Source organism: Mycolicibacterium austroafricanum (assembly GCF_902705885.1).
Lineage (GTDB): Bacteria > Actinomycetota > Actinomycetes > Mycobacteriales > Mycobacteriaceae > Mycobacterium > Mycobacterium vanbaalenii_A.
Map to the genome: position 1 here is coordinate 57,672 of NZ_CACSIP010000076.1, position 57,671 is coordinate 115,342.

Consider the following 57,671-nt stretch of genomic DNA (forward strand, 5'->3'; position numbering starts at 1 on the left):
GAAAGCGTATCCGAGTCCGGGGATCTTGTGATTGTTGTGGAGTGCATACCAGCCGGCCTCGGCTCCGGCGGTCCGTGTCAGTTCGACTATCCTGCTGATGTTCTCGACCGGTGGGCTCTGGAGAAGTGATCGTTGAATTGGAAAGCGGACGTTGGTAGTTCCGTACCCCCACGCCATCGAGGCGTAGAACAGGTCTAGTGGGTCCGCGTCGGCGTACTCATGGACGAAGGAGCGGCGGATGCCTCCGTTCGTATCGACCTCGGAAGTCAACGCATCGAGTAGTGACGGTCGGGAACTCAGAAAGCTCCTCCATGTGGGCGTCGCTTTCCAGGCATTGAGTTGTTCGCCGGCATCGCCGTACAACCGTGCCGAGAGGAATTCGGGAATATCGACCCGATTCGGGTTCGTCATTTCACGCGACTCAAGTGAGGCGTGTAGCTGTAACCGAACTGCTCCAGCCGTCGTCTCGCCACTTCGACCTCAACCTCGCTGAAAAGCCCTGAAAAGTCAGGCTCGACAACGATCGCTTCGACGGTCAAGTCCATCCGACCTCGCTCCCAGAGCTCGGCAAAGCCATCTGACACAGCTGGCGCAGCGATCAGTTTTCGTGCTGTCTCGACTGGCCCATGCTGGGCGAGCATACTCCTGAAATAGGTTGCGTTATAGCCAGCTTCTGCGAAGGCGCGACGGTATGTGTCGCGCATTCTCTGCGCGAAAAGCTGTTCGACTTCGTTGTCGGTATCGCCGGTGTCGGCCACGTCGATCTCCGCCGCCGGTTCACCCGCGGCCGCCGCGCCCTTGTTCTCGACAAAGCCCAGGAGGGCATCGACGGACGTGAACACTTTGTAGCCCAGCTCTTCGAGGCGAGGAAGGTCGGCATCATCGGCGTCGAGTTCCAGAACCACAGGTGAACCCACGCCGAGCTGAAGTCCATCTGGCCAGAATGCTTCCGCCACAGCCAGTTCGGCTCCACTGGTGGGATCAGCTATCTCTGCGTCGAGTAAAGGCGAAGCAAAGCCCCGGCCCTCCAGTTCCTCGACGAGGACGCGAATTTGTTCGGCGCGGGGCTCGTCAACCGCCTCATCAGAGACCTGTAGGCGCTCTAACGCCACGCCGTCGTGTGGTGCGTCTGAGTTCCTTAGACTTTCGAGAAAGTTCTGCGCGGATGAGGCCAGCAGCTCACGACGTGCGGCGAGGAAGTCCAGGTATCGGTCTGCCCGCCACAGGTCAGGGTCAGTTGGTATCCATTGTGATTCGAGAACGCCGGGATGCTGGCTCTGTACCTTGGGCAGGTATTCGGCCGGGTCACGCATGCCGATCTTGATGTTGGTGTCCTGCGTGAGGAAGCAGAAGTTCGCAATAGCGTTGATCTCGTTGCGGTCGAAGCCGTGCTTTCGCAGGAGCGCCTTCGGGAAGATGTGATGCACCTGCAGCGAAGTGAGTTTGCCGAGCAATTCGGCACGCAACTCCAGTCCGCTGCCGAAATCTCGGGCACCATCGACACGCGTGAGCAGGTAGAGCAGCGGATAGAAGCGCGATCCGCGTGTCGCACCCGCGAAATCGTCCGGCCCGATGGTGAGTCGGCCGCCGCGGACGCGCTCCAGGGTCGAGATGAGCGCGTCAACTCCACCACGTTCCAGCGCGTCGTAGTCCTGCTGCAAAACCGTTTCTGTCGATCCACTGAAGCGCCCCCACAACGCGGAATGCACGTACCAGAAGAGAACCTTGTCTCGGTGGGCGCTGTCGGTGAATCCGCCTCCGTTGCGTTGCAACAGGAGTGTGATGACAGGAGTGGCATATCGGCCCATGAGTACTCGGTCGTGGTCAAGGCCGAGGCGGCCTGAGCTCGCGTCCAGGAACGTGCCGATGTGGTTGACCGACTCCTTGAGCGCGGCTTGGAACTCGTCCGCGGACACACCACTCAGTGACGAGAACAGCGCACGTCTTGTCGCGACCGCAGTCGCGTTGCGCAGCAACCAATCCAGCGAAAACCGGAATCCGGCCTTCCGCCAACGTTCGAGGTTGTCCCTCAACTCCTGTCGAGCTTCGGGCCATTCCGCACACAGTTTGGCCAGCGCTAGGTCTCCTTTGGAGAGCTTGGTGCCACCGGAGTTGACCTTGTTGAAGATGTCTACGACCTCGTCGACGGTCTTGCTGGCACCGGTGATCTTCTCCTGGTTGAAGTTGCGGTTCTCGATCTCCTTGATGCGATTCAGGCGTTCCAGATAGGTGTTCAGTACGTCCCGTTCGACGTTGGGGAAGGCCGTCAAATACTCGAACGGACCCTTGTCGAATAGCTCTGTGACGTTCACCCACGTCGGCTCCCCGGACATCTTGGTCGGGGCGTAGAACTCGAATGACTCCGACTCCACGTTGAAATACAGGCCGGTGAATGCGCTCGTGTCCCCCTCGAAGAAGGGCGGCGGAGTCCCGCGAATGACGCCGTACATGGATGTGACCCTTTGTTGACCGTCGAGCAGGAGCTGCCGAGTGCCGCTTCCCGCAGCGGCACCGCGGACGTGGATATCCTCCGAAGCGGTCTCCCACATGAGCAGGCCGCCGACGGGGTACCCACGGTACAGCGACCGCATCAGTCCGCGGACCTGGTCGCGGTTCCAGACATAGCCGCGCTGGAATTCGGGAAGAAGCACTGCGCCGGAATCGATCTCATCCAGCAGTGTCGACAGGCGGGTCAATGGTTTCTCCTGATCAATCTTGGACGACGGAAGCGACGAAGGGGCTCGGCTCGCCGTGCCAGGTGACAAGCAGTTCCTCGCGCGCGCGGGTGCACGCAACGAAGAGCAGACAGCGTTCCCGTTCCAGGTCTTGCTGATGTGTCTGCTTGTCATCCTCGGCAGGAGTGACTGCATTGGCGGCTGGAACATGTTTAGCACTGACTCCCGCGACGCACACGCAACGGAATTCCAACCCCTTCACGCGGTGCATGGTGCCGACGCGGACGGCATCGTCATCGTCGGAGGCCTTCGCCAGGTCGACGGAATCGACGCCGACCTTACGCAGAGCGCTCTCGATCTTCGACGTCAGCCACTTGGCCCGTACCGCGATCCCGATCTCCGATGGCGCGATGCCGTTATCGATCCACTCTTTGACCGACGCAGCGATGAACTTCGTCTCCGCTTCGGCACTCTCGAAACCGTTCAGCGCGGGGGGCTTGCCATGCACCGAGGATTTGCAGCCGGCGATGGAATCCAACCCGCCTTCCATATCGTCGATCGGTTCGCCGCGCAGCAGACCCAGGCTCCAGCCGAGAATCTCGGCGGTGGTGCGGTAGTTGATGTTCAGCCGGGATGACCGCCCGGCGATCTTGATACCCACTTCGCGCAAGCTGACCCGGTTGTCGTAGATGCGCTGGTGTGTGTCCCCGGCGATGAAGATGTCGTCGGGCGCTTCGGCGACGGCGGCGCGTAGCAGCCGCCATTGGTCGGGACTGAGGTCCTGGGCTTCATCGATGATGATGTGGCGGAACGGCTTGTCGGAGGATTCCTCCAGCAGGCGGGTTGCCTCGCGCCGGATGGTCTCGTGCGTCCAGACGCCCTGCCGGGTCAGCGTCTGCTCGAACTCCCAGATCGCCTGCCACACTTGCGCGCGTTGCGCGGCTCCGAGGCCGCGGCCCCGGCCGGTTCGTTTGGCGGCCAGGTACTCATCGGCCGTGCTGATACGACGGGCCAGCACCACCTGCCGCCATTCCTCGGACAGGAACACCGGGGTAAAGCTGAGGCCGAGTTCGCCGATCAGCCCAGTCCACAGCGCCTTCTCGTCTTCGGAGCCGAGCATGTACGGCGCTCCGTGAGTCTTGCGGAAGATTCGGTGGGCGATCCGGTCGACATGCGAGACCTCGATCCTGCTTTCCACCTGCTCGTCGTCGATCAGCATGTCGAGCCCGGATTGCAGCGTCTCCGACAGCGTGGAGGTGAAGGTGGTGACGAGCATCTTGCCGTCCCCGCGGGTGGCGAGCATGCGCGCCCGGTGCAGGGCGACGACGGTCTTGCCGGTGCCGGGCCCGCCCGTGACTCGGGCCGGTCCCTTGTAGGAGGCGTCGACGACGGCGCGTTGGGTGGGGTGCAGGTACACCCGCCAGGTGGCGAACGGGTAGGCGAATACGTCCATCAGTTCGTCGGGCCCGCTGACGAGGACGACGCGGTCACGGCTGCGCAGGATGGCGGCGTCGATGTCCTCGGTGTCGACGGGTTCGTTGAGGATCTGCGCACCGAGGTCGGCCCACACCTCCTCGGGGGTGAAGCCGGCGGCGAGGCCGAACAGCACATCCCATTGCGTCTCCGGGAGGAAGGACTTCGCCGCATCGAGTTGGGCAGCGTCGGTGACGGTGCGGGCGAACGCGAGCACCTTCGCGTCAATGCCGAGCTTGGTCAGTTCGCCGTCCTTGACGTGGGCGAAGATCGGCACGCCACCGGCCTTGGCGGCTTCTTCTCGCTCGGGAATCTGGCGGTCGAGTTCGGTTTCGTCGCGGATCTCGATGCCGCCGGTGGCCGAGTTCACCGAGACGTTGCTGCGCTGCGCCCAGGCGTAGGCGTCGTCGTGATGCAGGACCTTCAGCAGCGTGTAGACGTCGCCGCTGACGGGGGCGAGCACGATGCCGCGCCAGGCCTGGTCGATGCGGATGGATCGGAATCGTGGGTTGCGCGCGTTGTTGATCTTCTCCAGATGCAGCCCGGTGTGGGTGGCGGTATCGAATTCGTCGAAAACCTCGGCAACCCTTTTGGCGACCGGCTTCTCCATCTTAGCCAGGTCGGTGATGAATCCCTTGTCGATGGCAAGTGTGGGCAATTGATCTTTCCTTGCTTGACTATTCGGGGTGACGGGGGCCGTGGCCAGCGGGTGGATCGGCGAGCGGCTTCCAGCCCTTGCCGCCATTGGCGATTGCTTCGGCCATGCGGTCGTAGGCCTCCAAGACGAGCCGTTTCGTGCGGTACTCGCCGAAGTCGTGTTCCTCCGATCGGCGGGAGGCGTCGAACGAGTCAAGAACATGCTCTGCTTCTGGACGGCTCAGTCCGAATACCAATAGGAAGCCCGCATCAAGATCGGCTCGCAGAAACGCCCTGCGATCGGACTTCCACCGGAAAGGGGAACCCTTGTCTCCCAATTCCTGAGCGTAGGAAGCGATTCGCCTCGACGTATACGACAACTCCAGCACATATGCCCGAACCCAGTCGCCAAGCACGGTGCAGCTTTGCCAAGGGGTTGCATCGTCGAATGACGACGGATGCGGGCAAGCAAGCTGTTTCACGATGAAGTAGCTCATGTTGGTCCCGCTCACTTTCTGCCGCGCGATGTAGTCGAATGCCAGGCTTGACCACGTGGCGTGAAGGAGTGGGCCGTGTTTGGGGTTTTGAGGGAAAGCGAGGAAGAAGCTATCGCCTATGGCGGTGGCCGGAAGAACTGAGGATATGAACGTTCGAGAGTCGCTCGTTCGCGCAACACGTCGCCATCCGAGTAGCCAGTCGCGATCCCACCGATCTACTAGGGCGGCTGTGACCACGGCACGATCAACCCAGTGGCGAGCGAGCGGTTCTAGGTCATTTGGGTTGTCGTGGTCAGCGTCTGGAACCCGCGGAAGCTTCCCCTGATTGAGCTGAGCCTGTGTCGCATTTCGATATGTTCCATATCGATGATCGAAGTACCCAAGCATCTTGCCTTCGTAGAGGGGTACGTACTCAATGCCGCCGAGACGGTATGACCACCCGTCAAAGGTGGCATCATCGAGGTCCCCGGCTTGTAGAAAAAGTCCAGAACTGTTCGCCATGTCAAAGGGCCTCGCGAATGACAAGCCCCACACATTTCCGCGGGTGTCGTTGTCTTGGATAAGGATAGGGTTCCGGTGGTATACGCCAAGTGTGATGTTGGCGTCGACACGGTTTGCGAACATGGGCAACGTGCCGGTGTTGGGGTTGAGCTTAAGGGCTTCATTTGGTGTGAGCTCGTAACGGCGTGAAGGTACATCGGAGATGAATCGTGTCTGGAAGGCGAACCGGGTTCGCGAGACTTCGCGGCTAGCTCCCACGATTGCCGTGATCGCAAAGTGAATTGATGAGTGTACTTCTTTAAAGATCCTGCCTTCATTCACAAAGTCGTAGAAGGCGTGAAGTCTCTGCTTAGTCAAGGCGTCAGCAAAGAACGGCGCGGTCGTCTTGTCGGTGGCCAACCCGGTCGGGGTGATGATGCCGGCCGCCCCCTCGGGGCCGGTGATGGTGCGCATGGTTTCGGCGAACACGCTGTAGGTGTTGACATCGCCTTGTCCGGTGAAGGGGTAGCGGCCGCTTTTCAACAGCAGGTGCGCGGTACCGTCGGACTGCCGCAGCGCCGCGAGGTAGGCCGCGTACAGGTCGGGGTCGGTATCGCCGAGCTTGTCGATCATCTTCTTGCGGATCGCCGCGGTGCCAGCGCCTTCGATGTCGGGGCGACCGGCGTTGCCGAAAAACTCTTTGTCTTGGATTTTCACCCGCTCCCACGGCGGGTTGCCGACAACACAGGAAAACCCGCCCGTCCATCCGGTGTCGGAACTATCGGCGGACCCATCGTCGGGGACCGTGAAGATGCCGGGGAACTCTAAGTGCCAGTGAAAGAACCGGTACTGACGGGCCAGATGATTGACCTGGGTGATGATGGTATCGGGCACCGATTCCGGTGTTTCGGACAGTGCCCGCACGGTGGCGTGGGTGATGCCCTGGCCCGTGCCCACCGCCCCGGTCTTCGGTTGAACGAACGCCGCACACCAGGCGTCGGCGACGAGTTTGGCGGCCACCAGGTCGGGGTCGGCTTCTAGACGACGCCAGGCGTCGGCCCGGGCCCGCAGCGCGGCCACCGAGGCGACAGTCCCGGTGTCGGCGTCGTGGGCGGCCTTGGTGAATTGGCTGGTTTCGACGTTGAGGGTTTCGGGTCCGAAACTCAGCGTCAACTGATCCTGGTCGGCTTGGCGTTCGGACTTGTTGCGGGCCTTGAGCTTCTTCGTCCAGTCCTTGTCGTCGTCGCCGAGCACAACAAATGCGGTGTCGGGGATGTTGTGCCGCAGCAGCTCCGGCGTCGTTCCGAGGAGCGCGTTGCCGACGCGGAAGTGTGCGTCGAGGAACGGGAACGGTCGGTCGGCGTCGAAGGCCTCCAGCCACAGCGCCACCTTGGTGATCTCGATGGCCAGATCGTTGAGGTCCACCCCGTAGACGCAGCGCTCGATCACATCGGCGGTGGCCGCCCGCAGCGCAGACGGGGTGGGTTCGGTGTCTCCGGTGCGCACGGTGGCCAGGGCGCCGGCGATCCGCCGTGCGGCGGCAACCACGAAATGCCCGCTACCGCAGGCAGGATCGACCACCGTCAGGTTCAGCAGGGCCTGCTCGGGATTTGATTTTCGGACGGCGTCGTCGATCAACGGGTCCAGCGCCTCGTCGAGCACCAGCGAGATCAGATCCGAGGGGGTGTAGTAGGAGCCGGATTTCTTGCGGTCGTTGCCGGTCGCGACGTCGAGGGTGAACGCCCGCTCGTCGGCGTGGTAGCGCGGCGTGTAGGCGAGTAGGCCCTCGTACATGCCGCCGAGTTCCTCGCTGTCGAGGTTGCGGTAGTCGACGGGTCGGGGCAGCCCGGTGACTGGGTCGTCGATTTGCGCCAGCGCCCGCACCGCGGCCAGCAGCGCCCGGTTGGGTAGCTTAGCGCCGTCGAGAATGCTCAGTGCGTCCCGCGTGTACAGGCTGGCCCCGAGACCGCTCAACCCGAGGGCGGGTAGCCCGTCGCCGGCGATCGCGTCGGTGACGATCTGATGGGCCTCCCACAGGTCGGTGTGCCAGCCACCGATCGGTTCGGCTGCCAACCGGCGCAGCCGCGCGGTGGAGAAGTAGTCCGCATACAGCGTGCGGGCACTCTCGGGGACATCGGAACGGTGCAGCAGGTCGCGGTCCTCTACGACGAACAGCACGATCAGCCGGTAGGCGATGCGCAGTAGTGCGCGCTGTAGATCGCGGTCGGCGTCGCTGGCCGCTGCCAGTGTTTCCCGCAGCGCAGCGTTGGCCGGATGGGCGACGAACCCGGTGCCCAACTCCTGCAACGCGGCTGCGATGCCATGCTGCAGGTTCAGCAGGGCGCGGGCGCCGTCATCGATCGCGGTGGTGCGCCAGCGTTCTAGCCAGCAGTTGTCGAGTTTGGGTTCGGCCTGCTCGACCTCGATGTCCGGGCCGTCCGCATCGGCATCCGCACTGTCGGCAGCCGCTTTGGCGGCCTTGTCGTCCAGGCGGGGTGCGAAGCGGCTGGCGTGGACGGTCAGGAACAGGATGCGGAAGTCGGCGTAGAGCTGATCGGTGAAGATCGCGTCCAGGTCGAATTCGACGAACGACTGCCGGGTGAGGCTCGACGCGTCGCGCAGCAGCCGCAGCAGCTTGCCGTTGGACACGATCGCCCACAGCGCATGGTCTTCCCGGTTGAGGTAGTCCTGCACCATGGCCTGCGGAGCACGGGCGGTCACGCCGACGGTCTTGGTGTCCAAGTCGATTCCGGCGCCGACGAGGTGCAGCGGCACCCAGGCAGAAGGGTTCGCGGCGTCGGGCCAGGCGACGCGGTGCGAGATGGGGAAGTGCGGCGCCTCGGTTTCGCCGAGGCCGGGCGGCACAGCCAGCCCACCGCTGACGACATCGGGGCGGCCCCAACCCAGTTCGTAGAGCATCGGCAGCAGCCACTTGTCACGCGTGAGCTTGGTGGCGGCATCACCATCGGGGAGCCGCTCCAGCCCGGCGCGCCAGGCGCGGTGCGCGGCAAGCATGGCCTCCCACGCCCGGGCGATCGCACCGTTGACCGCCATCCCCGGTGACAGCTGATAGGCCTCGGCGCTCTGGCCGGGCATCCGCAGCTCGTTGGCCCGCGGAATGGCCTCGGCGGGCAGCGCGGTGCCGACCGTGCGGACGGCCTTGAAGAGGTTCAGCGCGCTCATCGGGCACCTGCCTCGGGCAGAAACACGTAGATGCCGAGGACGTCGGCGGGCGGCAGGAACTTGACCGTGGGTGCGCGGCCGCCGGCTTTGGAGGCGCTGCGCACCGCCTGATGCTCGGACACCAGATCCTTCGCGGCATGGCGACCGGTCTCGGTGAGGTGCTTGGCGAGAGCGGGTAGGCGGCCCAGCGCGCGGCCCAATTGCATGCGGGCTAGCGCGTCGTCGACGTTGCCCGACGGCGTCAGCGCCAGCAGTGCGTCCACCTCGGGCTGCTGCAACCAGGTCAGGTCGTCCCCGGCCGCGGTGAAGGCCAGGAACTTCGCTTCTTCGGCGACCTGGGTGACGGTGGTGGCCGAGCCGGGGATGCTGATCTCCAGTCGGTGCCGCACCATCAGCAACGTCGTCACCTTGCCGACACTGGTGCGCATCACCCCGGCGCGGCGCGCGGGCCGGGTCGCCGGGTCGAGCCGGGGATCGAGCGCGGCGTCGAGGACGTAGCGCGACAGTGCGTCGACCGTGGCGTCGGTGCGGGTGAGCACGCAGTGCCCTGCCGGGACGGGCAGCGAGCGGTGGAAGTGCAGCCGTCCGCCCTTGGTCGGCGGGAGTTGGTCGCGGACCGCGGCCGGCAGGGTGTCGATGACCGCAGTGAAACCGTCGCCGGTATCGGTGACCGGCGCTCCCATCAGCGACAGCGCGGTGCGGGTGAAGGTTTCGACATCAGCGGGGCCGCCGAGCGCGCGGCGCACCTCGGTCAGGGCCTGTTCGACGGTGTCGGGTTTGAGCCCGGCCTGCCGGAACCGGGAGCGTGACGCCTTCTCCCGTTCGGCGGCGTTGGTCCACTCGACTTCGACCTGGTCGGCCAGGGACTTCGAGGTGGCCTCGGCGAAGTCGAGGGTCAGCTGTTCGGCTTCCTTGCCGCGCAACAGCAGCGACTCCCAGATGGCTTTCATCACGGTGGTGGAGTCGACTGGGATCGGCACGGAGACCCCGATGCTGCGTTTGATGTTCTCGTGGCGGCGGATGAGGACCTGCAGCACGATGCCGTCGATGCCGTTGTCCTCGCCGTAGTAGGTGACGGTGCGCACGGTGGGGGCTTGCTGGCCGAACCGGTCGACCCGGCCCTCGCGCTGTTCGTGGCGGGTGGGGTTCCACGCGAGGTCGTAGTGCACCACGGCGGTGAAGCCGTCCTGCAGGTTGATTCCCTCGGACAGGCAGTCGGTCGCGATCAGTAGGCGGGGTCCGTCGTGGGCGCTGAGGGTGGCGACGCGGACTTCGCGCTCCTCCGGCGGTAGCGTGCCGGTCACGGCGTCGATCCCGAGATCCTTGACCTTCGACAGGGCCGAACCGAGGTGCTCGGCGAGATAGTCGGCGGTGGGAATGTAGCGGCAAAAGACGATCGGGTGATACCCCTGGTCGAGCAGTTCCTTCAGCAGCGGGATGAGGCGTTTGAGCTTGGCGTCCGAGCGCGGTCCCTTGAGTGCGGCGGCCTGGGCGGCCAACTCGCGTAGACGCTTCCGCGCCTTTGTGTCGGGTTCATCGGTGTCCCCGGTATCGGCGCCGACGGTGACGTCCTCGGCTTCCAGCGTGTCGTCCAGGTTGGTGTCCAGCACGCGGGGTTCGGCGTAGGTGTCGACCTCGGTCTCGTCGTCGGCCGCTGACACCGCGGAACGGTTGAGCAGGGTCTGCTCCGCTGCCGCGGGGCTGGAGGCCAGGCACCGCAGCAGCGCGATGGCCGACCACCAGCGCACGCGTTGCCGCACCGCGCTGAGCTTGGGGTCGGCGACCTGTTCGCGGACATAGTCCATCACGTCGTCGAACAGCTGGCGGTATCCGGCGGTGAGCTTGTAGGCGGTCTCGGTGGTTTCGCGCTCCGGGAACGGGGTGTCCTCCCGGAACTCTCCGCGCAGGTACTCGCGGATATCGGCGCGCTGGCGCTGGATCATGTACCGGGCGAGCAGCTTGCGGTCGTCCTCGCGGTCCCGCCCGGTCAGGTCGGCCGGCAAGTCGCCGAGGCGGTCATCGAGCAGGCCGACCAGGGATTGCCACGCGGTGTCGTCGCCACTGTGCGGTGTCGCGGTCAGCAACACCAGGTGACGGGTGTGATCGTCGGCGAGTTTACGCAGCAGCGCGTACCGCAGGTGTGCCTGTGAGGACTTACCGACACCGGCGGGCGCCACGCAGGTGTGTGCTTCATCGACGATCACTAATTCCGGGCAGTGCAAGGCGAATTCGTCGCGACGGCTCTTCTGCTTGATGAAGTCAGTGGAGATCACCAGGTAGGGGTGGTGCTGATACACGTTGGAGCCGAACGGCACACTGCGCATCAACCGGTTGACCGTGGACGGCAACAGCAGCTGGGCGTCGATGCCGAACTTGTGCCGAAGCTCGCTCCGCCATTGCGGGGCCAGCTGCGGCGAGCACAGCACGGCCAGGCGTTGGGTTTCGCCGGTGGCCAGCAGCTCGGCCGCGACGAGGCCGGCCTCGACCGTCTTGCCGATACCCACGCCGTCGGCGATCAGCAATCGGGTGACATCTTGATTGGCCGCCATCATCAGCGGCACCAGTTGGTAGTTGCGCGGGGTCACGGCCAACCGGGCGAAGGATCGGAACGGCCCGCCGCTGGCCCGAAATGACAACCGCAGCGCATCGCGCAGCAGTCGGGCTCGGCCGGCGTCGCCGCGGTCATCGACGGTGGGCGCTTCGAACGTGGCGGCGGCGAAGTCATCGATGTCGGGCAGCAGCACGGTGGTTTCGTGTTCGTGCCCGCCGAGTGGGCGGACCAGCAGTGTGCCGTCCGGTGAGCCGGGCAGCACCAGCCAGTCGCGGCCGCGAGCGTTGACCAGGCTCCCGGCCGGGTAGTCGAGGGTCGTCACGCGTTGGCCTTCGCTTCGCCGAAGATGCCGCCGTGGTCGGCGATGGTCTGCAGCCAACCGTCCTCGGCATCCTTGTAGTCGAAACGCAGCACCAGCCAGCCGGCTTCGTCCTCCAGCTTCATCCGGGCCTCCTCGTCCTTCTCCTGCTGATGGTGTGATTCGTGGTGGGGGCCGTCGACGAAGATGGCGACGTCCATGCCATCGGTGTGATAGGCGAAATCAGGCCGGACGTAGAAGTCCTTGACGATCTGCTGCGCGTCGTCGGGAAGCCGGTAGCCGTGCGTGTCGAGAAGCGTGAGCAGCTTCTTCTCCAGCTCGCTGTCGCAGGCCTTCGTCAGCCGTTCGAGGTGGGCCGCGCGGTCTTCGCCGCCGGCTCCAACGTGCACGCTCGACGAGGCAAGCCGTTTCAATAGGTCGACAACGCAGTGGCGGTCCAGGTGCTGGTGATCCCACTGGTTGCTGTAGGACAGCAGGCAGTCGTAGCAGGCTTGAGCGCAGTCCTCGATCGCATGCGGGGCGCGGAGAAGGTCCTCGCCGGTGTCGGGGTTGAAGTGCAGGATCTCCAACGCCTTTCGCGCCACCTGCCTGAGTTGGCCATCTTCGGTGGCCAGCCGCCGCAACACTCCCGCGCCACCCTCTGCCGCTTCGAAGAACAACAGCCGTGACCAGGCGTCGTCGCCGGTATTGGAGGGCAGCGCCTCGACGGCCAGCTCCGAACCCTCCAACTGGTAGACGGCTTCGATGCCGCGCTTGAGGGCGTACATCGCGGCCATCCGCTGGTCGGTGCCGATCGACGGATCCAGGTGCAGCAGCAGCGCGTTGCGATGGTCCTCGACGTAGGGGATCACCCGCTGGTAGCGCGGCGCCTCACCGTGGACGTTCTTGGCCAGGTCGGCCTCCTTGGACCAGCGCCCCTCGACGGTGTCCAGCACATAGCCCCGGACATCCTTGTCCTTGCGGCGGCGCAGCCCGACGTTCATCCGGCGGATCAACGCGGTGTCGCCGTAGGTCATGGTGCCCAGTTCGTGACCGTCGGTGGTGACGGTGCTGGTGAGTTGCCCGGCCCGTACACCGTGTGGGACAAAACGGATCGAGGTGACGATCTCGTGGCCGGCGCGCTGGCGTTCCTCTTCGTCGGCGCTGATGCGGTCGCGGCGGCGGGTCTTCACCGACAGCAGCCGCATCAGGTTACCCATCGTGGCCTCGATGTCGAACGGCGCACCGCAGTGCTGGCAGAGGTCGGGGTCGGTGGATTCGTGCAGATAGCCGCAGGCGCCGCAGCGCTTGATCTCGGTGATGTGGACGCCGGTGCCGTCATCCCGGGCGGGCAGACTGACGCGGTTGACCTCGTACCGGGCGCCCTCGTGATAGATGAAGGCGCCTGGGCCGAACTCGCTGATCGCCATGAACCTGGGGCGCTGGATGAAGTCACCTTCGCCGCCGCTGCGGGTGCGGCGCTCGGCCGGAATGAACGCCGACAACGGAAGCCGCGGGAACGAGTAACCGGGCAGGAAGCCTTCGGACGCGAAGTAGCGGTAGGTGTAGAAGTCACCCTGCAGCACGTCGTCGACCTGACCTTTGAGCAGGTCGAGGGCGGCGCGGGCCTCCGAGATGCGGCCGCGGGCCCGCTGTTTGGAGCTCTCAGAGGCACCAATGGTTTTGAGGATCTGGTTGGCCTGGTCGAGTTCGTTCTGCGCTTCGTTGTACAGTCCGCGCCAACGATCGGCGGCGCGGTTGAACCGATCCGGCGCGTTGTCGACGGTGTCGGTGACCCAGGATTCGGTCCACCATGGGGCGTTGGTCACTTCGGTGGATGCCTCCAGGACCGCGGTGATCGCGGTGATCGCTTCGGTGCGGCTGGACTTCGAGCCGATGGTCGCGAGCACCTCGGCCCGGAGCGGTTGTCCGGGTTGGTCGATCTCCAGCAGATCGACCATGCTCGCCTTCAGGTCCAGCCCGCACTTCACCAGCCAGATGGAATGGGCATGGGCACGCACCAGATCCTGGTTACCCAATTCCAGGCGTGGTGGTGCGACAGCACCGGCGACCATATCCTGGCTGCGCCGGAAGTAATAGGCGTCATGCGCGTTGCCGGTGGCGCAGTACGTGAGTGCGATCGCCGGCTGCCCGGACCGGCCGGCCCTACCCGACCGTTGTGCATAGTTGGCGGGAGTGGGTGGGACATTGCGCATGCCAACCACATTCAGGCTCTTGATGTCGACGCCGAGTTCCATGGTGGGTGAGCAGTACAGCACCGGCAACCGAGCCTCGCTGAACTCTTCCTCACGTTTCTGGCGTTTCGACGGCTCGACCTGGGCGGTGTGCTCACGGGCCTCCAGTCCGACGAGCGCTCTGGCGGTCTCGGCGTACAGAGCTTTAAAGTACGGGTTAACCCGTCCCTCGGTCTGATTGCTGCGCAGCGGGTCCCGCGCCCGATACTCACCAGCACCGGGATGCCAGGCGATGAGGTCGGCACGTAGCTGGTAACCGGTGGCCCGCCTGGGGACCGGAACCCGGACCAAAATGCCTGCCTTGGCCATGACCTCCATCAAATGCTCGATGAGGGCTTGGGCATCCGCGGGCTTGAGTGCGTGCTGAAATCCGGGGAAGCGATCAGCCCGGCGCAGCCAGCGTCCGTAGGCCCCCAACCCGGACACGTAGAGATCGGCCCCGATTCCGGCGACGGCCTTGGGCCGTCCGCTCGGGTAGGCAAGACCGCTGTAGGTGCCGCCGTCATCGGAGACGGCCCAGGGGTCTTTCAGCCATTCACGGCTGGCGCGGCGGACGGCGTCGAACTTCTCGTCGGTGAGGAACTCGGTGTCGATACAGAGATGTCGACGCATCTCATCGAGGAGAACATGCATGATGTCTCGGCGGGTTTCGGTGCTAGCGCCGGCCAGGGGCTCCCCGCAGGGCGCCCACTTGTCGTCGTCGGCGGCGAGTTCGTGCACCCCGTCATAGGCCAGCTGCAGCTGGCCGGTCTGTTCCAGGTTGGGCATCGTGATGCGCCAGCCTCTCTTGAGGTCGGCCCACAGCCGGTAGGCGACGACGTCGCGCAGTGCACGGGTGATCTTCTTGCGGGGGATGGGCTCGTCGGCGGTATCCTCGTCGCGGGCGAAGAGCGTCAACCCCTTCCCGCTCAACGCCTTGACGACCTCGGGGCCGAGGTTTTCGTCGGTCAGTGGTTCAGCCTCGCGCTCCTGGTAGTCGACGGCCGCCCGGTAGAGGGCGGAACGGATCAGGCCGACCAAGACGAAGTCGTTGAAGTGGCCGGACTGCAGGCTCGCGTCCTGGCGGTTATCGCTGAACGCCAGGAACTTTCGGGCGTCGTCATCGAGGTCGGCCTCGCCTCTGAGTGTCCGCACCACCGACTGCGACAGCACGGTCACCGCACTGGCACGGCCCTCGGTGCCGAGGCTGGCAACCCGGGAGAACTGCGACTGTTGACTGCTCTCATAGCTGGTCTTGCAGGACGGGCAGAAATCCAGACGTTCGAAGAACGCCACTGGCATGCCGTCGTCGGTGATGGTGCCGAACTCGTCGACCCGTAGAGAAGCGGGCAACCTGGAGACTCGTGCCTTGTCGAGAACCTGCCCCGCGCCGCTGGACACAACCCAGTCCTCGGGTACGAGGTCGAGCAGGGCCGGGTCGCTGGGGTCCGGCCAAGGCTCCTTCGTCACAAACAGCAGTCCGTCGGCCTCTGGGTTCTCCACCAGGTCCGAGTTGGGGATTCGGGGGCTGAAGTTCTCGCCGCCGCGTTCCAGGTTCACCACCAGGAACTCCTGACCGCATTCGCGGCAGAACGCCAGCGGGAATAGCGGCTGGCCCAGCGGGCGGTTGGGCGCGCTGCGCTGGTACTGAGTGGTGAGGAAGCGCTTCTCCGGTGGCTCCAGCGTGGTGTAGACGGTGTCGCCTTTGCCGATGAACTGGTGCAGCTTGAAGGCGAACAGGGCGCGGCCCTGCGGGTCGCGGGCGCGGGAGCCGGCCAGCAGAAGTTCCTGCAACTTCTCCCGGCACACCGTCTCGTCCACACCAGTTTCGTCGTGCAGCTTTTTGGCGGCATCGCTGAGCTTGGATGGTGGGCGGCGGGCCAGCTTGCCCTCATCGTCGGTGTGCAGGCCGAAGTGTTTCTCGGTCCAGACGGCCAGGGGGTCGGCCTTGAGCTCCTGCCATTCGGTTGGTGTCTTTTCGCTGAGCCGTGCGGTGAGCGCGGCCGCATCGGATTCTCCGGTCGTCGCGCGGCGCAGGGTTTCCCCGACGATGTTGGTGGCGGGAATCTCGACACCGAAGATCCTGGTCGCCAGCGCTGCCACTTGCGAGCGTTGCTCGGCCTTCGTGCCTGGGCCGGCAAGCGTCGCGCTGGTGCCGATGCACTGCACCTCGTTCGAAGCGACGGCGCCGCGCAGCCGGCGAACGAGCATCGCGACATCGGCGCCCTGGCGGCCGCGGTAGGTGTGCAGCTCGTCGAGGACCAGAAAGGACAGATTCGCAGCACTGCTGATGAGGTTCTTGCGCTCTTTCGGACGGGTGAGCATCAGTTCCAACATCACGTAGTTGGTCAGCAAGATGTCCGGGGGAGATGCGAGCGTCTTCTCGCGCTCCTCCCGGTTCTCCTGGCCCGTGTACCTCGCGAAGGTGACCTTGGGGTTCGTCGTGCCGAGGAACTTCTCCAGCTCCTTGAGCTGACTGTTGGCCAGCGCGTTCATCGGATAGACGATGATGGCCCGAACACCCTTGCCGGAACCCTCCCGCAGCACACGGTCGACGATGGGCGCGATGTAGGACATCGACTTGCCTGAGCCGGTGCCGGTGGTGAGCACGTAGGACTCGCGCCGGTTGGCGATCTCGAACGCGTCCGACTGATGGCGATGGAAGGTGATCTCTTTGCCGGACGGATCTCGGAAGATGTTGGTCGACTCGGGATCGAGAACGCCGCTGTCGACCAGGTCGCCGACCGTCCCACCGGACTCGAACGCCGGATTCAGCGCGAGCCACGGCTCGGGCCACAGCAAACCTGCTTCGATCTCAGATTCGACCTTCGCGCGAATCTGGTCGTCCTTGATTTCAAGGAAGCCCTTGACGAAGTTCTCGTAGTCGCCCAGGACCTCCTTGAGGACACCAAACGCATCCATCACTTCACCCCCGCCATTTGTTGCAAGGTGGGCAACTTACCGTGCGACACCGACAAAAGTAGCTGTCTCGTACTGTCGATTGCCCTCCCCAGGCTGCATACCCTCCACGATTACCACGTTTGGCGAGGCTGGTGCGTTGGCTTTGCCGCGCGGGTTACCGCTATCTGATGGTTAGCGCGCGATGAGGCTTCCGTTCGTGGTAGCTCTCGAGAGGGCGTCGAGTTCGTGCAACGTTTCCGGGTGGGCTCCCCACCTGGACTGAACGTAGGGGTGGGGAAATGCCGGTACGTTTGACCAGGGAAGAGCGGATTACCCGCATGGTGGAGAAGGTCCGGCGACGCGTTGACGAAGTACCCGAAGCGACCAAGGTTCTTAGGCACATGCCCAGCAGTATGTTGGGCGTTATTGTCCGCGCAGCCGGATACGAGCGGACTTCGAGCAAATTGCTGGACGACCTCAGTAGCCGGTTTCGCGCCGCGGGGGTCGACTTCAGCCCTGAGCTGACCGACCCCGAAAACACGCCGAAAACCCGCATCTATTTCTTCGATGCTCGCCGGCCAGTGAAGGGACTCCAACCGTCCCGCCAGCTATTCAAGGACGAAGCACAGCTATCTAGGTTTCTCTGGCTGAACAAAGACTTTCTACGGTTCGCTACGAAGAACCTTCGAATTACTCACCGTGAGAAGCGGTTGGCGCCCGGCGCGCAGATCGACTTGTTGGCGATCGACACAAAGACCGGTGAACTCGTGGGTATCGAGCTGAAAGCCGAAGAGCCAGACCAGGGTCTCGTCGCCCAAGCGGCCAGGTACATGAAGGCGCTGAAGGAAATGGCGAAAGCGGAAAATCGTCCTGGAGCTAGGCTCGTGATCATTACAGGGCAGCCCGACGAGGAACTGTCAGAGCTCGTTCAGCTGCAGTCGGAAAGGCTCGGCGTGAAGACTGACTGGTTCCTCTACCGAGTCCGTTTTGAGTTGAGTGACGGCTAGTGCTGAACGCTGAGAGTGCCCTGCAGCGCGTTGCTTAGTGATCACCAACGAGCAGACGCGGAAGGTTGGGGGCAACGGCCACGCTTACGGAGCCGGCGAACGAGTGCCTACAGGAGTCGAGTCAGAAAGGTGAAACGGCAGGCCGTCCTCGCCCAGTCCCCAGTGTTCGACGTACTCGCCCGTCACCTTGTCGACGGTGATGAACGGCCCGTCCGACGGCACTAGCCACCGGAGATCGTCCTCATTACGGACGCCACAGACCCCATCGCGTACGGGCCGGCGATCAGCTGGTAGTGAGTATCGTTCTCGAAGCCTACGGTGTCGACCTGGAAATCAGCCTCCGGCGGGTAGGCGGATGCGCGGTTGTCAGCGACGATCTGTCGCGCTTGCTCGAACGTGATCACAAGCTATTCACTCCGTTCCAAGTACTGACTCCGGCGTCTTCAATGTCTGCATGTTGCTGGCCGTCCGCCTGCTCTTCAACAGACCATTCGCACGCCGGAGGGGCTGTGGTGGGTGCCAGGCACGCCAGTTGTGGCCCCGAGGTGGTCTGACATTTGGCTGTTGCCTGATGACCGGTCAGTTCTCGCGGAGCCAAGCTTCTCCGCACCCGGCGATTTGCGGTAGTAGCTGCGTGGCTGGATGGTCATGTGGCGGCGGGTCGACGGTAGTTTCGTGCCACGGTAGTGCCGGTGCCGCTCAACCGTCAGCCGTTGGCTCGATACCAGGGAATGTCTCACAAATGACGCGAAGAATCTCCGCAGCCATAGCTTTGTCGACTTCGATTATTTGACTGGGCTTGGGTTCGAGCTTGCGGAGGTCCGAACCTAACGTCGCAAGCCGAAGCAACTTCTCGCCTGCATCGTCCAATACCGTTGTGTATAGGCAGTCCACCTCCGTCCGGGGTGGACGAGCTGGATCTTTGTCCTGCCGGATGGAACGAATGCGGGCCATAGGGGCAGATTAGCGTCAGCAATCTGTCTCGTCTGGTGTCTGCATGTCCAGCTGGCTGGTCTCGTCGGCGTCATTTTCATTCGACTTCCGTTTGCGAAAGATCGCGGCCCGAGTGCGCGTCGACTTGGTCAAGAAGTCGCTCACCGTTGTGTAACCCTTTGACGCAGCCGAGATCGCCATGGTGGCTTTCTCGCCCGCAAATTCGGCTGCAGCCTGGACAGCCTGAATGGGTGTCGGCGCCTCGAACGACGACCACTCGAGAACTTGCGTTCTTCGCGCTTGAGCGAATCGGTCGAGATCCTCCCGCAATTTGGGGAGGTCGCGATTCAAGTCCTGGACGGACCAGAACCTAAGCCCGTCGATCGCTTCTGTCTTCGACACCGCATTCAGCACTTCCTGAGCTCGCCGATAAACATCGGCATCTGCGGCCAGCTGATGGGCGAGAAGTTCCCGGGCATCGTCGAGGACCTTTTGGAGATGCTGAGGCTCGGTGGCCTCGACGCGAGCGATTCGCAGCCGCTGCCATTTGAACAAGGTCTCTTCAGCGACGACCAGCAGGCTCAGAGTTTCGCCGAGTTGTTGGCGTTCAACAGCATTGACGACAAAATCGGCCCTGTCTTGAATCGGCCTTGACGGATCGAATGACTTCAGCGTCCCGAGCGCATGCTGACGTAGCTGTTCAACGGTGCGGTTGAGACCTGGTCCGATTGCTGAGATCCACTCCCAGTCTGTGTCAGAGAAGGACCCGTGCTTTTCCAAATAGGTGACCATCCGCTCGACTGATGTGCGATCGCCGAGGATGTCACCGGAGCGTGTTGCCTGTGCGAGTCGGAGAACTTCGTCGACCTTGCTTTCGACGCGTTCGACCGCGTTCTCGACCTCGCTTATCGCGGTCTTGAGTGCGATCTGAACGGCGACCATTTGCATCGACATCAGCCGGGCTGGCCCGAGGTTGGCGGGCTTCCATTGAAGTTGTTTCGTGAACTTCATGTCCGCGCCGCGGGTCATCATGCGGTAGAAGCCGTCAGTCCCGTTGATCAGGTTGCCGCGCTGAATTGCCGCCAGGCTTTCGGGGTGAAGTTGGACGAACTTGGCCGATTGGCCGAGCGCCGCAGCGGCACCAGCGGCGATCCCCGCCGCATTGGTGGCCGACGTCTTGTCGACGCCGAACACCTGAATCGCGTGCCCCGCGGACTCCTGGATGCGGCTGATGTACAGCTCGACGACGGCGGGATCCCCGCTGACGAGAACACCCTCGGGCTGCGCCGCGACGACTAGCTCGTCGCCCGCGCCTTCGACTGGCTCGATGTGGGGCTCATGATCCTGGTCAGGCACCGCCGCGCTCGATTCGTCCGTCATCAAATCCTCCCCGGTTTGCTCCTCGCCAGTTTAGGGACGTGAGAACCTCGAACCCACGAGATGGCCGTCGGCATATTTGCCGGGGTGGGGGGTGTTCCGGGAGCTCGATGTCAGCCATCGCTTGATTGTGGAGGACTCGTCAGCGGGGTCAAGGGGTAGATAGTATTGGGCCGTTCAGCAACAAACGCGAGACGGAACGGGCCGGATATTGTCGGCGCCTTAGCAGCGGCCATCCGGATCTACTCGCTGTTTCAGGTGATTCTTCGGTTACGCGAAGGGCTCGACACCCGGGCATGACCGACCCCTGCGCAAAGACTGATGGTTGCTTCCAAGTTGGGCGCTTCCGCGCTCGCAATGCTGCTGGTCGCGGCCAACTTCGTCGCCGTCGCCCACTGGGGCATGGTTGCTGCAATCGCGCTGATCGTCATCGATTTGCTAGCTCTTATCGCTGGCGCGGTAGGCGTGCTGGTGGTGGCGGGATACCAGGAAGCCGTGGATGCCTCCGAAGCAGCACGCAGTGGGCCGAGGGTTACCAACGAGAAACTCGGCGAGACTTCCGAGCTGGACCCGTTGCCGAAGAGCCGGCAGGTTGCGCACAAGGCTGCCACGCGAACTGCCCGCGCATCGACGGCCGCATCAAAGGCTGGTGCCCAGTGGTACAAGAATCGTCGAGACAAGTAGTCGACCGGCGTCGCGTCGTTGCCAGATTCAGATTCCATGACTGCTAGTCGGCGTCTATGTAGCTGGCAACCGGCAGATCATGACGTGGTTTCATGTCCTGGCTACTTCTTGTCGGACCCGAGTCCTAACCTCTGTCGAGGCGGCTTGGGGGAGTCGGCAGTTCTCGAAGGGCCATAAGGGGAGGGTGCGTTATGGACAGCGTCGACCATCACGGCATCGTCGGCGAAGCGCTGACGTCGCTGATCGAGCATCTAGAACCTTTCGTGGCACGCGTACTCGACCCAGGGCTCCCTGCCGGAACCCAGTGGCCGGAGTTGCTCCGGGCAAAGGATGCCGCGAACGGGCGCCGTGGCGGCGAGTACCGAAGCCGCGACCTGTCTCTGATGCTCCGGGCCATGACTGAGCGGCTCGGTGAGCTCGGCTATCCGTTCTCGCGCCACTTGTCACGCCAGGCCGAGAACTACGCCCGCGAGTTGCGGACGGTACGCAACCAATGGGCACACAACGAACAGTTCGACGCTGCACAGGCGTACAGGGCCGTCGATTCTGCCGAATTGCTTCTGCGCGCGATCGGTGCCGAGGATCAGGCAGACGCGGTCCAGCGTCTCAAGGGGCCGGTTGCGCCTCCTGCCTCGACTGGGCCAACTGACGAAGAGAAATCGGGAACTAGATCGACCACCTCTGGTCGTCCGCGAACCGATTTAGGCATCAATGCACCTCGGATCGATATTTTGGCGGTGTCTGAACTCAGCTACGCGATGGCGCATTGCCGGATACCGGTGATCGACCACATCACGGTCAACCAGGTCCCCGCTGATGTGCAGGGCGCAGTCATCGAGGTCGATGTGGTCAGCGCCGAGGGATCGCACGGGGGACCGCGAGAAGTGCACCTTGACCTCGCAGCGCACAAGCCGACGACTCTCAGCGACGTCGACCTCAAGCTGGAGCCAGCGTCCATGCTCAGAGTCGACGAGCAAACTCCAGGGGACATCCGCGTCGTGCTGCGGAACGCCGGCGGTGAAGTGCTCGCCGAAGGGACCAAACCGGTCAACGTCCTTGCGGCGAATCAATGGAAGGCAGATCCGCCGCAACTGGCGCTGGAGATGCTCGCCGCCTACGTGCAACCGAACTCCACGGCCGTCGTAGCACTCATGACCGAAGTCTCCGACCTGTTGAAACAGTCAACTGGCAATTCCGCTATCGACGGATATCAGAGCGAAGACCCCAAGCGCGTCGACGCAATCGCGAAGGCAGTCTTCGATGCCATGAGCGCTCGCGACATCCGATACGCCGAGCCGCCTGCGAGCTGGGGCGCCGACGGGCAAAAAGTGCGCACACCAGCCGAGGTTCTTGATGGCCGACTAGGCACGTGCCTCGACACCACGTTGGCGATGGCGGCGGTGCTCGAGCAGGCCGGAATCAACACGACGATCTGGGTGCTCACCGGGCACGCTTTCCTCGGATACTGGCGCAACGACGCTGCGCTGAGCATGGTGTCCACCACCGAGATCGTCGACGTCGTCAATCAGGTCGACCTAGGCCAGATCGGTCTCATCGAGACCACCATGGTGACCCAGGCCGCTGACCAGCCATCCTTCGCAGACGCGACTTCCCAACCCCGCAGCAGATTCCTGGTAGGCGACCTCTCGCAGATCGTCGGCATCACCGATATACGACAGGCCAGACAAGCACGGATCTATCCGATGCCCAGCCGGTCGACGGATGCCCAGGGCAACGTGGTCGTCACCACCTATCAGCCCCCAGCTGGTCGGGCCATTGCGCCCTACGAGACGAAGAAGGGTGAAGCCCGCACCGGCGACGCGGATGTGGTGCCGGCGCGCATCGGGCAGTGGAAGAACGCTCTGCTCGACCTGAGTCTGCGCAACAAGCTCATCAACTACACCGACCGCGCCGGATTCCGACTTGAAGTTCCTGGACGTGCGCTCGGCAGATTCGAAGACGCTGTGAATGCCGGTGCCCCGATGACGCTGATGCCCTCCGACGACGTGAAGAGCGTCGATGTCGCCCGTGGAATCCGATTCGGGCGCGATTTGCCGGAAACCGAACGCGAAGTGCAGCTCGCTGAAAAGCGCAGCACCTACATCGACATCACCGATGCGACCTACAAGGGCAAGCTGCGGTATCTGGCGAGCAAGGCCCGAACCATTGTCGAAGAAACTGGCGCCAACAATCTTTACCTCGCGTTCGGAATGCTGCACTGGCAGTTCAACGATCGCGAACTCCGCTCGCCGCTCGTGCTGGTTCCTGTCAGCATCTCCACCAAGAATCGTGGTGAGCGTTACCAGCTGACACTCGACGAAGCCGGAACGTCAACACCCAACTACTGCCTCGTAGAGAAATTGCGCGTCGCGCTCAACCTCCAGATCCCCGAGCTGTCGAACCCAGCTGAGGATGCTTCCGGAATAGACCTCGCCGCCACCTTCGATGGCGTCCGTCGAGCTATTGCTTCGGCAGGACTGCATTTCCGGGTCGAAGACACCGTGCACCTGTCGATTCTGCAGTTTGCGAAGTTTCCTCTGTGGAAGGATCTCGATGAGTCGTGGAACCAGTTGTCGAGCAACCCACTGGTCAAACACCTAATCGAGACGCCACAGGAATGCTTCGTCGACCCACTGACGACACGGACTGACCTAGACCTCGATGAACTGGGAGTCGCAGTCCCTGTACGGGCAGACTCGTCCCAACTGCACGCAGTCGCCGACGCCGTCGCCGGTCACACGTTCGTCCTCGAGGGCCCGCCCGGGACAGGCAAGTCGCAGACGATCACCAACCTCTTGGCGCATGCGATGTCTACCGGCCGTCGGGTGCTGTTCGTCGCTGAAAAACGCGCCGCCCTCGACGTCGTCAAGAAGCGACTCGAGTCCGTGGGACTCGGCGAGCTGTCACTCGACCTGCACGACAAATCGGCGCGACCCACGGCCGTTCGCGCGCAGATCAAAGAGGCGCTCGAACTGCGCATCCACCACGACGAAGACTTGCTGCGCACCCAGCTGCAAACGGCGGAGTCGAGCCGGGGCGCGCTGGGTCGCTATGCCAACCGACTCCACGAGACCAACGCAGTCGGCCAATCCCTGTACTCCGCACGCTCGAAAGAACTGGCAGCCGACCGCAATGTCGAACCGCTGGACGTGCCCAAACAACTTGTCGGCAGCGGCGATCCTGAGCTCCTCGAGCGAGTCAGTAGAGCTCTGCGAGCACTACCGGAGAAGGCAGACCTTGCCCGTCCACGCCGTGAGCACCCCTGGGGCTTCATCGACCTGCCGCCCCAGGGCGGTCTCGACTCCAGCAAAATCCATTCGGCCGCAGTCGAGTTCGACCAAGCGTTGGATGAGGTCCAAAAGGCGGATTTGTCCCTGCACCAGTTGGCCCATGCCGACGGCGGCGCGGCCGTCGACGCCTGGGCGATTCTCGACCGCCAACCGCGGTACCCACTCGACGTCGTCGATGCACTACACGGGAACGTGGGCGCAGAACAACTCCACACTGTCGAGCATCTTCTGGGCGCCGTCACCGGAACGAGCCCGGGATGGGCTGCGTTCATCACACCTGCGGCCATGGACCTGGACATGCCCGCCATCCATAAGGCCGCGGTCGAAGCCGACGAGTCCGGTTTCTTCGGCCGCAAGAAGCGTCGTCGAGCAGTCCTCCAGCGGCTCGAGCCTGCGCTGGCAGTAGACGCCTCCAACGTAAACCTGAAGACCATGTCGAAGCTGACTGAAGAGATCCTGCAGACGCACGCGCTGGTGGCTGATCTGCGCCACCGCGTCGGCAGTCTGCCGCTGGCGCTCTTCAATCGGCCGTGGAACCCCCTCATCCCAGATGACGCCACATACTTGCGCGAAAGTACCGCCGCCATACGCCTTGTCGCCCGCGAGCTGTCGGCCAATCCAACAGGCCGCCGCGCCCGCGCACTTCGCCACTTCTTCACCAGCAGCAGGCAAGGTGCGATCACACCTCAGCTGCGACGACTGGCTGCCGCGTGGAAAACACTGGAGCTCGAGACTGGCGCGTCAGCTGAACAACAGCGGACATGGGCGGGTGAAGCGTCGTTTGTCGAACAATGGTGGGCAACCCGAGCTGACCGGAAGTTGGAGACGTCGGCTTCAATAACTCGATGGGTCGACTTCGTGATGCACCTGGAGCCGCTCCGTGAGGCGGGTATGCACGCGGCGCGGGCAGGGATCTTGCAGGGCAGAGTGATTGCCGACGACGCGGCGCTGGCATTCGACAAGGGCACGGCGCACGCCTCGGTCGCTGAACGGCTGGAGGCCAGCGCGCTCGGCGACTTCGATGTGATGGCGCACAACAAGGCGATACGACGGTTCACGACGAGCACAGGAGAGATCCGCGAGGAACTGCGCAGAGCGATACCCGCTGAGATACTCGGAGCCCGGCGTTTCGACTCTGAGTCGATGAGTGGGCAGATCGGCGGGCTACGAAGGCAGTTGGATCGCAAGCGGGGCGGGATGAGCGTGCGCGCGCTCATGGAGAATTACAGCGAGTTGATCACCCAGATCCTGCCGTGCACGCTCATGAGTCCCGACTCCGTGGCGCGGTTCTTTCCCGCCAAAACAGACCTTTTCGACATCGTCGTGTTCGACGAGGCCTCCCAGATCCGCGTCGCTGACGCAATTGGTGCGATGGGCCGAGCGAGATCGGTTGTCGTGGTGGGTGACAGCAAGCAGATGCCCCCGACGAGCTTCGCCGAAACCAGCGCCGCCGTCGATGACGACCAGGACGACAACCAGGAAGTGGTTGTCGATGAAGAGTCCATCCTGACGGAGTGCGTGCATGCACGAGTACCGCAGCAGTGGCTGTCGTGGCACTATCGTAGTCAGGACGAGGCGCTCATCGCCTTCAGCAACTTCCATTACTACAATGGAAATCTCGCATCATTTCCGGCGCCGCTCCCCACCGCAGCCGGACACGGCATCTCCCTGGTCCGGGTCAATGGACACTTCGAGCGCAGCGGACGCGGGAAATCTCTGCGAACGAACTTGGTCGAAGCGAAGGCCATCGTCGAGGACATCATGCGACGCTTCGACGATTCGCCGGAAGACGCTCCGTCGCTGGGAGTGATCACGTTCAACGCTCCACAACGCGACCTGATCGAGAACATGCTCCGCGACGCCGGCGATGATCGGTTGCTGCAAGCATTGGACGAGCCCGACGGATTGTTCGTCAAGAATCTCGAAAATGTGCAGGGCGACGAACGCGACGCCATCCTGTTCTCGGTCGCGTTCAGTAAGAAGGAGAACGGCGTCTTGCCGCTCAACTTCGGACCGCTTTCCCGCCCAGGCGGCGAGCGTAGGCTCAACGTCGCGATCACTCGCGCTCGGCGAGAGGTAGTTCTTTACGCGAGCTTCGACCCCGCGGAACTACGTGCGGAGGAGACCGCACAAGTGGGTACGAAGCACCTCAAGGCCTATCTCGAGATGGCCGCACGCGGCGTCGAGGCGATCACCGAAGGGGGCCGCCGTCAGGCTGTCATCGATCGGCACCGCGACGACATTGCTGATGCGCTGCGCGCCGAAGGCTACGTTGTGCGCACGGATGTGGGGTTGTCCGACTTCCGCGTTGACGTCGTGATCTCAGATCCTGACGACGTCGAGCAGCCGCTGGTAGCGGTTCTCCTCGACGGTCAAGAGTGGTATAGCCGGAAGACGGTCGCTGATCGGGATGGACTCCCTGTCGATGTACTGGGCAATCTCATGAAGTGGCCGGCGGTCGAACGGGTGTGGTTGCCCGAGTGGCTGAACCATCGCGAGGAGACGGTCGAGCGGCTGCACGCCGCAGTGGCCGAAGCGAAAGAAATGATGGCAGCGCCCCGCACTGTTCCGGCGGTGACGGGCCAAGTCGTGGAGAAGCCCCCGACGCCTACGACTGAAGTGAAGCGCCCACTGCTGCGATCGGCGCGTCCGACCCTCGTTCCTCCCCCGGCGAAGCCGAAGCAACACCCCAACGTCGAGACCTACCAGCCGTGGCACCCGCGCGTGGCGGGTGATATCGGAGTGCTGGACGCACTCCCGAGCCAATGGGCGAAGGATTCGGTCAGGCGAGTGGCCGAGGCAGTCATTGCTGCCGAGGCGCCGGTGCAACGGACGCGTCTGGCGAAGTTGGTGGCTGGCGCCTTCGGCCTCGGCAAGGTCAACGACGACAGGAAGCGTGCAATACAGCGCGTTGTCCCGTCCGAGTTCACGCGCGCAGATGACGCCGACTTCTACTGGCCATTGGGAGTTCAACCGGAATCATGGCGCACAGTGCGCACCTCAGCGGAAGGCTCAGGTCGTTCGCTGGACGAAGTGAGCCTTGTCGAAATCGGCAACGCCATGTTGGTCGTCGTGGAGAAGACCGGCGGGATCACCAAGGAAGAATTGAAGCGTGACGCGTTGGCACTGTTCGGTGGAAAGCGACTGACGCAGGGGATCAGCGCTCGACTCGACGCTGCGCTCCAGCGCACTCTTGAGCGAGGGCTACTGAGCAGATCCGACTCCGGACTTGTTGTGCGTCGCTAGGGTCGACGGCCGGTTCGTCGTCCGATCAGCAGCGCCCCCAAAGCAATTGCAGCAGCCGCCGGTAGCGATATCCGTCTGCCCGATGGTCCGCTTCCTTCGTTCATGCCGTGGCGCGCATACCCTGCCTGCGCGGTGGAGGGTGTGTCTGCGAATATCGGTCTTGGTGGCGGCAGGCTAGCTGCGGCAACGACCGTCTCCAGCGTTTCATATTGTGTGTCGTCATCGCCCGAAGCGGTGCTTGCCGGCTTGAGTTCACTTGGTTCGGGGCGGGTTGACGGAAGCTCTGTACCGTCCGGCCCAGTTCCTGCGGCGGAGTGCTGCAACGTGCGACCGGCGCCAATCACGTTCGACAGCTCGGCCGGATCCCTGACCTCAGGCTGTGTTCCCGCTAGCGTCAACGGTGTCGGTCGTTCGGGGGGCGCAGGACGAGGTGCCGGAGCCTGGAGCGTCGGCAGCAAAGGCATCGGTTCCGCTTGCGCCGAGTTGATCCGACTCGGAATCCCGATTTTGACCTGCTCCCATGTCCGATCTCTGTGGGCGGATCGGTATGCGGTAATGGACCTCCGGTTCGGTCCGATGTCGAGGCGATACCCGTCACGTGATAGCACAAGGTAATTCGCCGTCGTTACCGTGCGGGCAGATCTGTCCAGGAAGTCAACCAGCATCTTGCGGATCTGTATCTCGGCTTCTCGGTCGGTGCCCCCGTGATGAAACTTGAAGGAGCGAATAGCTTGGGGCAATATCGTAATCGACGCTGGACCCGAGCGAACACTGGCGGGACGCGATCCTGTCTTTTCCACCTCCTCCTCGGAACCGTAGTACTTGACGTCCTTCAACTTCGGTGCGGCCGCGGCCGACGGCCTAGAGAATCCGGCGCAACCGTCTATCCGGCACCAGCCGTCAGCATTCTCGGTTGCATTTCGGCACGGTATGCCGTCGACGCTGAAACGGGTGCAATGCTTCACGCCGGTATTTTGCCCTGAGTTGGCACTGAGAGGCCAGTTATCGTGGTAGAACACCCAGCACTCAACACCGCCAGCGAACAAATTCGACGCCTGCGAAGTCCGACGACGCCCGCGTCACTCCTCCGACAACTCCGACCGCTGATCCGCGGTGAACTCCGGCATCGCCGCCGCTGCATCCACCATCTTCGCGGTCCGGTATCCCCGCACATTTCCCGACATCGCGGCCATCGCCTCGCGGGACTTCCCCCGTCCGTAGGTGACTGCCTGCTCGGGTCGGACCCCGAGGTCCCTGCCGACCTCCACGGCATCCTGATCAGCCCCCATGTATAGGAACTCCCAACCGAATTCGTTGGTCTGCTGCTCAACCAGCGACTTGATCGCAGGCCGGCTCCATTCGTGGCTGGCGTTCTCCAGGCCGTCGGTCATGATCGCGACGATGACCGAACCCGGCTTGTCGTCCTCTTCGAGTGCGGCGATCTCCGCAGCGGTGTTGGTGATCAGCTTGCCCATCGAGTCCAGCAGCGCCGTGCTGTTGCGTGGGTTCAGTTCCAGCGGAGGCACTTCATCGACGGGAACCGCGTGATAGACGACCTCGTATTCGTTGTCGAACTGTGCGAGCGTCACACGGCATTCACCCTCGCCGGCGCGCTGCTCGGTGAGGAACGCATCGAACCCACCGATGACGTCGGACTTGATTGATTGCATCGATCCGGAGCGGTCGAGCAGGAAGGCGATGAGGGTCAGGTTCTGGTTCGGCATGGGTCGATCCCTTTCGGTGGTTGACTATCGGGGCTTGCTGTTTCGGCGTGGTTTGAACCGCATCGGCTCTGCTGGGGGAGCGGGTGGCAATGGAGTCTTGGCGTGCTTGTCGTTACGGGCCCGTTTGACGTCTTCGGCGGTGATCCGGTCGCCATTGCTGACGTACGGGTTCAGTCTCGGCGTGCTGGCAAGGCGCGGGCCGACCGCGTTCTCGGTGAGGCCGGCACTTTTTCCAGCCGCCGCAATCGACATCTCGTCGTCGACGACGGCGCGGGCCAGTTGCTCGTCGAGAAGTTGGCCGACGTCCGTCAGGACCGAACGAAGGTGTTGGAGGGCTTGGTCTGCGGATGTCGCAGTCTCGGCGTGCGTGAGGTCTGCGCGGATGCGTTCGTACCGGCTGGGCATGTGCCACCATACCGCAGTAAGTGCGGAGTCCGCAATAACTGCGGATATTGGTACAGCTCATCTGTAGTCGTCCACCACCGCCACCAGGCCCGAGTGGTCGGTTTCGCCCGCCAATCGTGGGGTGTGGTCGAACGCGCAGAACCGGATGTGCTGCGCGACATCCGGCCTTGCGTAGATGTAGTCGAGCCGGAACCCGTTGTCGCCGGGCCTGCTGTACCAGGAGTACTCACGCGCACCGGGGTGCAGTGACCGCCACATATCGTTATAGCCGGACGCGATCAAGCGCCCGGGCATCTCCGGTCCGATGAACTTGGCTCCCCGCGGATCCTTGTCGAGATCGTTGTTGCCGGTGTTGAAATCTCCGATCAACAGATCGATGCCGTAGCGTTCGGCGTCGTTGATCAGCGCCTCCCAGTAGGGGAGTTTCGCGGTCCTCTGCGGCCTGTAGACGCCGCACACGTAGGCTCCGTGGATCTCGGCGCACCACAGGTGCCGCGGGTCGAGCGATTCGCTGAAGGCCCAGGACCGCTCGATGCCGGTGCGGGCGGCGATGAGCACGGTGTTCTCCTTCGGCCCCACTGCTGGATGCGAGGTGACGTAGCCGAGTTGAGTAAGGCGGGTCATCAGCCGCGCGCAGACAACATTGGCGCGAAACTCGGTGACCACCAGAATGTCGGCGTCGTAGCCGGGTGCCCAGCGCCTCACTGGACTTGCTGCCGCCGTGGCGGATGTTGAGTGTGGCGATCCGTGTCGTCATCCCGGTTGTCCCCTCCGCTCAGCGTGGCGTTTCCAGCGAGCCGCTCAGTATGAAGATGACGACCGACAAGTCACGCGCTGATCGCGCGCAGTCGCATCTGGACACGGGGTGCAGGCACGCCCTCCGCCACCGACAGCGCCTCGCTTTCCCTAGGGGCGGATGGAGAGTGCAGGTCCCACAGATCCTGAACCACCTCGCGATGAGCAGTGCGATGCAGGTCCCCTGAGACTGTTCTGGAAGCCATCACCCTCTGATGTCGTATACGAGAAGGAGCGTCACTATTGCGCCGTCACCACGGCAGTTCCCAATCGCTGCAGCGCCTCTCGGAAAGCGGGATTGGGCGAGGCATTCGGCAGTGCCCCGCATACCGCTTCCAGCGCCTCGCCGGTGTCGACCGCGCGCAGTCTCGCGCCGTACAGCGCCGCGACAGTAGGCGTCCGACTCTGAGCCTCGACGCAGTGCAGCAGCACGGTTCGGCCCTCGCGGCGGAACCGCTCGACCGTCCGCACCGCCTCCAGCAGGACGAAGTCCCGGTGCGGGTTCTCGTCGTCATCTTCACGGTCGATCAACCGCACCTCGACGTGCGGGATGTCGGTGCGAACGTCGTCGTCGCCGATCCGGCACAGTGACACCACGGCACCGACACCGTCGGGCAGATGACGCAGCGCACCGATGCCGCCCAGCAGAACCTTCTCGTCGTACGGGTGTGCGGCGAGCGCACCGGTCTGGTAGCCCGGATAGCGGAAGTCGAAGCTGTCCGGCCGGCCGCGACGTGCGATCGCTCCGGCGAGGCCGACCAGTTCCCGTGCCGTCAGGTCCGGCCACCCGTGCAACAGGGCTCGCCACTCCAATGGCACCGCCGAGGCGCCGTAGGCTGCACCGAGCAGTCCGCCGGCGATCGCCGCCACCGTGTCGGTGTCGAACCCGGCACGGACCGCCGCGTCGAGCGCCAAGCGCAGATGGTCGGCGCGGAACGTCCCGGCGGCGGGATCGTCCTCAGGCACCGGCGTTGTCGCGATCGCCGACCACGCCGCCTGCAGCGCCGCCACCACCCAGCCGTTGTTCGGGAACGCCGTGGGCGCCGATCTCTCCGCAGCGCCCAAGCGTTCCGACCACAGCTCCTGGCGGTCGGAATCGAGGTGGCCCAGCGCGATTCGAACGTCGAGCTCACCGGTGAGCGCCGCATGCCGGATCGCGCTGCACCACAGCACGCACGCGTCGCCGGCGTCCGGGTCGAAATGGGTGAGCTCACTGATGCTGCGCGCCGCCTGGACCATCGCGTCCTCGTCGTGCAGATAGGCCAACGCGACCGGTGCGGTCCGCATCAGCGAGCCGTTGCCCGCGGTGCGGCCGGTGTCCTCGTGCAGAAACGCCGACGCAGCACGCGCCCGCTCCGCAGTGATCACGCTGCCGATCGCCGCTGATCTGAGCACCGAGTCGGTCTGGACGCCGACGTCCTTGGCGCCCCGCGACCACTCATGCCAGCGCGCCACGATGGCGTCCTGAGCTGACTCGTCGCGCAGATCGGCGCCGGTGGCGGCGACCTCCGCGATCGCCACCGCCATCGCGGTGTCATCGGTCCACTCGCCGGCCTCCCACGGTCCGCCGCCGGTCATCGCGACCTCGAGTTCGGGCCCCCGCGGCGGCTCGAACTCGTACGGCGCGCCGAGCGCGTCCCCCGCCGCCGTCGCCAACAGCACTCCCTCGATCCGATCATTGCGTGATGCCATGGCCGTCCCCCTCCCGCCGAAGCTATTAGCGTAAATATGCGCTAATGGCTCAACTGTAGCATCCCGCACCGACACGAACTGCGCGTGCGCCGGAACCGCCGGCGTCACTACGGCCGGGCCAGCGGGAAGTCCGGTCCGATCAGGCGGGCGAACGCATCCCGTGATGCCACCCGGCTGGGCGGCCATTCCTGCTGCCACTGCTGAAGTGGAATGTCGGCCTCAGGGTCGAATCGGCTTGCCAGCCTGCAGTACTCCTGGTCGCGCCAGGCACGGAGGCGACCGTCACCCCGAGTGAACTCCACGAGCTTCGCGATCTGACGCTCCCGGATCTCAGGCGGAGTACCCCCACGCACCCCGATCCCGTTCATCAGGCTGTGCCGTCCGAGCGCGAACGGCCGAAACCCCCACGCCGACTCCACCGCCGTGTTGACCGACCGGCAGTTCTCGCAGGCCAGCCATGCCCACCGGGAGCGGCCGCCGGCCGTCGCCCGGAAGCAGATGACGCACAGGTCGCAGTCGCGCGAAACGTCGGCCCATTCCCCGACCCATTTCGCCGGTGTGTCCTCATGGCGGCACGACTGCCAGAGCATCGGGCTCACCGAGGTCGCCCGACGAATGGGTCCGCGGATGCCTCCGCAGGGGATGTGCACCGACAGTTCGGTAATGCGCTCGCGCAGAGCCGCATCGGCTGCGCTCAAAGGTTGTTGGGACATGACGCGCCGTTCCTGGCGACGCCACGTTCGGGCGTCCACCGCTTGCACGCATGGCGTGCCGGCTCTTCCCCTGGGGCACCGTGCGGTGGTTGCGCGGTTGCCGGGACGGCGGGCCAGGTACCCGAACAGCCGTCCGCTCGTGAGCTGTGACCAGAATAGCCGGAGCCTCCGACAAGCCCGCCGGTGTCAGACGCGCTGGGCGAAATTCTCGGCCAGAATGTCGCGTTCCCCCGACCATCGGTACGCCGTCAGTGCGCCCTGCTTGAAGGCGCTGAAGTCCAGGCACGCAGCGCGTGCTGTCCAGTCGACCAGATGGCTGGGTTCACCGCTGCGCCAGTAGTGGCCGAAGAAGACCGGGACCGGCCCGTTGTAGACGTAGGACCGCAACTCCGTCGGGGCGGCGGTATCCGGCAGCGGGGGTGATAGGGCGCCCCGTCCTCAGTGGTGAAATTACCCTCTAACAGAGCGATTTCGCGAAGCGACGACGCCGTGTCGTTCCACCATCGAATCCGCGCTCGTTTCCGGACGTGGCCGTCTTTGTCCCGGTACGCCGGTTGGCCATGAGCGGCCAGGCTGATCTCCGGGCCTTTGAGGAGCACCTCGATCGCGTGGTAGAGCGGCTCGCCGTCGGTGGTCGCGCGGATGAGTTGATCCTGGGAGGTGAACCGGTTGCCGCCGAGTTCGTTCTGCACGATGTCGATCGACTCCGGATGCCAGCACGCGTGGACGACGCGGAGTCCGTCCAGGTCGAGCCACAGCGGCAGCGTCGTGAACCAGTCCACATTGTGTGCACGCTGCGCGTCGGTGAGTTGCTCGAGAAATGCCCGGTGTTGATTGGTGTTCTTGGCGGTGCGCGGGCGTAGGTAGTTGCCGCTGCCGGCGGGGTTCTCGGTGGCGTAGGCGATCGCGTTGAACTCGTGGTTGCCCATCACGACCTGTGCGGTGCCGGCGTCGACCATCGCCTTGGCGATCTGGAGGACGCGGAGTTGTTCGTCGCCCCGGTCGATCAGGTCGCCGACGAAGATGACGGTGCGGTGCGGATGCCGGTACGCGCCGGTCGACGGATCGGGCTGATAGCCGAGATCAGCGAGCAGCGTCTCCAGCTTTGGCGCGCAACCATGAATGTCGCCGATGATGTCGTAGCCCTGCATGCTCCGATCGTCGCACTGCGGAACGTCGCAGGTGACCGAATGGCTCCGGGACGTGGACATCTCGGCGGCTTGCTGGAGTGAGGCATTGATGGCGTCCACCTTGTCCGGGGCGCTCAGCTTGTCACCCCACAGCCAGAGCGTGCTGGCCGGTGTGGGTCGTAGCTCAACCAGCCGCGCTCCGTACCGAGCCTGCAGGATCTTCACAACCTCGGGAAAGCGATCGATGCCTTCCCAGAACGCGAATTCCCGCCAGATCTCAATATCGTTGTGGCGCAGAACGGTCCACAGCTCGTCGCCGTGCTCCTCGAAATCCCAGTCTATGACCAGCTGCTCGCCGTCGAGGTCCGGCAACACGCTCGTCGGGCGAAGCACTGTGTCGTTGACGTGGCGCGCGCGTTCCCGCTGAGCCCGGTCCTGGGCCTCGATGCCCGGCAATTCCTGTTGGGCAAGTCGATTCCCGGCCGCCGCGGCGGCCTCGGTTTCGGTCAACGTCGGGAACATGACGATCAGCAGCATCGTGCTGCATGTCGGGCAGGTGATGTCGAAGAATTCTGCGTACTGCTCGTAGAGGCCGCGGGTCGGGCCGGTCCATCCGCAGGGCGGGCACGTCGTCGGGGTCTCGGGGTCGTAGTCCCAGTACTGGATGATCGTCGCCATAGCGTTTCTCCTTCTGCGGTGATCCGTGGCGGGCGTGGGTGCCGTCCGTCTATCCGCCTGAGGGGCATGGTCCGAGGGATGCGGCGCAGCGACTGCGCTCTGCGAAATTATTAGCGCATATCTGATCTAATATGCTCACGGTAGCATCTATTCCCGACATGAGCGGGCGCCGGTATCGAGACAGCAGGGGGAAGACCCTCGAGGAATACCCACGCCCATCGGTGGCCGTCGACACCGCGCTTCTGACACTCGACGGCGATCTCGGCCTGGTGGTTCTGGAAGTCCGCCGCAACAACGGCAGGGGCTGGGGACTACCGGGCACGTTCCTGCATGAGGGGGAGACGCTCGCGGACGCGGTCGACCGGTCCTTGCAGGAGAAAGCAGGAGTGGCTGGGCTGCACCCGCGGCAACTGCACGTGTTCGACGACCCGACGCGTGACGACCGTGGCTGGGTGCTGTCGGTGGCCCACATCGACGTCGTCCCGGTGGAACGCCTCGAGTCCCGACATGTGGATCTGACCAGGCTGGCGCCGGTGGGTTCTCCGGGGCGGCTGCCCTACGACCACCCCCACATCATCAACTTCGCGGTCGAACACATTCAGTCCCGCTACGCCGACACGCCGGATCCCGACCGGCTGCTCGGCGACGAGTTCACCATGCTCGAACTGCGGCTGGCACACGAGGCGATCGCAGGGCGGCCGCTGCAGCGCGACTGGTTCCGTCGCACCATGGAACCGCAACTGGTGCCCACCGGAGAGATGGCCGCCGGTACTCGTGGCCGGCCGGCGGAGTTGTTCCGGCGTCGGCCCTGAACCGCGTTCAAACTGCGCTGACGGCGAGGTCTACTCGAACTTCTTCACCACCAGCGCAGCCTGAACCCCGCATCAAGGGGGTTCCGTCACCAGATCGAAACTCGCTGCCAGGGTCGGGTATTCACGGCGCACCGGCAGGCCAGCCACGCCCACCGCGACACGCCGCCTGCAGAGTCAAGTCGGGTCCGCGCAGGCGGGCGCGGCGCGAATCCTCACAAGCCGTCCTGCGGCACCAACTCCATCTCCTCCCGTCGCGGCCACCTCGTGGGCGGCTCATCGCTTACCCACGCGTACTCCAAACCTGACACACGGCCGTCCGTGACCCAGACGATGATCTCGCCTTGATAGTTGCCGTTTTCCGTTACGAAGGCGCGTACAGGGAACGGCCCATCAGGGAGGACCGCACGAGCCACGTTGGCACTAGGGACTTTAATGTCGAGTATCCAGGCTGCCTCATTCCTCACGAGTGCACCGTCGAGATCATCAACGAGCAATCGGCCGTTGGCGTTGCCCGAGGCCGATACGATGGCTCGTACTGTCTCGGACTCCTCAGTCGCTATCTGTCTCCAATCATGTTCTGTCATGGAATGAACGCCGTACCAATCTTGATTACCCCACTATCCACAAAGCCTCGCACCGTCGCATTCTCGCCCGACACCTTGATCACCGTTTCGAAGACCCCCTGAGCGGGCACGTTCCCCTGTAACTCTTCCAATATCTGACCCATGGCTTCCTCACGTCCTCCCGCACGTTGGACAATGCCGTCAAGCTTGTGCTTTTCCACGAACACATGGTCCAACCGTTCCGGCCGGGTGTTGTACGCGAACTGAGGATCCGGCTTCCGCGGTGCAGGCGGTTTCTCTTCGGGCTTGTTTTTGCGCCCCAGATTCTTGATGCGCTGTAACTTCGTCCGCACGCCGGCGATGTTGTGGGCACTCTTGACACCCTTGCTGATGTTCTTCGAGACCTCCCACGCACCAACGGCTTCGGCGATGATTCGGGCGAATTTGGTGACCGAATGTGGCGCCTTCGCTGTGGCGGCGACGGCACCGGCACCGAACGAGACGAACGATGCGGCGATGCCGATCGCTGCGGTGGCGGCGAGCTCGACCGCAAGGTCCTCCAGGATCCCTTGGAGGGTTGTCCGCAGATCGTCGAGCCCCGCCTGATAGTCCCGGCACGACTGCGCCAGCTCGGCACATCCGTCCAGGATCGCCGACGTCGCCTCCCGCAGTTCTTGCAGATCCGAGATGATGTACTCGACCTCCGGTGACCGTGTCTCCCGGAACGCGCGAGCGTCCACGCCCAGCCCCTCCGCGACCGTCGTCGTCTGGTACACCGTGGCCAGGCGGTTCCACACCTCCCCGGCCTTCGACATCTTGTCGGTGTCGCCGTCCGGTACGGGGACACCGACCTGCTGCATCAGTCCGATGTTGTCAAGCAGTCCAGAGCCAGGGCCGCCGGCCGAGGGTGGAGCCGTCAAGGTTCCGGCCGAGCTGACAGGTTCCGGCGGTTTCACCGGCGCGGGCGTGCCGTTGCCAGGGGTGGCGTTGTGTTCGGCGACCGCATGGTCGTGCCCGGCTTGGATCACGACGCCGCCGTAGTTCTCCATGGCCCGCGTGAGATCGTTGACCGCAGCCAGGATTTCACCGACCCGATGGTCATACGATGCGGCCCACGCGGTGCCGGTGTCGTCGGTGCCTGCCATCGCCGCGGTGTCGCCGAGGATCGTGACGTTGACGTTGAACGCTTCGTAGAGCCTGCCCGCCTTGTCGAACAGGCCCTTGCCGACCGCGTAGAACGTATCGGGATCGACGTCCTGGACCGTCATCGCAGCATGTCGAGATTCAGCTGGGCGGCCTCGGTGTAGTTGCGGTGCGCATGGTGGGCTGCGGCGCGCAGCTGGGCGAGCGCGTCGCGCATCTGCGCTGCGGCGGCCATCCAGTCGTCGTGACGCGCGCGATGGGCGGAGGCGCCATCGCCGGACCACGTGTTGTGCAGCTCGGCGATCTGACCGTCCACCCGGGCCGCAACGGCATCTGCGCGCTGCTCGAACGCCTGAAGACGGTCGACGAAAGCCAACAATTCCTCCAGTTCAACCCGGTAGCGCATCAGAGCCCCAGGTCGACCACAGTCGATTCGATGGATGCGGTCGCACTGCCGTCCTGATCGACATACCGAGCCGCAGCAGCGGCGGCCTTGTGGGACAGCTCTTCGAGCGTGTCCACGAGGGTGGTCGCACCGTCCAGCCATTCCTCCCACAGCGGCGAATACGCGGACGACGCCGCGCCTGACCAGCACCGAGACAGGTTCTCCCAGTCACGTTGCAGACCGTTGAGCTGCTCGTGAAGCTCCACGGCGTCGTTGCTCACCGACCGCGACGTGTTGAATGCCACGTCAGGGTCGACCTCCAGGTGGTCCATAGCTTCCTCGTTCGGCGCTCGGTCGAATCGAGTCTAAGAGCGCCGGACAGGGGGCGCCGTCACCAATTTTCGGCAAGGCCGCAAGTAGGAGAGGCAGCTGCATCCACGCGCCTACGCTTTCCGAATCGCTAGGCTGGCGGCAATGCGCTGTGTGCCGACGTGTGCAAAACCAGCGCCAGCGATGGGTTAAGGATCGAAAAGCTATGCGGGCCGACGGAGCGCAACCACAGGTCATCGCCGCGACCGCACCACCCGAGCTCCCGAAATCCCGCCGTCGGCAGCTACTGCTGGCCCTGATCGCCACCCCGATTGCGCTGCTGGTCGCCGCCTACCTCGGTGATCTGCTGTACAGCAAAGACAGGGTCCCGCGAGGCGTCACCGCCGCCGGCGTACCGATCGGCGGGATGGCGCTGACCGTCGCCGAGGAGCGCCTGCGTACCGAGGTCTCGCCCCGCGTGACGCGCCCGATCGCCGTCACCTTCGCCGACGAGCGCGCCGAGATCGACCCGACGTCGGCGGGCCTGGCCGTCGACTGGACCGCCACCGTGGACCAGTCCGGCACTCAGCCTCTGAATCCGATCACCCGGCTCTCGTCGCTGTTCACCACCCGCGAGATCGGCGTCGTCTCCACCGCCGACGACACAGCACTCACCGCAGCCCTCGAGGACATGGACGCCAAGGTAGCCGAGGATCCCGTCGAAGGCACCGTGCGCTTCGACGGAACCACACCCGTCACAGTCAACCCGGAAGCCGGCCGGCGACTCGACGTCGACGCCTCCGCCGAACTCGTGAAGCGCGACTGGGCCGCCGGCGACACCATCGACCTGCCCGTCAACGAACTACAGCCCAGCACAACGGCTTCCGACGTGCAGGCAGCCATCGACGACATCGCGACACCGGCTGTCTCCGCGCCGCTGCGCATCTCGAGTGACGGCGACAGTGTGGCGATCATCGACGAGGACGTCATCGCCGCGGCGCTGACATTCGACATCGAGAACGGCGACATCGTGGCGACCGTCGACGAGAACGTCATCGCCGACGCTGCGCGGCCCCAGCTCGCCGCGTCCGAGATACCGCTGCGCGACGCCACCATCGACTTCGCTGTGTCGCCGCCGGCGAAGGTGCCGTCGCAGGACGGCCGCCGCATCGACTACGACGCCACCCTCGGCGACCTGCTCGACGTCCTCACCGGCACCACCGACCGCGAGATCGCGGCGGTCTACGTCGACGAGCCGGCGACATTCACCACCGAGGACATCGACGCGCTCGGCCCCGTCCAGGTCATCGGTGAGTTCCAGACGTCAGGATTCGCGGGTGACTCGGGCGTGAACATCAAGCGCGCCGCCGGGGCGATCGACGGGATCGTCGTCGCGCCGGGGGAGACATTCAGCCTCAACGGCGCCACCAATCCGCGCACCGCGGCCAATGGTTACATCGAGGCCGGCATCATCCTCAATGGCCGACCGGACAGCGGCGTCGGCGGCGGGGTATCCCAGGTGGCCACCACGCTGTTCAACGCCGCGTACTTCGCCGGCATGGAACTCGTCGAGCACCAGGAGCACAGCTACCACATCAGCCGCTATCCGGCCGGCCGGGAGGCCACCGTGTACGGCGACGCCATCGACGTCAAGTTCCGCAACGACGGACCCACCCCTGTGCAGATTCAAACCACATGGACGTCGGGGTCGGTCAGCGTGCAACTGGTCGGGATCAAACGCTACGAGGTGTCGTCTGCGCAGAGCCCGCGCTCGGCGCCGACCAGTCCGCGGACCATCACCATCCCCGACGGCGAATCGTGCAGCGCCAGCGGTGGCGCACCGGGATTCACCATCACCGATACCCGCACGCTGCGCGACATCGTCACCGGGGAGACGCGGACGGAGTCGCACACCGTGCGCTACGACCCGATCCCGAAAGTGGTGTGCGGCGGCTGAGCTACCGACGATGTGCGCGACGATCTGACATGTCCCTGCTCGCGAGTACCGTCCGCGCCATGACTGACGCACGCACACGACGCAAGGCCAGGAAGAAGCGGCGGGACAAACAGCGAGCACGGAAGCGCAGCGCCGACGCCGAACCACCCCGCGACGATCCGCGACGGAACCCGCCGAACCTTGGAGATCCATGGACGCTCCTGGTGTTCGCGAGCATGCAAGTCCAGGCGGCCAAGCCAGACCCGATGGCCAAATACCGTTCCCACCAGCCTGATCCACTCGACTTTGATTACCTCATCACGCGATTCGTCAACGACCCCACCCCAGAAGTAGCGTTCTTCGTTGCGCTGTTCGCCGAATTGCTGGACGGCGAACTACAGCTGCGCTGCCGGGATGCGCTCAACGGCTACAGCGGGCAGCTAGTGCCATGGGTTGCCGCACTGCGGGACGTCGACGGGTACCGCGCCGTGCGCCTGACACACGTGCTCGGAGACTTCGACCAGATCCTGATCGGTGCCCGACTCCGCGACGGGCAGGAAGCGACGTGCGCGGTTCTGATCGACCACCTCGACGACTTCGAGATCACCGATGCAGCCTTCTTCGTGGGCGCGATCGACGAGGTAGTGGGCGGGGAGTCCGACCCCGACGTCACCGCCGCCGACATGAGCCTCGCCGATGCGCGGGCCTGGATCGAATATGGGTTGAAGCAGAACTTCATCCTTCGAGACACCGCGACGTGGCCCGGTTGCCGGCCACTGGTGCAGTGGCTGGTTGGTCACTTGCCAGAAGGCGGTGACATCCATCAGCCATCCACCTGGGAACCTGACGCGACCAAGGCGTTGCTCGAGGAGTTCTTCGCGTCCACGGCCGGCGCGGTTTTCGACAGTCGCGACCATCGCTACCTGCTGCGGGAACTCGTGGAATCGGGAACGGCAGACCCGTGGCGTTGGAGTGCGGCGCGTGTGGGACGGGTGCTGGAGTCGCCGCTGTCGGAAGGCGACCACCCGCTCAAGGTCCTCCTGGATGTACCCGACATCCTGCGGGTGTTCATCCCGTTCGCGCACGAGCAGAGTGGAATCCGCGAGGGTTTGACCGCACAGGCCCTCGCCGCCCTCGACTGGAGAGATGTGGACCGTCGATCCGCCTGAACCGCCCGACGCCGAGAGGTGGCAACATTGCGCTGCTGCACCGATCGCTACCTGATCGTTGAGGCTGCGCTGACGGCGTGGGCTACACGAACTTCTTCACCACCAGCGCAGTCTCAACGCCGCATCAGGGTGACGGCGATAGTTGACGCGCGGTTCGTCGCAGCGGCCTCCCAGCCACTGCAAGGCGAACCTGGATGCCCGCTCTGGGGACCGGGGCCGTAGGCTGCTGTCTTGACACCGACGGTGGCTGGACTGCGCCGATCTGACGCACACACCCGAGGACGAACCCTGATGGCGATCGCCGATGTCTCCACGTATACGCATCTCAGCACGCAAGACGTCGAAGCAATCGCCGACGAACTCGATGCAATTCGCCGGGACGTCGAGGAATCGCTCGGGGCGGAAGACGCGGCATACATCCGTCGGACGATTCTGCTTCAGCGAGCGCTCGATGTAGGGGCACGTCTTGTGATCGCCGGCAGCCGGTCGAGGACCGGGTGGTGGCTGGGAACCGCGTCGTTGGCTTTCGCGAAATCCATCGAGAACATGGAACTCGGCCACAATATCTCTCACGGCCAATGGGATTGGATGAACGACCCCGAGATCCACTCCAGCAGCTGGGAGTGGGACATGGCGGGGCTGTCGGCGCAGTGGCGGTACTCGCACAACTACCGGCATCACATCTTCAGTAACGTGCTCGGCATGGACGAGGACATCGGCTACCGGCTACTGCGGGTGACACCGGATCAACCGTGGCGCCACCCCCACCTGTGGACACCAGTGCGAAACCTGTTGCTGGCAGCGACCTTCGAATGGGGTATCGCCCTGCACGGTCTGCGCTCTGAGCGGGACCGGGTAGGCACCCCAGCTGGCAGGGCGGCCGAGGAACGCCGATTCTTCGCCAAGGCCGCCCGCCAGTTGGCCAAGGATTATGTGTTCCTCCCCGCGCTGAGCCTCCGACGGTGGCGCCGAACTCTCTCGGCCAACGTCACCGCGAATCTGTTGCGCAACCTGTGGGTGTACGTGAACATCATCTGTGGGCACATCCCCGACGGGGCCGAGACCTTCGACCCGTCGGTGCTCGAAGGTGAGACCAAAGGTGAGTGGTATCTCCGGCAAATGCTCGGAGCTGCGAACTTCAAAGCCTCACCGCTGCTGGCATTCTCAGGTGGGCACCTGTGTTATCAGATCGAACACCACCTGTTTCCGGACCTGCCGAGCAACCGCCTCGCGCAAATCAGCGTCCGCGTACGGGAACTGTGCGAGAAGTACGACCTGCCGTACAACACCGGATCGTTCGCGAGTCAGTACTACCGGTCGCAGCGGACCATCCACAAGCTGGCATTTCCCGACGGTGCTCTGGCCGCCGGTCGCTGAGGGCGTGTCAGGCACTCAACGAAGCCCAGCTCCCACGAACATCAGAATCACAAGAACAACCTCGAAAACTGCGACACCCATAGTCGCGAAGAGTGCCCCTTTCGCGAACACGACGTGCCCGTTGACGGGGATGAGCGCAGCAATGCCGGCAACCAAAGCGGGAAAGAGCGGTGCGAACGGCCAAAACACTCCCAGCGTCAGGCACACCGACGCGAACCCGACGAAGAAACCGGCCAGCAGAACGCGCGGTCGCTGCGAACCAACAACTTGCGGTCCTGTCATATCGACGTCCCGAATTCCGTCGTCACACCGGCGAGAAGAAACACTGCTGCAGGGACCACTCCGGTAAGAGGCGCCAAGATTAATCCCATTCCGTAACAGCGTCTCTCGGCAGATGCGGCGCGCCGGTAGAGAAACCTGCCGATGGCGAGCATCATGACCGCCACGCCCCCCACGGCCGTCCACGCGGCAGCAGCGCCTTGGGACGAGAACAGCACGAAGACAGCTATCGCCCAGAACGCTCCACCGGCCAGCGCCCCGATCACTGCGGCACGTGTCCAGTCGATCTCCGGCGCCAGCACATCAGCCTCCCGCATTCGTGGATTGTCGGTCCCAGGGCATCATCGACCCGGCAGGAGTTCAGTACCGTCCAGCGGCGTGTACACCCGCACCGTCGGCACGTCGACACGCCGCGTCAGCCGCGAAGCGCCCTGTGCGCCAACGCTGCAGCCGTGGGACTGATGGCGTTCCGCCGGCGCCAGGTGACGGGCTGATCGGTGACGTTTGTCAGGACCACCCAGACGGGGAGGCGGCGCAGTGCGTAATCCTCGACGGGACGGCCGTCGGAAAAGCGCCAGCCCAGCTCGGTGAGCAGCGCGGCGACAGTGTCGAAGGGCAGGTCGGAATCGGCAGACGCCGCGGCATAGGCGAGGATCAGCAGGGTCGCCTGCATGCCGAACTTGTCGCCGGCCTTGGGAACCAGCCGACCGGCCAGATGCTCCCACAGCTTGTCCACGTCGCGCTGCGCAGCCTCACCGGCCTTGGTCAGCAGCAATCTGCCCTTGTTCTTGCGGAGCAGCCCCAAGTCCTGCAGGCACTCGCGGAACCACAGGACCGGATGGCAGTGGGTCTCGCGGTTGTTCTTCCCAAAGTCGAGCCAATCCATCATTGTGGGAACGACTTTCGCCGCCTTCTCCACGTCAGCAGGTTTGAGGTAGCCGGCCCCGGTCAGCGGGATGCCGCTGCCTTCAGCCCGGTCCAGGAACCACTGGAAAGCCCGCAGAGAGGCGGTCACGTCGGTCGTGTCCGGCGGCGCACCGGCCAGGCTGAGCGCCGCCGCGGTCAAGCCGTCGCCGTGCGCCGTGAAGGTGAGCTGATGGACGAGATCGACCAGGCGCGCGTCTACCCCCGCTTCGCGCAACACGAAGTACGCGCCCCCGAACGCCTTGTTGATCCGCTCCGGTTCGAAGCGGGTCGGGTCGGGAAGCACCTCGGCGAGGCTGACTGCGTCCACGAGGTGCCCGCAGTCCTCCGGCGGTGCGGCCCGCTCCCCGCCGACGACCACCGCAGCAGCGCAGCCACTCCCGGCGGGCAGCACCTGATCGAGGCGGATCGTCAGCTCCCAGTTGTCGCCGTAGTCGTAGAGGTAGTGCAGCAGGTCGCCCGCCTCGGTGAGGGTCTCGTCCAGACGAGTCGCGGCCGCCGGAATACCGTCGTCGTCATCGTCCCAGCCGTCGTCGTTGTCGACGTCGTACGGGCACAGGAATTGTTGACTGTCGCGAGCGAACGCGTCACCGCCGAGCGAGAAACGGTGCAGGTGCGAGTCGGTCCAGTCGAAGGCCACCTGCAGGACTTGATGCAGAAAGTCCAGCGTCACGTCTGAGCGCACGTCGATCCGTCGCCAGATCGGCGGATCGGCGTGATCGATGTCCACCCTGAGCCGGTAGACGACGACCTCGCGCCGGCGGACGTGCCGTAGATCGGGTCGTGACTCGACATCGGTCACCATCCGCAGGTGTCGGTCCTTCACGAGTCCCTCCTATGGTGCAGTTCGTCGTCGGCTCCGTCCATCCTCACGTGCCGTGCCAACGTGTGGTGAGTGGGGTCGGCGTCCATGCCGGCCAAACGGGGATGCCGACCGCGAGTCCGGCGGTGAGTTGAGCAACTACACGCGGACCGCGGATGGCGCTGTTGTCGTAGAACGTCGCCTCGTCCGCTCGACCAGCCCCGGCGGCGACCAGATCCCAAAGACGTTGATAGCGTTCACGAATCTTGGATTCAGGCACGTCATGGCCACCGGCCCGAACCCGATGTTGGACGCGGAGCACGGCAAGGTCCTCCGGGATCAACACGGCGTGCAGGATCACTGCGTAGTCCGCCGCGTGGGCGGCGTCGAGGAGTTGAAGTTTTGATGGATGTGAGAACACGGTCTCGGCTATAAACGAATCGCCGCGTTCGATGAGCTCTGCCCGGGTGTCCGCCGCGAGCCGCGCCGCGTCATAGCTGTGCCCGGCTGGATCGTCGGGCCAAGCTCGCTTCGCGATCTCGTCAGCGTTCACGTAGACGCTGCGTGGCAACAACGGCGCGAGGGTCAGCTCGATGAAGGTGGACTTGCCCGCACCGTTGGACCCGACGACGAGGTCGAGCCGCTTCACCGAATTGCGCTCTTGGTCTCAGCGACCGTGCACCCTGCGGTCATTCGCCGCGGGCCAGTCGTGCAGTGCTGCCGTCGGGCCGGTACTGCACTATCTCCCCGTCGTCGTCGAGCGCCACAGTTGTGATGCCTCGTGCAGCCAACAGTGCGCCGTAGTCCGCGCTCGCGAGGGTTTCCTGGATGGCGGCGCCGATCTCGGCGTTGAAGACGACACCTTCCTCCACGGTCAGGTCTCGTAGGGGAACGTCGCCAGCTAGGGCGGCTTCCACCTTGCGGCGCGGAACGCTGTGCTGGCTTGATACTGCCCGCCCCACACGCGCCCAGTGGTCCAGCTGCTGTTTGGCCGACCTACTCTGACGTGCGCCTTCGGTGGCGGCGCTGTCCATCAGGTCCGCGGCGACCCGGGTCACTCTATCCGCGGCATCGGACATGAACGCTCCTCGGTGTAGCAGTCTGCTACGAGTGTAGCAGTCTGCTACGGTAGCGCTGTCTGACAAGAGCCTAGGCCCCGCCCACGGCGTTGACACTGCGCTGGCGGCGGGATTTCCGGCGGTTTCACCACCGTGGACGCAGCCTCAACGTTGGTGAGCGCCCGAGATGCGCTGGGCCACTTCTCCGTACCGCTCGAGCCGTTCCGGATCGGCCAGCGCGTTGTACAGCACGATCCGCGTCGCCGTGTCGCCGTACTTGTCGATCAACGCATCCGCCAGCCCGTCCCACGCCGACTCGGTCGCAAACGCCGCGATGTGCTCGTCGGTGACCTGCGCAGCCATGCCGGCGAAATCGCCCGCCTTCTGCTTCTCCCGGATCCGCGCCGTGGTGCCTTCGAACCCGGCCTCGTCCCAGATGAACGCGTAGTTCGGCGTGCTGCCGTAGAAGCTCATGCTGGTCCGCACCAGCTCCCGCTCGCGATGCCGCTCTTCGTCGGTGTCGCCGACGATCGTCATCACCGGCACGATCACCGCGATGTCCTCCGGCGCCCGCCCTGACTCCGCTGCTCCCTCAGCGAGTTCGGGCACAACGTGCCGCGCGATGTACCCTGGCTCGCCGAGCGGATGCACATGCACCCCGTCGGCGACCTCGCCGGCCATCCGCAGCATCCACGGGTTGACCGCGGCGACATCGACTTTCGGATCCGGCACGTCTATCGGGCCAGCGCTCCACTGCGGGGTGATGAAGTCCAGCGTGTAGAAGTCGCCGTGATGATCGAGTGTTCCCGTCCGGAAGGCGGAGAAGCACGCCTTCACCGCCAGCACGTAGTCCCGCAACCGGGGGCCCGGGTGTTCGAACTCCACGCCGTAGCGTCGCACCACGTGGGTCCGGACCTGCGTGCCCAAGCCCAGCCGGAAGTTGCCGCCGGTGGCCTCCTGCAGCTCCCACGCCGTCGCCGCCGTCACGAACGGACTGCGCGGAAACGCCACCGCCACCCCCGTCGACAACTCCAGACCCGGCGCCGCCAGCGCGGCCGCCGCGACGTTGAGGTACGCGGTGCGGCCGGTCTCGGTGAACAGCATCCCGGAGAAGTGTGCGGCCTGGGTCCGCCGCGCGAGGTCGCCGGTCTGCTGTAACGGCTGGGGCGTCGTCATCACGTCAACGTGCACGGTCGCACCCTACGCCGGCACCCGTATGGCGCTGGTCGAATCGGCCCGAGACCGTCGGCGCTGCAGCGCATGCAGCAAACTGCAGTCAACGCCAGATGTCCTACCTTTCTGGGATAATTCCATGGTGACGCAAACCCTGACCGAACGCCTGCACATCGTCGAGGGCAGCGACTGGAAGGACGCGGTGATCTCGCTGCTGGATTCCCGCAGTCCCTACCGGCCGTGGCGGTACGGGTTCGGTGAAGCGCGGATGGGCGATCCGGTGGCCATCGTGCTGAACACCGATCCGCCGTCGATTCTGACGGAGTTGGCGCGCATCGGGGCCGACGGCCGCCCCGACCGCGCCCTGATGAACTGGCCGATCGCGGCCCCCGGTCTGGTCGACTTGGCGACGCTGGCAGTCGTCGGTGATTTCGCGCAGGACCCCGGGAGGAATGGCAGCTGCGCGGTGACGCCGCGATCCAGCTGGTGCTGGCCTTGACCGAATGCTCCTACCGGCACGACGAATCCATGCGGTTCGGGCAATCCTCTGTCGCCGCGGCCCGCATCCTGTTGCACTCCGAAGGCGAGTGCGCGGGATGCGACGACGACATCGACCTGACGGCCGAAGACGCCCGCGACGCCGTGCACATCCACACCGTCGGACACCTGATGCAGCCGCTGCGCGAGCCGTGGTTCGACTACCGCTCGTTGAGGCTGCGCTGACGGCCGAGTTTTGGGCGGTTTTCCCGCCCTGGCTCCAGTCTCAACGCGCGGGGACGGCCAGAAGCGTCGGTGCTGCTCGCTACCATCAACCGCGACACTGGGGGGAGTGCCGCATGACTATCACCGTCGCCGAGACGCCTCGGCTGGCCAACGGCGCCGAGCGTCGCGTCTATCAGCTGTTGATCGACCAACTCGAGCCCGGCGATCTCGTCATCCCGGGCAAGCGGGTCACCGACCACCTCAAGGACCACGAGGTCGACTTCTTCGTCGCCATCGAGGGCGCAGGCATCGTCTGTCTGGAGGTCAAAGGCGGCGAGGTCTGGCACGACGGCGAGACCTGGTGGGTCAAGCGCAGGGGCCACGAGCACAAAGCCGACCCTGTCCGACAGGCCCGTGAAGCGTGCTACGCCCTGCGGGACTTCATCGAGAAGGATCCCCGCTGGAGTCAGGGCCGGCTGCGGTGGGACCACGTCGTCGTGCTGCCCAACACCGACCTGCCCGACGGTTTCGCGCTGCCCGAGTGTCCCCGGTGGAAGGTCATCGACCGCACCGATCTGCCGACCATGGTCGCGAAACTGCGCCAAGTCCTGCTGGAACAGCAGCTCGACCGGCCGATGCTCACCCGAGACGGTGTCGCCCAGCTCGACGAGGCACTGAGCGGACGAGGCCTGCCGCAGCGCAGCGTCGTCGCCCGGGCACTCGAAAACGAAGACGCCGCAGACGTTCTCACTGAACACCAGTCCGTCATCCTGGATGCCGTCAAGCTGCTGAACCGCGTAGAGATCCGCGGTGGCGCCGGCAGCGGAAAGACCTTCCTGGCCATGGAGCAGGCCCGCCGACTGGCCCGAGACGGTCAGCGTGTCGCGCTGGTCTGCTACTCGCACGGCTTGGCGTCCTACCTCGAGCGCATCACCGCGACCTGGAACAGACGCCACCAACCCGCCTACGTCGGTGAGTTCCATGACCTCGGCAAGACCTGGGGTGCTCCCGAGGGCCCCGACGAATCCCTGCGCAACGACGAGACCGTCAAGTTCTGGGAACACGACCTGCCGCTCCAGATGGCCGAGCTGGCAGCCGAACTCGACCCGGGGCACCGGTTCGACGCGATCGTCGTCGACGAGGCCCAGGACTTCGCCGACGCCTGGTGGGATCCGCTGCTGGCCGCGCTCAAGGACGATGAAACCAGCGGCATCTATCTGTTCACCGACGAAGGCCAGCGGGTGTTCAGTCGGTACGGTTCGCCGCCGGTGCCGTTGGTCCCGCTGATCCTCGACCACAACCTGCGCAACACCCGCCAGATCGCCAATGCGTTCCAGCCGCTGGTCGATCACCCGATGCGGTTCCTCGGCGGTGAAGGCCCGGCCGTCAAGTACGTCGCCTGCACGCGCGAGGATGCGATGGGCGTCGGTGACGACGAGGTCGAGTCGCTTCTGGAGCAGGGCTGGCGCCCGGAGGACGTTGCGTTACTGACCACCGGCACAAGGCATCCCGAGCAGAAGGAGCGCCAAGTCGGTGGCAGTGCAGCGTACTGGGATAGCTTCTGGGACGCCGAGCAGGTGTTCTACGGCCACGTGCTGGGCTTCAAGGGACTCGAACGTCGGGCCGTGGTACTCGTCGTCAACGAGGCCGGCGCGTTCGAGCGCTCCCGCGAACGCCTCTATGTCGGGCTGTCGCGCGCCCGGGACCAACTCGTCGTCTGCGGCGACCCCGAGTTCATCCGGGAGGTCGGTGGACCGGATCTGGCGCGGCGGCTGAATATTCCGGCTTAGTCGCAGGTGAGGTGCGGCGGTGGTCCACCGCCGTGAGGTTGTGGCCGCGGTTGGCGCTTCGGCGCGCTATTGAGTTGTGCGACGCTGTGACCGAAATCGACGTGGTGGCGGTGAACGCCTCGCATATGCGCCAATTCGCAGCCGTGAGGTCGACCTCGCCACGAAGCGGTGAACCTGCAGGGGAAGCCGTGTTGGTTCCGCGCTGGGACCTCCCGCCTGAGCGCTATTGAGACTGCGCTGGCGGCGGGCTTTACTCGACGTTTTCCGCCACCAGCGCAGACTCAACGCTTCCCTACGACTTGCTGATCGCTTCCAAGCGCCTCAAGAGACGCGACCCCTCCTGGACTTCGTCGAGGTCCAGGTCCATCACCACGGACCCCATGTTCACGACGCCGGTGGCATGCTCCAGCACCTGCGGCAGGGACTCGATCACGTCGGCCAGCTCGGCGATGAACTCGCGGTAGCTCTGCAGCGGAACATCAAGCAGCCGTGCGCAATCGGCGAGTACGTCGGCGTACTGAGACGGCACCGACAACTCGCGGCAGCGTTCCGAGATCTCCAGCAACCGCTCGTGGTAATCCATCACGCGATTGGCGACGTGCTTGATCGCCTCGGCGTCGGACGTGTGGAACGGCGCCATGAATGCCGGTGCGGCCATGAAACTGTCGAGCTGGCTGGCCGAGGTGAGCATCTCGTCGATCAACCTCATGAGGGTGCGCGCGAACTCCGAACCCGTGTGCACCCGGATGCCACCCCCCGGCGTGAAACCCAACTCGCTGTCGCGTAGCCGCGGCAGCAGGGGAGCCCTGCGCTGCAACAGGATCGACGTGAACAGCGCCCACTCCCACGCCTGCGGCTTGTCCCGCTCCAGCGCCGTCAGCTCAGCAGTCGTGGTCGCCATCGTCGCGACCGGCTCGTCGCCCTCAGGAGACGGTGCCACCTTGCGCATCGCGGCCGCACCCTGCTCACCGTAGATCGCGCGAGGGTCACCGCTGAGCATCCATCGGTGCTGTCGATCGGCCCGCCGCCGCAGCTCGAACTCGCGCTTCTCGGCCAGCTCGCGTCGCTTCTGCACTTCCCGCGCCACCACGCGGCCGACGAAGAACAACCCCACCAACGCCCCCGCGCCGACGACCCACCAGATGTACTTGATGATGAACCCGACGATCAGCACCAGGATGAAACAGGCGACAAAACCCTCCCCGTCCGTCAACTGCCGTCTTGCTGCCATGAGCAGACACTACGAGTGACCACTGACACGTTGAGGCTGCGCTGGTGGCGGACTTTTTGCTCATTTCGGCGCCGCCAGCGCAGTCTCAACGCTAGACATGAGGCGGGGGAACAACCGGAGGAGAGGTCGTGGGCCAGCCAGAGACCAGGAGCCTCGATGAGCTCCGCAGCGCCCTGCAGCACTGTTACGCCGCGTTCGAAGCGCTGTGCGCGGAGCTGAGCGACGACGAGTGGCAGGCGCAGTCGCTGTGCCCGGACTGGACGGTCCGCGGCGTCGTCGACCATGTCACCAGCATCGAGGCCGTCATGGCCGGTTGGTTGCCAGACGACAGCACGACACCGCCACCGTTCGAGCGGGCCGGCGAATTCCTCACCGACAGCACCCCCTACCCCGACAAGGTCCGCGCCGTCTACGACCTGCGGCGTCGGGATCTAGCGGCGCTGGCCGACGACGACCTCGACCGCCCCTGCTGGACGCCCGTCGGCCCCGGCACCTACGGCCGCTTCCTGGCGATCCGCGTCTTCGACTTCTGGGTGCACGAGCGCGACATCACGATCCCACTCGGCCGGGCCACCGACGACACCGGCGTCGCCGCGGAAATCGCGCTGGCCGAGGTGGAGAACTCGATCGGCTACATCGTCGGCAAGAAGGTCGGCCTGCCCGACGGCAAGAGCCTCACGTTCGACCTCACCGGACCCCTTACCCGGCGGCTCCACGTCGCCGTCGACGGCAGGGCCGCAAGGGTCGAGCATCTCGACCACCCGGACGTCACGGTGACGACGGACTCCGCCACGTTCGTCATGCTGGCCTGCGGCCGCATCGACCCGCAGGCCCAGATCGACTCCGGGGCGATCAGCTGGACCGGTGACGACGAACTCGGTGACCGCGCCGCCCGCAACCTGAGGTTCACGATGTGAGCAGACGCCCTGTCTCCGTTGACTTCCACTTCGACGTGATGTGCCCGTACGCATACCAGACGTCACGGTGGATCCGCGAGGTGCGCGAGCTGACCGGCCTGCAGGTGAACTGGCGGTTCTTCAGCCTCGAGGAGATCAACCGTCAGGAAGGCAAAAAGCACCCGTGGGAGCGGGAGTGGTCCTACGGCTGGTCGATGATGCGCATCGGCGCGTTGCTGCGCCGACAGTCGATGGCCGACGTCGACGCCTGGTACGAACGCGCCGCGCGGGCGCTGCACGTCGAGGGGCACAAGCCGCACGAAAAGGCCGTCGCCCGACACCTTCTGGAAGAATTGGGTTTCGATCCGGGCCTGGTCGACCAGGCGATCGCCGACCCGACGACCGGCGACGAGGTGATGGCCGACCATCAGCGTGTCGTCGATGCCGGCGGCTACGGCGTGCCCACGCTGTTCTTTCCGGACGGGCAGTGCCTGTTCGGGCCGGTGCTCATCGACCCGCCCTCCGGCGAAGCGGCGCTGCGGCTGTGGGACGCGGTGACCGCGTGGACGGAGTTCCCGCACCTCTACGAGCTGCAGCGGCCGAAGACCGCGGCGGACCAGCAGCAGATCGCCGAGACCTTCCGCCCGTACCTGGAAGCCCGCGACTGGGTGTCGATCAACCGCGGCGAGGTCGTCACCTTCGACAAGCTTCGTTGAGACTGCGCTGGCGGCGTGCTCTACTTGGAATTCTCCGACGTGAGTGCAGTCTTAACGGAGGTCAGTGTTTGTCGTCGTCCCGGGTGGCCCGCAGCGAACCGGCATGGGCCCTGGCCGTCGGGTCGCTGCGCGTCTTGACCAGGCTGGCCACGGTCACCACCGCGAGGATCACCACGATCACCACCAGGCTGACGTAGGTGTCCACCTCCGGCACGCGTGGGTCGATGTCGACGTGCGCCCAGTGCAGCACCAGCTTGACGCCGATGAACGCGAGGATGATCGACAACCCCGTGGACAGGTATACCAACCGGTCCAGCAGGCCCTTGACCAGGAAGAACAGTGCACGCAGGCCGAGCAGCGCGAACGCGTTCGCGGTGAACACGATGTAGGGCTCGGCGGTGATGCCGAAGACGGCCGGGATGGAGTCCAGCGCGAACAGCAGGTCCACGCTGCCGATCGCGATGAGCACCGCCACCAGCGGCGTCACCATGCGGCGTCCGTCCACGCGGGTGATCAGCTTGCCGCCGTGATATTCGTCGGTGACCGGCAGGAAGCGCCGCGTCGCCCGGACCATGATGTTCTGTTCGATGTCGGGGTCCTCGTCGCGGTGCCGGAACAACTGGATCGCGGTGTAGATCAGCAGGATGCCGAACAGCAGGAACATGAACGAGAACAGCGCCAGCAGCGTCGCGCCGAGCGCGATGAAGATCGCCCGCATGATCAGCGCCAGGATGATGCCGAACGTCAGCACCTTGTGCTGATGCTCCTCGGGGACCGCGAACGTCGCGATGATGATCACGAACACGAACAGGTTGTCGACCGACAGACTCTTCTCGACGATGTAGCCGGCGAAGTACTCGGTGCCGAAGCCGCCGCCGTAGTTCACGGTGAACCACACCCCGAACGCGATGGCGACCAGGATGTAGAACACCGACCATGCGGTGGCCTCCCGGAACCCCACGCGGTGCGGCCGTATCGCGGCCAGCGTCAGGTCCACCGCGAGCAGGGCGATGATCACGCCGATCGTCGCACCCCACACCAACGGGCTGATATCGAGCATCTGTCGGCTGACCTCCGCGTCTCGGTTTTCTCCATCGTTGCGGGACATCCGGCGGCCGTCAAAGATGGGGCTACATTCAGCTGATGGCGTCCGCGGCGGTGTGGCAGTTCGATTCCTCCGACGGTGAGCTGTTGGTGACCACCGGCGTCAGCGGCCCGGCGGCGACGATGGGGCACCGGCTGACCCTGACGATGCCTTGGCAGGCCACGGTGCGCTGGGCCGACGACGAACCCGCCGAGGTGGCGGTGGTGGTCGACGTCGATTCCCTGGAGGTAATGCGTGGGGAGGGTGGCGTGAAAGGGCTGTCCGGTCCGGAGAAGGCACTGGCGCGGTCGAACGCGCTGAAGGTCTTCGACGCCGGCCGGTATCCGCGGATCCGGTTCCAGACCGACGACGTCACCCGCAGCGACGGCGGCTACCGCCTCGACGGGACGCTGGAGATCCACGGCACAGTACGCGCCCACGCCGTCGAAGTTCACGTCGACGAGCGCGGCGAGACCTGGAAAATAACCGGTGAGACCGTGGTCCGGCACTCCGACTTCGGGTTGAAGCCGTACTCGATGATGATGGGCGCGATGAAGGTCACCGACGAGGTGACGGTGTCGTTCACCGCGGAGCGCGTGGCGGGTTAACCGGGACGTCATTCGGGAACCCTCGACGGGCGCGTGTGCCGGAAGGAGGAGGACGTCGATGGGCTACCCGAACAGCGCCTCTCGTCTGGGCACCCGCTTCGGGCCCTACGAACTGCAGTCGCTGATCGGTGTCGGCGGGATGGGTGAGGTCTACCGCGCCTACGACACCGTCCGGGACCGGGTGGTGGCCATCAAGCTGCTGCGTGCGGACATGGCGGCCGATCCGAGCTTTCAGCAACGCTTCCGGCGGGAGTCCCGGATGGCTGCCCGGCTGCAGGCGCCCCATGTGATCCCGGTGCACGACTTCGGCGAGATCGACGGCGTGCTGTACATCGACATGCGACTCGTCGAGGGCGCCAGCCTCAAGGACGAACTGCGCGCCCACGGAACGCTGCCACCGGCTCGCACCGCCGCGCTCGTCGGCCAGGTCGCGGCCGCGCTGGACGCCGCCCACGCCAGCGGCCTGGTGCACCGCGACATCAAGCCGGAGAACGTGCTGCTCACCCCCGACGACTTCGTCTACCTCGTCGACTTCGGCATCGCCCAGGGCGGCGGCGAGGCCAACATCACCAGCACCGGGCTGGTCATCGGGTCCTGCGCCTACATGGCCCCGGAACGGCTCAACGGTGGTCGCGGCGAGCCCCCGTCGGATGTGTACTCGCTGGCGTGCCTGGTGTTCGAATGCCTCACCGGCCGAGCACCGTTCACGTCAGGTGACCTCCGCGAGGTGATGGGGGCGCACCTGTTCTCCGCGCCGCCGCGGCCGAGCGCACTCCGCCACGGCCTGCACCCGGCGTTCGACGATGTGATCTCGCGCGGCATGGCCAAGAACCCCGCGGACCGGTACCCGTCGGCCGGCGCACTCGCCGCGGCGGTCAGGACGGCCGCAGCCGCAAAACCGGCGCCCGCGGCTGCCCCGGTCCGCCCCGGTCCGCCGCCGAGCACCCGGCAGTTCTCCACCGCGGACCCGAACCCCGCTGCCCTCAGCCAGGTTTCGCGCCCGCCAGTGCCGGTGCCGGCACGCCCCGCACCGCCACGTAAGTCGCGGACCGCCCCGGTGTTGGCGATCGTCACCGTTGCGCTGTTCGGGGTCGCCGCGCTGCTGGCGGCGGTGCTGGTGTCCGGTTCCGACACCGGCGGGTCCGAACCCCGGATCGCCGCACCGAACCTGTCAGCCCCGGGCACCGCCTCCGAGGAGTCCACCCCCACGACGAGCGCCACCCCGATCGAGGGGGTGTCGGGCACCGATGCGCAGGGCTTTGTCGGGCACTCGGCCCGCTGCGATGCGGGAAGCACACCTGCCGCGGTGATCAGGACGGCGAACTCGCTGGCGGTGGTCTGCGAGAACGACTCCGGAAGCTACTACTACCGCGGCGAGCGGCTGCGCGACGGCGCCAGCCTGGAGCTGTCCGACGCGCAACCGGCGGGCAGCGGTTTCGTCGCCGTCAACCCCGCCGACGGGGCCCGGTATCGGGTGCAGCCGGACATGCTGACCATCTCCAGCAACGGGTCGGTGGATTCCGCGGAGCCGGCGCTGGAATACGGTTCGGCGTAACAGGTCACATCACCTTAATCTCGGCGAAATTCCGGTGGCACACCCGTGTCCTTCACTGGAGGCAGCCCACAGCCTCCTTTCGAAGGAATCCGCCATGACGCTCGAGGCCGATCCGACGTACGTACCCAAAGAACTGACCATCGTGCGCGGCGCGTGCCCGCATGACTGTCCCGACACCTGCGCGATGCTCTACCACGTCGAAGACGGCAAACTCGTTGACGTCAAAGGTGATCCGGACCATCCCATGACCAGGGGCGGTCTGTGCGTGAAGGTCAAGAACTTCCACGAACACCACTACCAGTCCGACCGGTTGCTGCACCCGATGCGCCGGGTGGGCGCCAAGGGCGCGGGTGAGTTCGAGCGCATCAGCTGGGACGAGGCGCTGGCCGAGATCAAGCGCCGGTGGACGTCGATCATCGACGAGTACGGCAGCCAGGCGATCATGCCGCACGCCTACCTGGGCCACCAGGGGGTGCTCAACGGGCTCACCGCCGGCGACGCGTTCTTCAACCGCCTCGGCTCCACCGTCGCGGAGAAGACCTACTGCGAGTCCGGGTCCTCGACGGCGTGGCACATGACCGTCGGCGGCTCCGGTGGCCTCGACGTCGAGTCGATGGCGCATTCGAAGTACATCATCGTCTGGGGCATGAACATGACCAGCACGAACCTGCACGGCTGGCCGTTCCTGCTGGAAGCCCGAAAGAACAACGGCGCCAAGATCGTTGTCATCGATCCGTTCCGCACCCGCACCGCGCGACAAGCCGACTGGCACATCCCTATCCGGCCCGGCACCGACGGGGCGCTGGCGCTCGGGATGATCCACGAGATCATCGCCCAGGGGCTCGTCGACACCGACTACGTCGAGAAGTACACCGTGGGTTACGACGAGCTGGCCGCGCGCGCCGCGAACTTCCCGCCCGAGCGCGTCGAGGAGATCACCGGGATACCTGCCGACGACGTCCGGACGCTGGCACGGGAGTACGCCACGACACCGCCCGCAGCGATCCGTCAGGGAGTGGCGCTGGAACGCAGCCGCGGTGGCGGCCAGGCCATCCGCGCCATCACCTGCCTGCCGGCGCTCATCGGTGCGTGGCGACACGTCGGCGGCGGCACCATGGAGATGCCGATCTGGGAGTTCCCGACGAAGTTCGACGCCATCTGCAAGCCGGAGTGGATCCCCGAGGGCACCCGGGTGGTCAACGAACTCGATCTCGGGATGGCGCTGACCGGTGAACTCGAGCTCGATCCGCCCATCCAGTCGCTGTTCGTCTACAACTCCAACCCGGTGTCCCAGGGGCCGGCTCAGGAGAAGACGATGCGGGGGCTGATGCGCGACGACCTGTTCACGGTGGTGAGCGAGCATTTCATCACCGACACAGCCAAATACGCCGACATCCTGCTGCCTGCCACCATGCAGGCCGAGCAGCTCGACATCATGGTGACGTGGGGCCACCTCTACATCTCACTCAACCAGCCGGCGATCGAGGCGCCTGGGGAGTGCGTCCCGAACGTCGAGCTGTTCCGGCGGCTGGCCAGGACGATGGAGTTCGACCAGGAGTCGATGGCCTACTGGGATCGGACCGACCGGGAGATGCTGATCGACTTCCACGACTGGGCTGCACCGGCGCTTGCCGGCATCACCTTCGAGAAGCTCGAAGAGGTGGGCTGGATGCGGCTCAACGTCGGCACGCCCGACACCCGGGCGCCGCACGCCGAGGGCAATTTCCCCACCCCTTCGGGCAAATGTGAGTTCAAGTCCAGCCTCGCCGAAGGCGGCAACTTCGTGGTTCCGGTGTGGCGGTCGATGTACGACGGGATGCAACCCGGCGGCTACGTCGACCCGGTCCCGGACTACATCCCGCCGTTCGAATCGCCGCAGTCCAATCCGGAACTCGCCGAACGCTTTCCGCTGAGCATCATCTCGCCGAAACCGCACGCGTTCCTCAACAGCCAGTACGGCAACGCGGCGGACAAGCAGCAGGTCCAGGGTGGGCAGCGGGTGTTCATCCACCCCGCCGACGCCGCCGAACGCGGCATCGGGGAAGGCGAGCTGGTGCGGGTGTTCAACGACCGCGGTTCGTTCCAAGGCCCCGCGGTGTACGAGTCGGATCTGATACCCGGGTTGGTGATGGCCAATGTCGGCCACTGGCAGGGGAAGACCTCGGGCACCACGGTCAACGCGATCACCGCCGACCGGCACTGCTCACTCGGAAACGCCGGCGTGTACGGCGACAACCTGGTCGAGGTCGAGAAGGTGGCGGATCAGGCCATCGCCGGCTAATCCGCCAGCTAGCTAGCCCACCGCACCGACGTCGCGTACTGCCCCCTTGTCCGCCGACAACGCCAGCGCCGCATAGGCCCGCAATGCCGCCGACACCACCCGCTCGCGGGAGCGGGGCAGGTACCCGCCGACCGACGCCAACAACGCCGCCCGGCGCCGCTCCAGTTCGTCGTCGCCGACGTCGACCTGGATCGTCCGGTGCGGGATGTCGATCGTGACGAGGTCGCCGTCCTCGACCAGCGCGATGGTGCCGCCGGCGGCGGCCTCAGGGGAGAC

At 64.9% G+C, this 57,671-nt stretch carries 41 protein-coding genes and 1 riboswitch (2 of these 42 cut by a window edge); of the genes, 15 read left to right on the top strand and 26 right to left on the bottom strand.

Going from position 1 to position 57,671, the window contains the following annotated elements; all coding sequences use genetic code 11:
- The 6 genes in view from BEMPMBAN_RS31965 to BEMPMBAN_RS31990 are tightly spaced (at most 19 nt apart) and all read right to left on the bottom strand, a layout consistent with a single transcriptional unit that may run on beyond the window.
- Nucleotides 1–411, bottom strand: partial view of an 8-oxoguanine DNA glycosylase OGG fold protein gene (locus tag BEMPMBAN_RS31965; protein WP_159235479.1) — the 5' portion only. 300 nt of this gene lie to the left of the window's left edge; the window shows 411 of its 711 coding nt (coding positions 1–411); its start codon is at nucleotides 409–411; its stop codon lies off the left edge, out of view.
- Complete coding sequence (locus BEMPMBAN_RS31970) at nucleotides 408–2,696, bottom strand: GmrSD restriction endonuclease domain-containing protein (RefSeq protein WP_159235480.1); 2,289 nt, start codon at nucleotides 2,694–2,696, stop codon at nucleotides 408–410. The genes BEMPMBAN_RS31965 and BEMPMBAN_RS31970 overlap by 4 nt, the downstream gene beginning before the upstream one ends.
- 13 nt (nucleotides 2,697–2,709) lie before the next feature.
- Entirely contained in the window at nucleotides 2,710–4,806 is a 2,097-nt protein-coding gene (locus BEMPMBAN_RS31975) for a 3'-5' exonuclease (RefSeq protein ID WP_159235481.1), read from the bottom strand.
- A 19-nt stretch (nucleotides 4,807–4,825) separates the two neighbouring features.
- Nucleotides 4,826–8,944, bottom strand: coding sequence for an Eco57I restriction-modification methylase domain-containing protein (locus BEMPMBAN_RS31980; protein ID WP_159235482.1), 4,119 nt, complete (start codon nucleotides 8,942–8,944; stop codon nucleotides 4,826–4,828).
- The gene (locus BEMPMBAN_RS31985; protein ID WP_159235483.1) at nucleotides 8,941–11,817 is read right to left on the bottom strand and encodes a DUF8741 domain-containing protein; all 2,877 of its coding nucleotides are present in this window, start codon (nucleotides 11,815–11,817) and stop codon (nucleotides 8,941–8,943) included. Before BEMPMBAN_RS31985 ends, BEMPMBAN_RS31980 begins: the two co-directional genes overlap by 4 nt.
- Nucleotides 11,814–16,949: a DEAD/DEAH box helicase gene (locus BEMPMBAN_RS31990; protein WP_159235484.1), complete on the bottom strand. Its 5,136-nt coding sequence runs from the start codon at nucleotides 16,947–16,949 to the stop codon at nucleotides 11,814–11,816. The genes BEMPMBAN_RS31985 and BEMPMBAN_RS31990 overlap by 4 nt, the downstream gene beginning before the upstream one ends.
- Nucleotides 16,950–17,227: 278 nt before the next feature.
- Here BEMPMBAN_RS31990 and BEMPMBAN_RS31995 point away from each other — a divergent pair, with 278 nt between their 5' ends.
- On the top strand, nucleotides 17,228–17,935 hold the full coding sequence (locus tag BEMPMBAN_RS31995; RefSeq protein WP_159235485.1) for a PDDEXK family nuclease: 708 nt from the start codon (nucleotides 17,228–17,230) through the stop codon (nucleotides 17,933–17,935).
- A 221-nt stretch (nucleotides 17,936–18,156) separates the two neighbouring features.
- Here BEMPMBAN_RS31995 and BEMPMBAN_RS32000 read toward each other — a convergent pair whose 3' ends face one another.
- Nucleotides 18,157–18,339 (bottom strand): hypothetical protein, encoded by a 183-nt coding sequence (locus tag BEMPMBAN_RS32000; RefSeq protein ID WP_159235486.1) that lies wholly within the window; start codon nucleotides 18,337–18,339, stop codon nucleotides 18,157–18,159.
- A gap of 565 nt (nucleotides 18,340–18,904) precedes the next feature.
- On the bottom strand, nucleotides 18,905–20,248 hold the full coding sequence (locus BEMPMBAN_RS32005; protein WP_200846199.1) for a hypothetical protein: 1,344 nt from the start codon (nucleotides 20,246–20,248) through the stop codon (nucleotides 18,905–18,907).
- Nucleotides 20,249–20,566: 318 nt separating this feature from the next.
- On the opposite strand from BEMPMBAN_RS32005, the gene BEMPMBAN_RS32010 reads away from it, so the two are divergent.
- Nucleotides 20,567–20,929, top strand: a complete 363-nt coding sequence (locus tag BEMPMBAN_RS32010; RefSeq protein WP_159235487.1) for a hypothetical protein — start codon at nucleotides 20,567–20,569, stop codon at nucleotides 20,927–20,929.
- A 191-nt stretch (nucleotides 20,930–21,120) separates the two neighbouring features.
- Nucleotides 21,121–27,465 carry an anti-phage protein ProA gene (locus tag BEMPMBAN_RS32015; RefSeq protein WP_159235488.1) on the top strand — a complete coding sequence of 2,115 codons (6,345 nt, stop codon included), beginning with the start codon at nucleotides 21,121–21,123 and terminating at the stop codon, nucleotides 27,463–27,465.
- Between the two features lie 1,079 nt (nucleotides 27,466–28,544).
- Here the strand turns inward: BEMPMBAN_RS32015 and BEMPMBAN_RS32020 are convergent.
- From BEMPMBAN_RS32020 to BEMPMBAN_RS33245, 6 genes are all read right to left on the bottom strand, one after another.
- The gene (locus BEMPMBAN_RS32020; RefSeq protein ID WP_159235489.1) at nucleotides 28,545–29,189 is read right to left on the bottom strand and encodes a vWA domain-containing protein; all 645 of its coding nucleotides are present in this window, start codon (nucleotides 29,187–29,189) and stop codon (nucleotides 28,545–28,547) included.
- Between the two features lie 24 nt (nucleotides 29,190–29,213).
- Complete coding sequence (locus tag BEMPMBAN_RS32025; protein WP_159235490.1) at nucleotides 29,214–29,594, bottom strand: hypothetical protein; 381 nt, start codon at nucleotides 29,592–29,594, stop codon at nucleotides 29,214–29,216.
- A gap of 57 nt (nucleotides 29,595–29,651) precedes the next feature.
- Nucleotides 29,652–30,299: an endonuclease/exonuclease/phosphatase family protein gene (locus BEMPMBAN_RS32030; protein WP_234897816.1), complete on the bottom strand. Its 648-nt coding sequence runs from the start codon at nucleotides 30,297–30,299 to the stop codon at nucleotides 29,652–29,654.
- Between the two features lie 330 nt (nucleotides 30,300–30,629).
- Nucleotides 30,630–32,081 carry an ADP-ribosylglycohydrolase family protein gene (locus BEMPMBAN_RS32035; protein ID WP_159235491.1) on the bottom strand — a complete coding sequence of 484 codons (1,452 nt, stop codon included), beginning with the start codon at nucleotides 32,079–32,081 and terminating at the stop codon, nucleotides 30,630–30,632.
- A gap of 107 nt (nucleotides 32,082–32,188) precedes the next feature.
- Nucleotides 32,189–32,794: a hypothetical protein gene (locus BEMPMBAN_RS32040; protein WP_159235492.1), complete on the bottom strand. Its 606-nt coding sequence runs from the start codon at nucleotides 32,792–32,794 to the stop codon at nucleotides 32,189–32,191.
- A gap of 33 nt (nucleotides 32,795–32,827) precedes the next feature.
- A riboswitch (SAM riboswitch) is annotated at nucleotides 32,828–32,939 on the bottom strand.
- Nucleotides 32,940–33,042: 103 nt separating this feature from the next.
- Nucleotides 33,043–34,602 carry a metallophosphoesterase gene (locus tag BEMPMBAN_RS33245; RefSeq protein ID WP_425295029.1) on the bottom strand — a complete coding sequence of 520 codons (1,560 nt, stop codon included), beginning with the start codon at nucleotides 34,600–34,602 and terminating at the stop codon, nucleotides 33,043–33,045.
- Between the two features lie 158 nt (nucleotides 34,603–34,760).
- Between BEMPMBAN_RS33245 and BEMPMBAN_RS32050 the strand changes: the two genes are divergently transcribed.
- Complete coding sequence (locus tag BEMPMBAN_RS32050; RefSeq protein ID WP_159235493.1) at nucleotides 34,761–35,414, top strand: NUDIX hydrolase; 654 nt, start codon at nucleotides 34,761–34,763, stop codon at nucleotides 35,412–35,414.
- Between the two features lie 580 nt (nucleotides 35,415–35,994).
- Here the strand turns inward: BEMPMBAN_RS32050 and BEMPMBAN_RS32055 are convergent.
- From BEMPMBAN_RS32055 to BEMPMBAN_RS32065, 3 genes are read right to left on the bottom strand one after another with little or no spacing between them, the layout of a single operon-like run.
- Nucleotides 35,995–37,245, bottom strand: a complete 1,251-nt coding sequence (locus BEMPMBAN_RS32055) for a WXG100-like domain-containing protein (RefSeq protein ID WP_234897817.1) — start codon at nucleotides 37,243–37,245, stop codon at nucleotides 35,995–35,997.
- Nucleotides 37,242–37,526 carry a WXG100 family type VII secretion target gene (locus tag BEMPMBAN_RS32060; RefSeq protein WP_159235494.1) on the bottom strand — a complete coding sequence of 95 codons (285 nt, stop codon included), beginning with the start codon at nucleotides 37,524–37,526 and terminating at the stop codon, nucleotides 37,242–37,244. Before BEMPMBAN_RS32060 ends, BEMPMBAN_RS32055 begins: the two co-directional genes overlap by 4 nt.
- Entirely contained in the window at nucleotides 37,526–37,837 is a 312-nt protein-coding gene (locus tag BEMPMBAN_RS32065; protein WP_159235495.1) for a WXG100 family type VII secretion target, read from the bottom strand. Before BEMPMBAN_RS32065 ends, BEMPMBAN_RS32060 begins: the two co-directional genes overlap by 1 nt.
- Nucleotides 37,838–38,040: 203 nt before the next feature.
- On the opposite strand from BEMPMBAN_RS32065, the gene BEMPMBAN_RS32070 reads away from it, so the two are divergent.
- The 3 genes from BEMPMBAN_RS32070 (at nucleotide 38,041) to BEMPMBAN_RS32080 (ending at nucleotide 42,296) form a co-directional block, all read left to right on the top strand.
- Nucleotides 38,041–39,771: a VanW family protein gene (locus tag BEMPMBAN_RS32070; RefSeq protein ID WP_159235496.1), complete on the top strand. Its 1,731-nt coding sequence runs from the start codon at nucleotides 38,041–38,043 to the stop codon at nucleotides 39,769–39,771.
- A gap of 59 nt (nucleotides 39,772–39,830) precedes the next feature.
- Nucleotides 39,831–40,919, top strand: a complete 1,089-nt coding sequence (locus BEMPMBAN_RS32075) for a hypothetical protein (protein WP_234897818.1) — start codon at nucleotides 39,831–39,833, stop codon at nucleotides 40,917–40,919.
- 291 nt (nucleotides 40,920–41,210) lie between these two features.
- Nucleotides 41,211–42,296 carry a fatty acid desaturase family protein gene (locus BEMPMBAN_RS32080; RefSeq protein WP_159235498.1) on the top strand — a complete coding sequence of 362 codons (1,086 nt, stop codon included), beginning with the start codon at nucleotides 41,211–41,213 and terminating at the stop codon, nucleotides 42,294–42,296.
- A gap of 15 nt (nucleotides 42,297–42,311) precedes the next feature.
- Here the strand turns inward: BEMPMBAN_RS32080 and BEMPMBAN_RS32085 are convergent, their stop codons facing one another.
- The 6 genes from BEMPMBAN_RS32085 to BEMPMBAN_RS32110 all read right to left on the bottom strand — a co-directional run bounded on the left by BEMPMBAN_RS32085 (nucleotide 42,312) and on the right by BEMPMBAN_RS32110 (nucleotide 46,550).
- Nucleotides 42,312–42,578: a hypothetical protein gene (locus BEMPMBAN_RS32085; RefSeq protein WP_159235499.1), complete on the bottom strand. Its 267-nt coding sequence runs from the start codon at nucleotides 42,576–42,578 to the stop codon at nucleotides 42,312–42,314.
- Nucleotides 42,575–42,892, bottom strand: coding sequence for a hypothetical protein (locus BEMPMBAN_RS32090; RefSeq protein ID WP_159235500.1), 318 nt, complete (start codon nucleotides 42,890–42,892; stop codon nucleotides 42,575–42,577). Before BEMPMBAN_RS32090 ends, BEMPMBAN_RS32085 begins: the two co-directional genes overlap by 4 nt.
- Nucleotides 42,893–42,990: 98 nt before the next feature.
- Complete coding sequence (locus BEMPMBAN_RS32095) at nucleotides 42,991–44,325, bottom strand: plasmid pRiA4b ORF-3 family protein (protein ID WP_159235501.1); 1,335 nt, start codon at nucleotides 44,323–44,325, stop codon at nucleotides 42,991–42,993.
- Between the two features lie 43 nt (nucleotides 44,326–44,368).
- The gene (locus BEMPMBAN_RS32100) at nucleotides 44,369–44,950 is read right to left on the bottom strand and encodes an ATPase (protein ID WP_159235502.1); all 582 of its coding nucleotides are present in this window, start codon (nucleotides 44,948–44,950) and stop codon (nucleotides 44,369–44,371) included.
- A 40-nt stretch (nucleotides 44,951–44,990) separates the two neighbouring features.
- Nucleotides 44,991–45,380 carry a TA system antitoxin ParD family protein gene (locus BEMPMBAN_RS32105; protein WP_159235503.1) on the bottom strand — a complete coding sequence of 130 codons (390 nt, stop codon included), beginning with the start codon at nucleotides 45,378–45,380 and terminating at the stop codon, nucleotides 44,991–44,993.
- Nucleotides 45,381–45,524: 144 nt separating this feature from the next.
- Complete coding sequence (locus tag BEMPMBAN_RS32110; RefSeq protein WP_159235504.1) at nucleotides 45,525–46,550, bottom strand: TIGR03617 family F420-dependent LLM class oxidoreductase; 1,026 nt, start codon at nucleotides 46,548–46,550, stop codon at nucleotides 45,525–45,527.
- A 124-nt stretch (nucleotides 46,551–46,674) separates the two neighbouring features.
- On the opposite strand from BEMPMBAN_RS32110, the gene BEMPMBAN_RS32115 reads away from it, so the two are divergent.
- The 3 genes from BEMPMBAN_RS32115 to BEMPMBAN_RS32125 all read left to right on the top strand — a co-directional run bounded on the left by BEMPMBAN_RS32115 (nucleotide 46,675) and on the right by BEMPMBAN_RS32125 (nucleotide 49,024).
- Nucleotides 46,675–47,031: a hypothetical protein gene (locus BEMPMBAN_RS32115; protein WP_234897819.1), complete on the top strand. Its 357-nt coding sequence runs from the start codon at nucleotides 46,675–46,677 to the stop codon at nucleotides 47,029–47,031.
- Complete coding sequence (locus tag BEMPMBAN_RS32120; RefSeq protein WP_200846201.1) at nucleotides 47,028–47,255, top strand: hypothetical protein; 228 nt, start codon at nucleotides 47,028–47,030, stop codon at nucleotides 47,253–47,255. The genes BEMPMBAN_RS32115 and BEMPMBAN_RS32120 overlap by 4 nt, the downstream gene beginning before the upstream one ends.
- Before the next feature lie 113 nt (nucleotides 47,256–47,368).
- Nucleotides 47,369–49,024 carry a nuclease-related domain-containing DEAD/DEAH box helicase gene (locus BEMPMBAN_RS32125; RefSeq protein ID WP_159235505.1) on the top strand — a complete coding sequence of 552 codons (1,656 nt, stop codon included), beginning with the start codon at nucleotides 47,369–47,371 and terminating at the stop codon, nucleotides 49,022–49,024.
- 292 nt (nucleotides 49,025–49,316) lie between these two features.
- On the opposite strand, the gene BEMPMBAN_RS32130 is transcribed toward BEMPMBAN_RS32125, so the two are convergent.
- Nucleotides 49,317–50,255: a hypothetical protein gene (locus BEMPMBAN_RS32130; RefSeq protein WP_159235506.1), complete on the bottom strand. Its 939-nt coding sequence runs from the start codon at nucleotides 50,253–50,255 to the stop codon at nucleotides 49,317–49,319.
- Nucleotides 50,256–50,383: 128 nt separating this feature from the next.
- On the opposite strand from BEMPMBAN_RS32130, the gene BEMPMBAN_RS32135 reads away from it, so the two are divergent.
- Both BEMPMBAN_RS32135 and BEMPMBAN_RS32140 read left to right on the top strand, forming a co-directional pair.
- Entirely contained in the window at nucleotides 50,384–51,172 is a 789-nt protein-coding gene (locus BEMPMBAN_RS32135) for a maleylpyruvate isomerase family mycothiol-dependent enzyme (protein WP_159235507.1), read from the top strand.
- On the top strand, nucleotides 51,169–51,867 hold the full coding sequence (locus tag BEMPMBAN_RS32140; protein WP_159235508.1) for a mycothiol-dependent nitroreductase Rv2466c family protein: 699 nt from the start codon (nucleotides 51,169–51,171) through the stop codon (nucleotides 51,865–51,867). The genes BEMPMBAN_RS32135 and BEMPMBAN_RS32140 overlap by 4 nt, the downstream gene beginning before the upstream one ends.
- 61 nt (nucleotides 51,868–51,928) lie before the next feature.
- On the opposite strand, the gene BEMPMBAN_RS32145 is transcribed toward BEMPMBAN_RS32140, so the two are convergent.
- Nucleotides 51,929–52,927: a TerC family protein gene (locus BEMPMBAN_RS32145; protein ID WP_159235509.1), complete on the bottom strand. Its 999-nt coding sequence runs from the start codon at nucleotides 52,925–52,927 to the stop codon at nucleotides 51,929–51,931.
- 83 nt (nucleotides 52,928–53,010) lie between these two features.
- On the opposite strand from BEMPMBAN_RS32145, the gene BEMPMBAN_RS32150 reads away from it, so the two are divergent.
- The 3 genes from BEMPMBAN_RS32150 to BEMPMBAN_RS32160 all read left to right on the top strand — a co-directional run bounded on the left by BEMPMBAN_RS32150 (nucleotide 53,011) and on the right by BEMPMBAN_RS32160 (nucleotide 57,395).
- Complete coding sequence (locus BEMPMBAN_RS32150) at nucleotides 53,011–53,559, top strand: YceI family protein (protein ID WP_200846202.1); 549 nt, start codon at nucleotides 53,011–53,013, stop codon at nucleotides 53,557–53,559.
- Nucleotides 53,560–53,617: 58 nt separating this feature from the next.
- Nucleotides 53,618–55,114, top strand: a complete 1,497-nt coding sequence (locus BEMPMBAN_RS32155) for a serine/threonine-protein kinase (RefSeq protein ID WP_159235510.1) — start codon at nucleotides 53,618–53,620, stop codon at nucleotides 55,112–55,114.
- Nucleotides 55,115–55,208: 94 nt separating this feature from the next.
- Entirely contained in the window at nucleotides 55,209–57,395 is a 2,187-nt protein-coding gene (locus BEMPMBAN_RS32160) for a molybdopterin-containing oxidoreductase family protein (RefSeq protein ID WP_159235511.1), read from the top strand.
- 12 nt (nucleotides 57,396–57,407) lie between these two features.
- On the opposite strand, the gene ilvD is transcribed toward BEMPMBAN_RS32160, so the two are convergent.
- On the bottom strand, nucleotides 57,408–57,671 hold the end of the coding sequence (ilvD, locus tag BEMPMBAN_RS32165; RefSeq protein WP_159235512.1) for a dihydroxy-acid dehydratase. It continues 1,587 nt past the right edge of the window; 264 of the gene's 1,851 nt are visible here — the last part of the coding sequence; its start codon lies off the right edge, out of view; its stop codon occupies nucleotides 57,408–57,410.

Bases quoted from the DNA above. Each gene is read 5' to 3' on its own strand.
- BEMPMBAN_RS31995 (WP_159235485.1), top strand. From the start codon at position 17,228: ATGCCGGTACGTTTGACCAGGGAAGAGCGGATTACCCGCATGGTGGAG.
- BEMPMBAN_RS32015 (WP_159235488.1), top strand. From the start codon at position 21,121: ATGGACAGCGTCGACCATCACGGCATCGTCGGCGAAGCGCTGACGTCG.
- BEMPMBAN_RS32125 (WP_159235505.1), top strand. From the start codon at position 47,369: ATGACTATCACCGTCGCCGAGACGCCTCGGCTGGCCAACGGCGCCGAG.
- BEMPMBAN_RS32055 (WP_234897817.1), bottom strand. From the start codon at position 37,245: ATGACGGTCCAGGACGTCGATCCCGATACGTTCTACGCGGTCGGCAAG.
- BEMPMBAN_RS32065 (WP_159235495.1), bottom strand. From the start codon at position 37,837: ATGGACCACCTGGAGGTCGACCCTGACGTGGCATTCAACACGTCGCGG.
- BEMPMBAN_RS33245 (WP_425295029.1), bottom strand. From the start codon at position 34,602: ATGGCGACGATCATCCAGTACTGGGACTACGACCCCGAGACCCCGACG.
- BEMPMBAN_RS32160 (WP_159235511.1), top strand. From the start codon at position 55,209: ATGACGCTCGAGGCCGATCCGACGTACGTACCCAAAGAACTGACCATC.
- BEMPMBAN_RS32020 (WP_159235489.1), bottom strand. From the start codon at position 29,189: ATGCCGAACCAGAACCTGACCCTCATCGCCTTCCTGCTCGACCGCTCC.
- BEMPMBAN_RS32080 (WP_159235498.1), top strand. From the start codon at position 41,211: ATGGCGATCGCCGATGTCTCCACGTATACGCATCTCAGCACGCAAGAC.
- BEMPMBAN_RS31990 (WP_159235484.1), bottom strand. From the start codon at position 16,949: ATGGATGCGTTTGGTGTCCTCAAGGAGGTCCTGGGCGACTACGAGAAC.
- BEMPMBAN_RS32155 (WP_159235510.1), top strand. From the start codon at position 53,618: ATGGGCTACCCGAACAGCGCCTCTCGTCTGGGCACCCGCTTCGGGCCC.
- BEMPMBAN_RS31980 (WP_159235482.1), bottom strand. From the start codon at position 8,944: ATGAGCGCGCTGAACCTCTTCAAGGCCGTCCGCACGGTCGGCACCGCG.
- BEMPMBAN_RS32145 (WP_159235509.1), bottom strand. From the start codon at position 52,927: ATGCTCGATATCAGCCCGTTGGTGTGGGGTGCGACGATCGGCGTGATC.
- BEMPMBAN_RS32130 (WP_159235506.1), bottom strand. From the start codon at position 50,255: ATGGCAGCAAGACGGCAGTTGACGGACGGGGAGGGTTTTGTCGCCTGT.
- BEMPMBAN_RS32010 (WP_159235487.1), top strand. From the start codon at position 20,567: ATGGTTGCTTCCAAGTTGGGCGCTTCCGCGCTCGCAATGCTGCTGGTC.
- BEMPMBAN_RS32075 (WP_234897818.1), top strand. From the start codon at position 39,831: ATGACTGACGCACGCACACGACGCAAGGCCAGGAAGAAGCGGCGGGAC.
- BEMPMBAN_RS32070 (WP_159235496.1), top strand. From the start codon at position 38,041: ATGCGGGCCGACGGAGCGCAACCACAGGTCATCGCCGCGACCGCACCA.
- BEMPMBAN_RS32085 (WP_159235499.1), bottom strand. From the start codon at position 42,578: ATGACAGGACCGCAAGTTGTTGGTTCGCAGCGACCGCGCGTTCTGCTG.
- BEMPMBAN_RS32150 (WP_200846202.1), top strand. From the start codon at position 53,011: ATGGCGTCCGCGGCGGTGTGGCAGTTCGATTCCTCCGACGGTGAGCTG.
- BEMPMBAN_RS32040 (WP_159235492.1), bottom strand. From the start codon at position 32,794: ATGTCCCAACAACCTTTGAGCGCAGCCGATGCGGCTCTGCGCGAGCGC.
- BEMPMBAN_RS32060 (WP_159235494.1), bottom strand. From the start codon at position 37,526: ATGCGCTACCGGGTTGAACTGGAGGAATTGTTGGCTTTCGTCGACCGT.
- BEMPMBAN_RS32050 (WP_159235493.1), top strand. From the start codon at position 34,761: ATGAGCGGGCGCCGGTATCGAGACAGCAGGGGGAAGACCCTCGAGGAA.
- BEMPMBAN_RS32105 (WP_159235503.1), bottom strand. From the start codon at position 45,380: ATGTCCGATGCCGCGGATAGAGTGACCCGGGTCGCCGCGGACCTGATG.
- BEMPMBAN_RS32025 (WP_159235490.1), bottom strand. From the start codon at position 29,594: ATGCCCAGCCGGTACGAACGCATCCGCGCAGACCTCACGCACGCCGAG.
- BEMPMBAN_RS32035 (WP_159235491.1), bottom strand. From the start codon at position 32,081: ATGGCATCACGCAATGATCGGATCGAGGGAGTGCTGTTGGCGACGGCG.
- BEMPMBAN_RS32005 (WP_200846199.1), bottom strand. From the start codon at position 20,248: ATGACGGACGAATCGAGCGCGGCGGTGCCTGACCAGGATCATGAGCCC.
- BEMPMBAN_RS32090 (WP_159235500.1), bottom strand. From the start codon at position 42,892: ATGCGGGAGGCTGATGTGCTGGCGCCGGAGATCGACTGGACACGTGCC.